At 69.9% G+C, this 55628-nt stretch carries 56 protein-coding genes (2 of these 56 only partly in view); 22 read left to right on the top strand and 34 right to left on the bottom strand.

All coding sequences use genetic code 11. From position 1 onward, the window contains the following. A protein-coding gene (locus ACYVLP_RS04145; RefSeq protein ID WP_460626069.1) for an epoxide hydrolase family protein crosses the window boundary here: on the top strand, window positions 1-100 show its final stretch. Its footprint begins 1160 nt before the window's first position; the window shows 100 of its 1260 coding nt (coding positions 1161-1260); the start codon falls outside the window, past its left edge; its stop codon occupies window positions 98-100. Between the two features lie 98 nt (window positions 101-198). On the opposite strand, the gene ACYVLP_RS04150 is transcribed toward ACYVLP_RS04145, so the two are convergent. Both ACYVLP_RS04150 and ACYVLP_RS04155 read right to left on the bottom strand, forming a co-directional pair. Continuing rightward, a complete protein-coding gene (locus tag ACYVLP_RS04150) occupies window positions 199-1572 on the bottom strand; it encodes a dihydrolipoyl dehydrogenase family protein (RefSeq protein ID WP_460626070.1) in 1374 nt (457 codons plus the stop codon). Between the two features lie 85 nt (window positions 1573-1657). Further along, complete coding sequence (locus tag ACYVLP_RS04155) at window positions 1658-2644, bottom strand: EamA family transporter (protein WP_460626071.1); 987 nt, start codon at window positions 2642-2644, stop codon at window positions 1658-1660. A gap of 40 nt (window positions 2645-2684) precedes the next feature. Between ACYVLP_RS04155 and ACYVLP_RS04160 the strand changes: the two genes are divergently transcribed. The 3 genes from ACYVLP_RS04160 (at window position 2685) to ACYVLP_RS04170 (ending at window position 4737) form a co-directional block, all read left to right on the top strand. Continuing rightward, window positions 2685-3182, top strand: coding sequence for a MarR family winged helix-turn-helix transcriptional regulator (locus ACYVLP_RS04160; RefSeq protein WP_460626072.1), 498 nt, complete (start codon window positions 2685-2687; stop codon window positions 3180-3182). Between the two features lie 163 nt (window positions 3183-3345). Next, window positions 3346-3906: a hypothetical protein gene (locus tag ACYVLP_RS04165; protein ID WP_460626073.1), complete on the top strand. Its 561-nt coding sequence runs from the start codon at window positions 3346-3348 to the stop codon at window positions 3904-3906. Window positions 3907-4002: 96 nt separating this feature from the next. After that, the gene (locus tag ACYVLP_RS04170) at window positions 4003-4737 is read left to right on the top strand and encodes a sulfite exporter TauE/SafE family protein (RefSeq protein ID WP_460626074.1); all 735 of its coding nucleotides are present in this window, start codon (window positions 4003-4005) and stop codon (window positions 4735-4737) included. Window positions 4738-4759: 22 nt separating this feature from the next. On the opposite strand, the gene ACYVLP_RS04175 is transcribed toward ACYVLP_RS04170, so the two are convergent. Next, entirely contained in the window at window positions 4760-5812 is a 1053-nt protein-coding gene (locus tag ACYVLP_RS04175) for a LacI family DNA-binding transcriptional regulator (RefSeq protein WP_460626075.1), read from the bottom strand. Window positions 5813-5928: 116 nt separating this feature from the next. Between ACYVLP_RS04175 and ACYVLP_RS04180 the strand changes: the two genes are divergently transcribed. After that, window positions 5929-7116 carry a phytanoyl-CoA dioxygenase family protein gene (locus tag ACYVLP_RS04180; protein ID WP_460626076.1) on the top strand — a complete coding sequence of 396 codons (1188 nt, stop codon included), beginning with the start codon at window positions 5929-5931 and terminating at the stop codon, window positions 7114-7116. Between the two features lie 15 nt (window positions 7117-7131). Here the strand turns inward: ACYVLP_RS04180 and ACYVLP_RS04185 are convergent, their stop codons facing one another. Then, window positions 7132-8145: a LacI family DNA-binding transcriptional regulator gene (locus tag ACYVLP_RS04185; protein WP_460626077.1), complete on the bottom strand. Its 1014-nt coding sequence runs from the start codon at window positions 8143-8145 to the stop codon at window positions 7132-7134. Between the two features lie 98 nt (window positions 8146-8243). Between ACYVLP_RS04185 and ACYVLP_RS04190 the strand changes: the two genes are divergently transcribed. Both ACYVLP_RS04190 and ACYVLP_RS04195 read left to right on the top strand, forming a co-directional pair. Further along, window positions 8244-9275 carry a Gfo/Idh/MocA family oxidoreductase gene (locus ACYVLP_RS04190; protein ID WP_460626078.1) on the top strand — a complete coding sequence of 344 codons (1032 nt, stop codon included), beginning with the start codon at window positions 8244-8246 and terminating at the stop codon, window positions 9273-9275. 44 nt (window positions 9276-9319) lie between these two features. Beyond that, window positions 9320-10075, top strand: coding sequence for a TIM barrel protein (locus ACYVLP_RS04195; protein ID WP_460626377.1), 756 nt, complete (start codon window positions 9320-9322; stop codon window positions 10073-10075). A gap of 52 nt (window positions 10076-10127) precedes the next feature. Here ACYVLP_RS04195 and ACYVLP_RS04200 read toward each other — a convergent pair whose 3' ends face one another. After that, complete coding sequence (locus ACYVLP_RS04200; protein WP_460626079.1) at window positions 10128-11186, bottom strand: LacI family DNA-binding transcriptional regulator; 1059 nt, start codon at window positions 11184-11186, stop codon at window positions 10128-10130. Window positions 11187-11320: 134 nt separating this feature from the next. Here ACYVLP_RS04200 and ACYVLP_RS04205 point away from each other — a divergent pair, with 134 nt between their 5' ends. From ACYVLP_RS04205 to ACYVLP_RS04215, 3 genes are all read left to right on the top strand, one after another. After that, on the top strand, window positions 11321-12508 hold the full coding sequence (locus ACYVLP_RS04205; RefSeq protein WP_460626080.1) for a Gfo/Idh/MocA family protein: 1188 nt from the start codon (window positions 11321-11323) through the stop codon (window positions 12506-12508). A gap of 74 nt (window positions 12509-12582) precedes the next feature. Continuing rightward, window positions 12583-13569 carry a sugar phosphate isomerase/epimerase family protein gene (locus ACYVLP_RS04210; RefSeq protein WP_460626081.1) on the top strand — a complete coding sequence of 329 codons (987 nt, stop codon included), beginning with the start codon at window positions 12583-12585 and terminating at the stop codon, window positions 13567-13569. Between the two features lie 2 nt (window positions 13570-13571). Continuing rightward, complete coding sequence (locus ACYVLP_RS04215; protein WP_460626082.1) at window positions 13572-14597, top strand: Gfo/Idh/MocA family protein; 1026 nt, start codon at window positions 13572-13574, stop codon at window positions 14595-14597. A 382-nt stretch (window positions 14598-14979) separates the two neighbouring features. Here the strand turns inward: ACYVLP_RS04215 and ACYVLP_RS04220 are convergent, their stop codons facing one another. Further along, on the bottom strand, window positions 14980-15645 hold the full coding sequence (locus tag ACYVLP_RS04220; RefSeq protein WP_460626083.1) for a response regulator: 666 nt from the start codon (window positions 15643-15645) through the stop codon (window positions 14980-14982). Further along, the gene (locus tag ACYVLP_RS04225; protein ID WP_460626084.1) at window positions 15635-16798 is read right to left on the bottom strand and encodes a sensor histidine kinase; all 1164 of its coding nucleotides are present in this window, start codon (window positions 16796-16798) and stop codon (window positions 15635-15637) included. The genes ACYVLP_RS04220 and ACYVLP_RS04225 overlap by 11 nt, the downstream gene beginning before the upstream one ends. A 134-nt stretch (window positions 16799-16932) precedes the next feature. Between ACYVLP_RS04225 and ACYVLP_RS04230 the strand changes: the two genes are divergently transcribed. After that, window positions 16933-17769, top strand: coding sequence for a lysostaphin resistance A-like protein (locus tag ACYVLP_RS04230; RefSeq protein WP_460626085.1), 837 nt, complete (start codon window positions 16933-16935; stop codon window positions 17767-17769). A 73-nt stretch (window positions 17770-17842) separates the two neighbouring features. Here ACYVLP_RS04230 and ACYVLP_RS04235 read toward each other — a convergent pair whose 3' ends face one another. From ACYVLP_RS04235 to ACYVLP_RS04280, 10 genes are read right to left on the bottom strand one after another with little or no spacing between them, the layout of a single operon-like run. Further along, complete coding sequence (locus ACYVLP_RS04235; RefSeq protein WP_460626086.1) at window positions 17843-18847, bottom strand: Gfo/Idh/MocA family protein; 1005 nt, start codon at window positions 18845-18847, stop codon at window positions 17843-17845. A gap of 52 nt (window positions 18848-18899) precedes the next feature. Beyond that, window positions 18900-19832 carry a TIM barrel protein gene (locus ACYVLP_RS04240; RefSeq protein ID WP_460626087.1) on the bottom strand — a complete coding sequence of 311 codons (933 nt, stop codon included), beginning with the start codon at window positions 19830-19832 and terminating at the stop codon, window positions 18900-18902. An 11-nt stretch (window positions 19833-19843) separates the two neighbouring features. Beyond that, window positions 19844-20872 carry a Gfo/Idh/MocA family protein gene (locus ACYVLP_RS04245; protein WP_460626088.1) on the bottom strand — a complete coding sequence of 343 codons (1029 nt, stop codon included), beginning with the start codon at window positions 20870-20872 and terminating at the stop codon, window positions 19844-19846. Next, window positions 20872-22371 carry a CoA-acylating methylmalonate-semialdehyde dehydrogenase gene (locus ACYVLP_RS04250; protein WP_460626089.1) on the bottom strand — a complete coding sequence of 500 codons (1500 nt, stop codon included), beginning with the start codon at window positions 22369-22371 and terminating at the stop codon, window positions 20872-20874. Before ACYVLP_RS04250 ends, ACYVLP_RS04245 begins: the two co-directional genes overlap by 1 nt. Window positions 22372-22425: 54 nt before the next feature. Continuing rightward, entirely contained in the window at window positions 22426-23307 is an 882-nt protein-coding gene (locus ACYVLP_RS04255) for a sugar phosphate isomerase/epimerase family protein (RefSeq protein ID WP_460626090.1), read from the bottom strand. Window positions 23308-23355: 48 nt separating this feature from the next. Next, window positions 23356-25323 carry a 3D-(3,5/4)-trihydroxycyclohexane-1,2-dione acylhydrolase (decyclizing) gene (gene iolD / locus ACYVLP_RS04260; protein WP_460626091.1) on the bottom strand — a complete coding sequence of 656 codons (1968 nt, stop codon included), beginning with the start codon at window positions 25321-25323 and terminating at the stop codon, window positions 23356-23358. Next, entirely contained in the window at window positions 25320-26225 is a 906-nt protein-coding gene (iolB, locus tag ACYVLP_RS04265; protein ID WP_460626092.1) for a 5-deoxy-glucuronate isomerase, read from the bottom strand. The genes iolD and iolB overlap by 4 nt, the downstream gene beginning before the upstream one ends. Then, on the bottom strand, window positions 26222-27127 hold the full coding sequence (locus tag ACYVLP_RS04270) for a Cgl0159 family (beta/alpha)8-fold protein (protein WP_460626093.1): 906 nt from the start codon (window positions 27125-27127) through the stop codon (window positions 26222-26224). The genes iolB and ACYVLP_RS04270 overlap by 4 nt, the downstream gene beginning before the upstream one ends. After that, window positions 27124-28107, bottom strand: coding sequence for a 5-dehydro-2-deoxygluconokinase (gene iolC, locus ACYVLP_RS04275; protein ID WP_460626094.1), 984 nt, complete (start codon window positions 28105-28107; stop codon window positions 27124-27126). The genes ACYVLP_RS04270 and iolC overlap by 4 nt, the downstream gene beginning before the upstream one ends. A 17-nt stretch (window positions 28108-28124) precedes the next feature. After that, a complete protein-coding gene (locus ACYVLP_RS04280; RefSeq protein ID WP_460626095.1) occupies window positions 28125-29129 on the bottom strand; it encodes a Gfo/Idh/MocA family protein in 1005 nt (334 codons plus the stop codon). A gap of 499 nt (window positions 29130-29628) precedes the next feature. Between ACYVLP_RS04280 and ACYVLP_RS04285 the strand changes: the two genes are divergently transcribed. From ACYVLP_RS04285 to ACYVLP_RS04305, 5 genes are all read left to right on the top strand, one after another. Continuing rightward, window positions 29629-30627 (top strand): substrate-binding domain-containing protein, encoded by a 999-nt coding sequence (locus tag ACYVLP_RS04285; protein WP_460626096.1) that lies wholly within the window; start codon window positions 29629-29631, stop codon window positions 30625-30627. A 72-nt stretch (window positions 30628-30699) separates the two neighbouring features. After that, on the top strand, window positions 30700-31770 hold the full coding sequence (locus ACYVLP_RS04290; protein ID WP_460626097.1) for an ABC transporter permease: 1071 nt from the start codon (window positions 30700-30702) through the stop codon (window positions 31768-31770). A 1-nt stretch (window position 31771) separates the two neighbouring features. Beyond that, window positions 31772-32590: an ATP-binding cassette domain-containing protein gene (locus ACYVLP_RS04295; RefSeq protein WP_460626098.1), complete on the top strand. Its 819-nt coding sequence runs from the start codon at window positions 31772-31774 to the stop codon at window positions 32588-32590. 22 nt (window positions 32591-32612) lie between these two features. Beyond that, window positions 32613-33026, top strand: coding sequence for a universal stress protein (locus tag ACYVLP_RS04300; protein WP_460626099.1), 414 nt, complete (start codon window positions 32613-32615; stop codon window positions 33024-33026). Between the two features lie 66 nt (window positions 33027-33092). Further along, window positions 33093-33836, top strand: coding sequence for a GntR family transcriptional regulator (locus ACYVLP_RS04305; protein ID WP_460626100.1), 744 nt, complete (start codon window positions 33093-33095; stop codon window positions 33834-33836). A gap of 106 nt (window positions 33837-33942) precedes the next feature. Here the strand turns inward: ACYVLP_RS04305 and ACYVLP_RS04310 are convergent, their stop codons facing one another. The 8 genes from ACYVLP_RS04310 to ACYVLP_RS04345 form a co-directional block, all read right to left on the bottom strand. Beyond that, window positions 33943-34299: a DUF202 domain-containing protein gene (locus ACYVLP_RS04310; RefSeq protein ID WP_460626101.1), complete on the bottom strand. Its 357-nt coding sequence runs from the start codon at window positions 34297-34299 to the stop codon at window positions 33943-33945. Further along, a complete protein-coding gene (locus ACYVLP_RS04315; RefSeq protein WP_460626102.1) occupies window positions 34296-34679 on the bottom strand; it encodes a YidH family protein in 384 nt (127 codons plus the stop codon). The genes ACYVLP_RS04310 and ACYVLP_RS04315 overlap by 4 nt, the downstream gene beginning before the upstream one ends. An 11-nt stretch (window positions 34680-34690) precedes the next feature. Further along, on the bottom strand, window positions 34691-36022 hold the full coding sequence (gene serS, locus ACYVLP_RS04320) for a serine--tRNA ligase (RefSeq protein ID WP_460626103.1): 1332 nt from the start codon (window positions 36020-36022) through the stop codon (window positions 34691-34693). Window positions 36023-36089: 67 nt separating this feature from the next. Continuing rightward, window positions 36090-36524: a type II toxin-antitoxin system VapC family toxin gene (locus ACYVLP_RS04325; protein ID WP_460626104.1), complete on the bottom strand. Its 435-nt coding sequence runs from the start codon at window positions 36522-36524 to the stop codon at window positions 36090-36092. Then, window positions 36521-36790: a type II toxin-antitoxin system Phd/YefM family antitoxin gene (locus ACYVLP_RS04330; protein ID WP_460626105.1), complete on the bottom strand. Its 270-nt coding sequence runs from the start codon at window positions 36788-36790 to the stop codon at window positions 36521-36523. Before ACYVLP_RS04330 ends, ACYVLP_RS04325 begins: the two co-directional genes overlap by 4 nt. A gap of 34 nt (window positions 36791-36824) precedes the next feature. After that, on the bottom strand, window positions 36825-37235 hold the full coding sequence (locus ACYVLP_RS04335; RefSeq protein ID WP_460626106.1) for a hypothetical protein: 411 nt from the start codon (window positions 37233-37235) through the stop codon (window positions 36825-36827). Between the two features lie 448 nt (window positions 37236-37683). Further along, window positions 37684-38526 (bottom strand): ABC transporter permease, encoded by an 843-nt coding sequence (locus ACYVLP_RS04340; RefSeq protein ID WP_460626107.1) that lies wholly within the window; start codon window positions 38524-38526, stop codon window positions 37684-37686. Beyond that, window positions 38523-39422 (bottom strand): ABC transporter ATP-binding protein, encoded by a 900-nt coding sequence (locus ACYVLP_RS04345; RefSeq protein ID WP_460626108.1) that lies wholly within the window; start codon window positions 39420-39422, stop codon window positions 38523-38525. The genes ACYVLP_RS04340 and ACYVLP_RS04345 overlap by 4 nt, the downstream gene beginning before the upstream one ends. Window positions 39423-39587: 165 nt before the next feature. On the opposite strand from ACYVLP_RS04345, the gene ACYVLP_RS04350 reads away from it, so the two are divergent. The 4 genes from ACYVLP_RS04350 to zwf all read left to right on the top strand — a co-directional run bounded on the left by ACYVLP_RS04350 (window position 39588) and on the right by zwf (window position 45153). Further along, complete coding sequence (locus ACYVLP_RS04350; RefSeq protein WP_460626109.1) at window positions 39588-40961, top strand: sensor histidine kinase; 1374 nt, start codon at window positions 39588-39590, stop codon at window positions 40959-40961. Further along, a complete protein-coding gene (locus ACYVLP_RS04355) occupies window positions 40958-41671 on the top strand; it encodes a response regulator (protein WP_460626110.1) in 714 nt (237 codons plus the stop codon). Before ACYVLP_RS04350 ends, ACYVLP_RS04355 begins: the two co-directional genes overlap by 4 nt. Window positions 41672-41946: 275 nt before the next feature. Then, window positions 41947-43605 carry an ABC-F family ATP-binding cassette domain-containing protein gene (locus tag ACYVLP_RS04360; RefSeq protein ID WP_460626111.1) on the top strand — a complete coding sequence of 553 codons (1659 nt, stop codon included), beginning with the start codon at window positions 41947-41949 and terminating at the stop codon, window positions 43603-43605. Window positions 43606-43719: 114 nt separating this feature from the next. Next, a complete protein-coding gene (gene zwf / locus ACYVLP_RS04365) occupies window positions 43720-45153 on the top strand; it encodes a glucose-6-phosphate dehydrogenase (RefSeq protein WP_460626112.1) in 1434 nt (477 codons plus the stop codon). Here the strand turns inward: zwf and ACYVLP_RS04370 are convergent. The 3 genes from ACYVLP_RS04370 to ACYVLP_RS04380 form a co-directional block, all read right to left on the bottom strand. Beyond that, window positions 45140-45535 (bottom strand): DUF2500 domain-containing protein, encoded by a 396-nt coding sequence (locus ACYVLP_RS04370; RefSeq protein WP_460626113.1) that lies wholly within the window; start codon window positions 45533-45535, stop codon window positions 45140-45142. The two genes, zwf and ACYVLP_RS04370, sit on opposite strands and share 14 nt — an antisense overlap. 70 nt (window positions 45536-45605) lie before the next feature. Further along, on the bottom strand, window positions 45606-46661 hold the full coding sequence (locus ACYVLP_RS04375; protein WP_460626114.1) for a Gfo/Idh/MocA family protein: 1056 nt from the start codon (window positions 46659-46661) through the stop codon (window positions 45606-45608). Continuing rightward, window positions 46658-47227 (bottom strand): DinB family protein, encoded by a 570-nt coding sequence (locus ACYVLP_RS04380; RefSeq protein WP_460626115.1) that lies wholly within the window; start codon window positions 47225-47227, stop codon window positions 46658-46660. Before ACYVLP_RS04380 ends, ACYVLP_RS04375 begins: the two co-directional genes overlap by 4 nt. 69 nt (window positions 47228-47296) lie before the next feature. Between ACYVLP_RS04380 and ACYVLP_RS04385 the strand changes: the two genes are divergently transcribed. Beyond that, window positions 47297-48424 (top strand): diacylglycerol/lipid kinase family protein, encoded by a 1128-nt coding sequence (locus tag ACYVLP_RS04385; protein WP_460626116.1) that lies wholly within the window; start codon window positions 47297-47299, stop codon window positions 48422-48424. A 43-nt stretch (window positions 48425-48467) separates the two neighbouring features. Here ACYVLP_RS04385 and ACYVLP_RS04390 read toward each other — a convergent pair whose 3' ends face one another. The 4 genes from ACYVLP_RS04390 to ACYVLP_RS04405 form a co-directional block, all read right to left on the bottom strand. Beyond that, window positions 48468-49211 (bottom strand): SDR family oxidoreductase, encoded by a 744-nt coding sequence (locus ACYVLP_RS04390; RefSeq protein WP_460626117.1) that lies wholly within the window; start codon window positions 49209-49211, stop codon window positions 48468-48470. After that, window positions 49208-50038 carry a carbohydrate ABC transporter permease gene (locus ACYVLP_RS04395; protein ID WP_460626118.1) on the bottom strand — a complete coding sequence of 277 codons (831 nt, stop codon included), beginning with the start codon at window positions 50036-50038 and terminating at the stop codon, window positions 49208-49210. The genes ACYVLP_RS04390 and ACYVLP_RS04395 overlap by 4 nt, the downstream gene beginning before the upstream one ends. After that, window positions 50035-50988, bottom strand: a complete 954-nt coding sequence (locus ACYVLP_RS04400; RefSeq protein WP_460626119.1) for a carbohydrate ABC transporter permease — start codon at window positions 50986-50988, stop codon at window positions 50035-50037. The genes ACYVLP_RS04395 and ACYVLP_RS04400 overlap by 4 nt, the downstream gene beginning before the upstream one ends. A 110-nt stretch (window positions 50989-51098) precedes the next feature. After that, entirely contained in the window at window positions 51099-52457 is a 1359-nt protein-coding gene (locus ACYVLP_RS04405; protein WP_460626120.1) for an ABC transporter substrate-binding protein, read from the bottom strand. Window positions 52458-52743: 286 nt separating this feature from the next. Here ACYVLP_RS04405 and ACYVLP_RS04410 point away from each other — a divergent pair, with 286 nt between their 5' ends. Further along, window positions 52744-53757 carry a helix-turn-helix domain-containing protein gene (locus ACYVLP_RS04410; protein ID WP_460626121.1) on the top strand — a complete coding sequence of 338 codons (1014 nt, stop codon included), beginning with the start codon at window positions 52744-52746 and terminating at the stop codon, window positions 53755-53757. A gap of 27 nt (window positions 53758-53784) precedes the next feature. On the opposite strand, the gene ACYVLP_RS04415 is transcribed toward ACYVLP_RS04410, so the two are convergent. Together ACYVLP_RS04415 and xylA are read right to left on the bottom strand one after the other, a co-directional pair. Then, window positions 53785-55254: a mannitol dehydrogenase family protein gene (locus ACYVLP_RS04415; RefSeq protein ID WP_460626122.1), complete on the bottom strand. Its 1470-nt coding sequence runs from the start codon at window positions 55252-55254 to the stop codon at window positions 53785-53787. A 223-nt stretch (window positions 55255-55477) separates the two neighbouring features. Beyond that, window positions 55478-55628, bottom strand: partial view of a xylose isomerase gene (gene xylA, locus ACYVLP_RS04420; protein WP_460626123.1) — the final stretch only. Its footprint extends 1037 nt past the window's final position; 151 of the gene's 1188 nt are visible here — the last part of the coding sequence; its start codon lies off the right edge, out of view; its stop codon occupies window positions 55478-55480.

A 55628-nucleotide genomic window follows, 5' to 3' on the forward strand; every position in this document is an offset into this window, starting at 1 on the left:
GCACTGGTCGGAGTTCGACCGGGGCGGGCACTTCGCCGCCATGGAGGTGCCCGGCCTGCTCACCGACGACCTCCGGGCGTTCTACCGGCCGCTTCGCTGACGTGTCTGACCTGGCAACACACCGAGAAGCTGCATGCTCCGACGGTTATTTCCGCAGGACCTCGCGGTTTCTCGGTGTGTTGCCGCAGAAGGGCGGGGTCAGGAGTGCTCGGCGAGGTCGGCGAGGGCGGCCTCGATCCCGCGGTGCAGGGTCGGGTACGCGTAGATCATCGACCGGAGACGCGCGATCGGCACCTGGCCGTGCACGGCCACCGCGAGCGCCCCGAGCACCTCTCCGCCGGCCGGACCCATGGTCGTCGCCCCGACGAGAACGCCGCGCTCGAGGTCGGCGACGACCTTGATGATGCCGTCGGCCTTGACGATCCACCCGCGCGTGGTCGATCCCATCGGGGTCGACCCGACGGCTACGGACGCGAGGCGCTGGCGGGCCTGGGCCTCGGTGAGCCCGACGGCACCCACCTCGGGGTCCGTGAACGTCACGTGCGGCAGGGCGGCATACTCCGCGGGCGGACCGTCCTCGCCGAGGATGTCCCGGACGACGATGCCTCCCTGGTACATCGACACGTGGGTGAAGGCCCCCTCACCCGTGATGTCGCCGACGGCCCACACCCCGTCCGTCACGCGGCAGCGGTCGTCGACCGACACGGTCCGCGCATCCTCCGGGACGCCGACGCTGGGCAGGCCAACGCCCTTCACGTTCGCCCGCCGTCCCGTCGCGACGAGGATCCGCTCGGCCTCGACGGAGGATCCGTCTTCGAGCGTCACGCGTATGCCGTCACCCGCCTTCTCGACGCGGGTTGCCTTGGCGCCCAAGCGGACAGCGATGCCTTCAGCGTCGAAGGTCTTCGCGAGGATCTCTGAGGCCTCGGGCTCGTCGAGCGCGAGCAGCCGGTCGGCCGCTTCGACGATGGTGACCCGGGTGCCGAACCGCGCCACGGCTTGGCTCAGCTCGCACCCGATCGCGCCTCCGCCGAGCACGATGAGGCTCTCGGGCAGCTCGGGGGCCTCGATGACCTCGTGGTTGGTCCAGTGGGGAACGTCGGCCAGGCCCTCGATCGGCGGGACCACTGCGGTGGTCCCGGTGTTCACGACGATGCCCCGCGTCGCGGTGTACTCCGTGCCGTTGACCTCGACGACGCCGCGACCGCGGATCACGCCGGTGCCGCGGACGAAGGTGGCGCCCTTGCCGGTGAGCCGGTCGACCGCCACCTGGTCGTTCCACGAGTCGGTCGCCTCGTCGCGGATCCGCTTGGCGACCACGCCCCAGTCGGGACTCACGTCGGTGACCGTGCCGGCGAGGTCGGGGACGCGTCGAGCCTCGGCGAGGGCGTCCGCGGCGCGGATGATCATCTTCGACGGGATGCAGCCCCAGTACGGGCACTCGCCACCGACGAGGCGGTTGTCGATGCCGAGGACCCGAAGGCCCCGCTCGGCGAGGGTCCCGGCAACATACTCACCACCTGGCCCGAGGCCGATGACGATGACATCGAAGGTGCGGTCGGAGTTGGCCATGGCACACCCTTACCCATGAAGACCGTTGCGGTCGAGAGGCGCGACGTCAGGGCGCGCCGGACACGGCGAGCGGAGCGAGCCCATGTCATTGTTCGGCGCGCGTCGCGCCTGGACTGACGAGCGAAGCGAGCGCCAGCGAGCGAGTCGAGGAGGGAAGGCGCGACGTGAAGGCGCGCCGGACACGGCGAGCGGAGCGAGCCCAAATGATGGCCCGCACCGGCGGCTGCGCCGCGAGCACGCTGGCGACGATGAGGACCATCGCGACGAGGTGCACCGGGCCGAAGTGCTCGCCGAGGACGACGACGCCGAGCAGGACCCCGACGACAGGGTTCACGAGGCCGATGATCGACGCCGACGTGGGCCCGAGCACGGACAGCCCGCGGAACCAGAGGACGTACGCGACCCCGCTGCCGAGCAGGCCCAGGTAGGCCAGAGCGCCGATCGCGGGCAGGTCGAGCGCCGGCGGCGCGCCTTCGACGACGAGGCCGAGCGGCAGGAGAACGAGGCCACCGGCGACGAGCTGCCACGAGGTGCTCGTGAGGACGTCCGCCTGGGGAGTCCACTTCTTCGTCAGCACGAAGCCGACGGACGACGAGATGACCGCAAGCATTCCCGCGACGAGGCCGACCGCGTCGAGCGGCTTGTCCAGGCCGTTCTGCAGCACGAGCAGGCCGACGCCGAAGAGGCCGACCACACTGGCGGCCAAGGAGACCCGGGCTGGGCGCTCGCTGAGCAGCAGCCACGCGACCGTCATCGTCACCATCGGCGCGGTTGCGACCATGGTCGCTCCCAGCCCGCTGGGGAGACGATATGCCGCGAGGAACAGCAGCGCGTAGAACACTCCGATGTTCAGGGCCCCGAGCACGGCGGACCGCCACCACCAGTCACCGCGAGGCAGGCGCCGGACCCACAACAGCATGAGCAGGCCGACCGGAAGGGCGCGAACGGTGGCCGCGAAGAGCGGACGCCCAGGTGGCAGCCACTCCTGCGTGACGGCATACGTCGACCCCCACACAGCGGCTGGCACCGCGGTCAGCGCGATGGTCGCCCACTGGCTCTTGTTACCTTCCATGGAAGGTAAAATACCTTCTCAGGAAGATATATTCCAACGCATGGACCATCCCGCAGACCATGTGCAGCATGTCGTCGACCAGTGGGCCACCGAGCGACCCGACCTGGACGCGAGCCCGATCCTCGTCATCGGCCGGCTGCACCGGGTGGCGCTCGCGCTGACCGCGGAGCTTGTCCCGGTCTACAACGCGCACGGCCTCGGCGAGGGCGACTTCGACGTGCTCGCGACACTGCGTCGCTCGGGGGCCCCGTACGAGCTGACTCCCACTGAGCTGATGGAGCAGACGATGGTGACCTCGGGCGCGGTCACCAAGCGGCTCGACCGCCTCGAGGGTGCCGGCCTGGTCGAGCGGCGCATCTCCGAAGGGGACCGGCGAAGCCGGATCGTCGGGCTGACCAGCACCGGCCGCGACCTCATCGACGCCGCCATGGCCGACCACCTCGCGAACGAGCGACGCCTGCTCGAGAGTCTGACCGCGAGCGAACGGCGCACTCTCGCAACGTTGCTCGCCAAGCTTGGCGCCGGTCTCGGTGCATGACCAGACTCCCGGGGCCGTGTCGGAGTGGCCCTGTGCCCATGTGCTGTGCGTGACGACGGCGACTCATACGCCCGGCTGGGGTCGGACACGGAGTCCTGACAGGACGGCTCCCGACCGTTGACGGCAGTGGCAGACGGCCACTGCGACAGATCAAGGAGTCCGTATGAACAGCAAGCGAATGGCACTCGCAGGGGTCGGAATACTCGCGGCAGCAGGCATCGCCATCGGTGCGGCATCGCTGGCCAACGCGGCCGGGTCGACCGAGATCGCCGGCTACTCGGGGCAGCCCGGGAACGGCTACGGCGCCCCGAACGGTGCACCCGGCGGCACGGGATCCGGTAGCGGAGAGAGCCGGGGCGGCGCGCCGAACGGCAACACCGACCCGAGCAAGCCGATGCGCTCCGACGAGCAGCTGCTCACCGGCGACACCGCTGCCAAGGTGACCGCCGCGGCCAAGGCCAAGGAGCCGAACGCCACCATCGAGCGGGTCGAGACCGACTCCGACGGCGTCTATGAAGCGCACATGGTGCGCACCGACGGCACGCACATCATCGTCCAGGTGGACGCGAGCTTCGCCGTGACGAACGTGCAGGAGATGGGCCAAGGCGGTCCGGGTGACCACGCCGGCGGCCGGCCGGGTGGGCAGTCCGGTGGGCAGTCCGGTGGGCAGCCTGGCGGCCAAGGCGGGACCGAGACCCCGGCACCGGCCTCCACGACCACCTGAGCCGCAACCGCCACAGGAGTCACGTGAGCAACCAGGCCGCCTCACCTGCTGACCACTAGAGCGCGCAAGGCGGCAAGCAGCATACGCTCCGGTGGCATGACGGTTGGGGCACTCGCGCTGCTCGCCATCGCGGCGCTGCTCGTCGGGTTCGCCAAGACGGCGATCGGCGGCATGGGCAGCGTCGCGGTGGCGATCTTCGCCTTCGTGCTGCCGACCCGCGAGTCGACCGCCGCGATCCTGCTCCTGCTCATCATCGGCGACTGCGTCGCGGTGTGGCACTACCGGCGCCAGGCAGACTACGCCTTGCTCAAACGCCTTGTGCCAGCGGTGATTCCGGGGCTGGCGCTGGGTGCCGTGTTCCTGTGGTGGGTCGACGACACCACTCTGCGGCGCGCCATCGGGATCCTCCTGCTCGTGCTCGCGGTGATGCAGCTGCTCCTGACCTGGCGCTCGCCCGACACGACTCGGGTGGCCTCGTCGCAGACGGCCGCCCTCGGGACCGGCGTCGCAGCCGGGTTCGCCACGATGACCGCCAACGCTGCAGGCCCGGTCATGACGCTCTACCTCGTCGCGCAAGGGGTCGAGAAGCTGCGGTTCCTGGGCACCAGCGCCGTGTTCTTCTTCGTCGTCAACCTGTGCAAGCTGCCCTTCAGCTTCGGGCTCGGCCTGTTCACCGGGGCCACCGCCTGGCGGACCCTGGCCCTGGCACCCTTCGTCCTGGTCGGGTGCTGGGTCGGCCTGCACACCGCCCGCCGCCTGAGCCAGACCCGCTTCGACCAGCTGGTGCTGGCCGCCACCGTCGTGTCGGCGCTCGCCCTCGTCGTCCGCTGAGAGCCGTCTGCACGAGCTGGGGTCACTCGGGCGCGAGCCGCCCGGGGATGTTGTACGGCGTCACCACCTCGACGTTCGCCGGCACCGACGTCGGCGCGCCGGGCAGGACGTGATGCGCGCGCATGACCTGCCGCAGGGCACGCCGCATGTCGGCCTGGAGGTCGTGGTGCAGCACCGCCGACACGACGCCTGCACGCAGCAGGTCGAGGTTGTCGGCATCGAGGTCATGTGCGACGAAGACCTGGCAGTCCCGCCCCGCTGTCTCGAACTCCCTTGCAATTGCACGGTTTCCGCCACCGACGGAGTAGACCGCGCAGACAGACGTGTCACCGCGAAGTGCGTCGCGGACCTCCGCGCCCAGAGTCTCGTCGAGCCCGTCGGTGTCCGTGACGACACACGTCCGCAGCCCGGGCGTCGTCGCTGCCAGCCGGGCCACGAAGGCGTCCACCCGCTCACGCTCGCCGAAGAACGACGACCTGCTCATCGTGACGAGCACCGTGCCACCGGACGTGCCGAGCCAACGCGAGACGAGGTAGGCCGCGGTGTCGCCCGCGGCGGTGTTGTCGAGCCCGATGTATGCCGCCCTCTCGGAGTCGTGCACGTCGGTGACCAGGGTGACCACCGGGATCCCGCGGGCCACGACCCGCCTCGCGGCAGCGGCCACTACTGGGTCGTCCGGGGCTTTGAGCAGGACTCCGTGGGACAGTCGTCCACGCCGTCCGACGGCGTCGAGGGAGGCGACGGCCGCGGCCGGGTCGGCGCTCTCCCGCAGGTCGAACCGGGCTCTGACCACGGCCGGTCGCGCCGCGGGGAGCTCGGCCTCGACCGCCCGTCGCACGGCCTCGGAGAACCGCTCGGGCGCCTGCATGACGACGTCGACGACGAAGGTCCGTGAGGCGATCCGCAGCTGTGACGCCTGGCGGTCGAGGTCGAGCACGGCCTGCTCGACGGCACGAAACGCACGCGCGCTCGCCCCTGCGCGACCGTGCAGCACCCGGTCGACGGTGGCCTCGGACAGACCGGACTGCTCGGCGATGTCGCTCACGCGGTGCGTCCGCGGGACGCGTCGGGTCATGGTCTCCACGCTAGCCGCTGATGGGTTTCTGAGGGGTTCCGGCCGGCGCGCTCGCTCGCCACAGCCGCATGCTGAGAGGGACCCCAACACCCCGGCCGCCCGTCGAGGAGGACATCGTGACCGTGACCCGCCCAACCTCAAGCCCCGCCCCGCACTGGCTCGTCCCCGAGGACTGCCACCTGGAGGATCTCGTCGCCGTGCTCGAGGACCGCACCGACCTCGACGACTACCCGCACGCCGCAACGGTCGAGCAGGGCGTGGTGGTCTACGACGCGGCCGGGCTGGCCGGCATACTCAGCGACTCGGCGGCACGCCGGAGCCTGCTCGCCGAGCTTGCGCGAGCTCTCTCGGACGGCCCCGGCATCGTCGTCTTCGAGGGCGCGTTCACTCCGGAGACCGTCGACCGGGTGACCGAGGCGTTCGAGGCGATGATCGCCGAGCAGCGCTCTGCCGGCATGCAGTCCGGTGACCACTTCGCCAAGCCGGGTGCCAACGACCGGGTCTGGAACGCCCTCGAGAAGCTCGCGGTCGCCGACCCCGGGGCCTTCGTCGACTACTACGCCAACGACATCGTCGCCCTCGCCTCGACCGCCTGGCTCGGCCCCGGCTACCAGGTGACCTCGCAGGTCAACGTCGTGAACCCCGGCGGTGCAGGCCAGACCGTCCACCGCGACTACCACCTCGGCTTCCAGAACGACGACGTGTGCGCGCTCTACCCCGGCCACGTCCACGCGCTCTCCCAGACGCTGACCCTCCAAGGCGCGGTGGCGCACTGCGACATGCCGGTCGAGTCCGGCCCGACCCTGTATCTCCCGCACAGCCAGAAGTACGCACACGGCTACGTCGCCTACCAGCGGCCCGAGTTCCAGGACTACTTCGTCGCCAACCACGTGCAGCTGCCGCTCGCGAAGGGCGACGCCGTCTTCTTCAACCCGGCCCTGTTCCACGCCGCGGGCACCAACCACTCGACGGACATCCGGCGCATGGCCAACCTGCTGCAGATCTCGTCCGCCTTCGGGCGCGCCATGGAGACCGTCGACCGGCAGCGGGTCGTCGAGGCCGTCTACCCGGCGCTGCTCGCGGCCAAGGCTGCCGGCCGCCCTGAGGGTGAGCTCGCGAACGCGGTCGCCGCGACCGCCGAGGGCTACGCCTTCCCGACGAACCTCGACCGCGACCAGCCCATCGGAGGGATGGCGCCCCCGAGCCAGGCCGACCTCGTGCGCCAGGCGCTCGTCGCCGGAACAGGAGCCGCCGAGCTGGCCGACCGGCTCACCGCCCAGTCCCGCGCGCGGGAGAGCCACTGAGGCTCCCTCCGTCGCTCACTCGATCTGGGTCGGGGCGGTGGTGCGGCGGACCACCAGTTCGGGCCTGATGAGCCGCCCCTCGCGTGAACTTGATTCTCCCGCAAGGCTGTCCAGGCACGATGTCGCCCACCGGACGGCGGCTCCCCCGAGGAGTGCCGGGTCCTGCCGGACGGTTGTCAGGGCGACGTGCGGGTATGCGGCCTGGTCGATGTCGTCGAAGCCCACGACCGACACGTCGCCCGGGACGCTCAGTCCGGCCTGGCGCACGACGTCGATGAACCCCAGCGCGCACCGGTCGTTGAAGGCGGCTACGGCGGTCGGACGGCGGTCCCCCGCGAGGGCCAGGAACGCTTCTGCGGCAGCCGCGCCGTCCAGCTCGGTCAGCCCTCCCGCAAGCACCTGCTCGTCCTGCGGAGGCTCCGACCGCATGCCGCGTCGGTAGCCCTGCCGCCGTTCGGCTGCGCCGGCCGCGCGGCCACCGTCGAGGAGCGCAACGCGACGGTGGCCGAGTGAACGCAGGTGGTCGACCGCGAGACGAAGGCCGAGCGCATCGTCGGTCCGCACTACGCCGACCGACGAGTTCCGTACAGGTCGAAGGAGGCTCACGACCGGCATACGCTCGGCCAGCCGGCCCATCGCCGCCGCGGGCAGCTCGCTGCCGACGAGCAACAGCGCCTCACAGCGCTCAGCGAGAAGGGTCTCGACCGCATCGGCATCCGGCCGGTCTGGCGTCACGCCACTCAGGACCACCTCATATGCCGCCCGGTCGGCTTCCGCGTAGAGGCTGCGGATGAGCTCGCCATGGAAGGCGTGTCCGACGGCGAAGGTGACGCCGAGCATCCGGGTGCGTCCGCGGCCCAGGCGGCTCGCCCGGGTGTCGGGCCGGTAGTCGAGCTCGCGCGCGGCGGCCAGGACCCGCGCCCGCGTCTCGTCAGACGCGCCGGCGACTCCCCGGAACACGATCGACACGAGAGCTCGCGAGACGCCGGCTCTGGCGGCCACGTCCTCCATCGTCACCCGGTTCGGCATGGCCCGAGTCTAGAGCGCTCCACGTCCCTTGACGTGGAGTGGTCGGAGGCATCACTATCGAACTAGAGCGCTCTAGTAGACAAGCGAAGGAGCTTCAGATGACCGCCACGCACCCCGTCCGTTTCGGGCTCATCGGCTGCGGCCGCATCGGCACGTACCACGCGACGACCCTCGCCCGACGCCTCACGGAGGCCGAGCTCGTCGCCGTTGCAGACCCGGTCGAGGAGGCTGCGCGCCGTCTCGGTGAGGCTCTCGACGTCGAGTGGCTGACGGACGCGCAGGCCCTGATCGACGACCCGCGCATCGAGGCCGTCGCGATCACGTGCGCGAGCACTGCCCATGCCGACCTCGTCGTCGCCGCGGCACGCGCCGGAAAGGCCGTCTTCGTCGAGAAGCCGATGGCCATGACTCTCGCCGATGCCGACCGCGCGATCGCCGCCGTCGACTCTGCAGGGGTCCCGCTCCAGGTCGGCTTCAACCGCCGGTTCGCCCGTGACTTCTCGGCCGCGCACGACGCGGTCGCGTCAGGCCGGGTCGGGGCGCCGCACCTGCTCAGGTCGCTGACCCGCGACCCAGGTCTGGCGAACCCGGGCTCCGTCCCGCCCTGGACGATCTTCACGCAGACCCTCATCCACGACTTCGACGCCCTGAACTGGTTCAACGCCGGCAGCCGCGCCGTCGAGGTCAGTGTCATGGCCGACGCGCTGGTCGCACCGGACTTCAAGGACTCCGGTCTGCTCGACACCGCGGTGGTGACCGTCAGGTACGACAACGGCGCCATCGGCGTCGCCGAGGCCAGTTTCTCTGCGGCATACGGCTACGACGTCCGCGCCGAGGTCTTCGGCTCGGGAGGCATGGTGCTCGCCGGCAGCCCCGCCCACCTGACCACATCCCTGTGGACCACTGATGGCGCCGCGCAGCCGACGGCGCGGACGGACACCGACCTTTTCGGCGATGCGTATGCCGCTGAGCTCGCTACCTTCTGTGCCGCGGTTCGCAGCGGTGTGCAGCCGCCTGTGGGCGCGTCAGACGCGCGCGCGGCGCTGCGGGTCGCGCTCGCCTGCATCGAGGCGGTCGAGACCGGCACAACCGTGAGCGTGCGGGACACGGACCGGGAGGTGGCCGCGTGAGCGCCACCGCAGCAAGCCCGTTCCAGCTCGCCGTCAGCTCGGAGATGGTCTTCCTCGACCTGCCTGTGGCCGAGCGCATCCGGCGGATCCACGAGCTCGGCTTCGCCGTCGAGATCTGGGACTGGACCCGGCACGACCTCGACGCGCTCGAGGCCCTGCGTGCCGAGGGCGTGGCCTTCTCGTCTATGACCGGATACGTGCGGGGTCGGCTGAGCGACCGGGAAGGCGCCGACGAGCTGCTCGCGACCGCAGCGCAGTCGGTGCCCGTCGCGAAGCGCCTCGGCATCCCCCGGCTCAACCTGCACGGCACCGGACTCGACGACAAGGGACTGCCGGTCCGCCCCGAGGCCGAGGTCACCGGTGCGATGTGGCTGACCGCCCGAGAGACGCTCGCGCGTGTGGCGGAGCTCGGTGAGCGCGAGGGTGTCATGTTCGTGCTCGAGAACCTCAACACGGAGGTGGATCACCCCGGCGTGCCGTTCGCTCGAGCCGTCGACTGCCTCGCGCTCGTCTCAGCAGTCGACAGCCCGCAGCTGCGCCTGATGCTCGACCTGTACCACGCGCAGATCGGTGAAGGGAACCTCATCGAGCTCTGCCGCCGCGCGCTGCCGTGGATCGGCGAGATCCAGGTCGCGGACGTGCCAGGGCGACGCGAGCCGGGGACCGGCGAGATCAGCTACCCCGCGGTGGCCGCGGCCTTGGCCGAGATGGGCTACCGCGGACCGGTCGGCCTCGAGGCGTTCGCGTCGGGCGACTCCGAGCTGGCGCTCAAACGGTTCCGCGACGCGTTCACCCTCTGACCGGCACGGGACGAGTGGGACGGAGCGCTCACTCGACTGTGGGACGGAGCGCTCACTCGACGGGGTGCGCCGGTGCGGTGGTGCCTCGCACGACGAGGTGCGGTTCGAGCACGATGTCGACGGGCTTGGCCCGACCCTCGTCCAGGCGCTGGGTCGCGGCCTCGACCGCGGCAACCGCCATCGGTTCCGGCGCCTGGCTGACGGTCGTCAGGTCGATCGTTGCGAGCCGGGCTATCGGGCTGTCGTCATAGCCGACGACTGACACGTCCGCCGGGACGTCGATCCGCTTGCGCCGCAAGGCATCCAGCGCTCCCAGGGCGGCGCGGTCGTTGAAGCACACCAGTCCGGTGACCGAGTCGTCGCCGGACGCGAGCGCGCCATCGAGCACGGCCACGGCATCCTGACCCGCCTCCTCGGTGGCACCGCCGGGCACGACCCGCGCAGCAGGCACGCCTAGACGGCCCACCGCCGAACGGAAGGCCGTGCGGCGAACGGACGAGATCGGCCCGGCCGGACCGTCGACGAAGGCGAGCGCCCGATGCCCCAGGCCGGCCAGGTGGTCGACGGCCAGCGCCACGCCGACGTCGTCCGCGGCCCGGACCACGTCGATGCCCGGCACGTCGACGGCACGCCCGATGGCGACGACATGGTGCTCTGCGGCGAGGGCGGCGAGGTCGTCGTCGGACATCGCCGGACCCAGCAGCAGCAGCGCCTCGCAGCGGAAGTCGAGGAGCGACTCCACCGCTCGCCGCTCGTCACGGGTTCGCGTCAGTGGGCTGACGACCACGTCATAGCCCCGCTCGTCGGCTGCGGCCTGGAGGTCCTCGAGCAGCTCGGCGTGGAAGGGGTTGCTGACGGTCATCGTGACGCCGAGCAGCTGGGTGCGTCGCCGGGCGAGCAGGCTGGCGGTCCGGTCCGGCCGGTACCCGAGATCGGAGGCGGCTCGAAGGACGGCCTCGCGCGTCGACTCCGAAGGTCCCGGCAGGCCGCGCAGCACGAGCGAGACCGAAGCGGTCGACACTCCAGCGCGCGCGGCGACGTCGTCCAGCCTCGGACGGGACGGACGGGACGGTCGGGACGGTCGGGACGGGCGGGACGGGCGGGACGGCATACGGCTCCTGTCGCTCGACGACGATGGTCGGAAGTTTGTCAGCACAAAGTGTTGACACTGGGACGGTGCGCCCCGCAGACTCTCTTAAAGCGCTTTAAGCCTACCGCATCCACTGATGTTCGAAGGAGCACATCATGACCACGTCCCCCATCGGCGTCGCCGTCATCGGCGCCGGCATGGCCGGCCGCGCGCACTGCGCGGGCTACCGCAGCGCGCCGACCCTGTTCGACCCTCCGCTGCCACCGATCCGGTATGCCGCCGTGGTCGACGCGAACGCGGCCGTGGCCGAGGACGCCGCAACCCGATACGGCTTCGACCGTCACAGCACCGACTGGCGCGACCTGTTGGACGCCGACGACGTCCATGTCGTCAGCGTCGTCGTCGCGAACCACCTGCACCGGCAGATCGTCGAGCAGCTTCTCGACGCGGGCAAGCACGTCCTCTGCGAGAAGCCGCTCGCCGCCGGCCTCGAGGACGCGCAGGCCATGGTCGCCGCCGCAAAGGCGCACCCCGACCAGGTGACCGGAGTCGGCTTCGTCTACCGGCGCCAGCCCGCCGTCGCCGCGATCCGCGACCTGCTGCAGGACGAGCTCGGCGAGGTGTCGCACTTCAACGGCCGCTACTGGTGCGACTACGCGCGCAGCTCCGAGACGCCGATGGCTTGGCGCTACAAGGGCGGGCCCGGCACCGGCGCGCTCGCGGACATCGGCAGCCATCTCATCGACCTGTCCGAGTTCGTCTGCGGCCCAATGGACTCCGTGAGCGGCGGCGCTTTCGCGACCAAGGTCACCGAGCGTGCAGTTCCGCTCGGCACGACGTACGGGCACGCCAAGGCCGAGCTGTCGGACGTGTGGGAGCCCGTCGAGAACGACGACGTCGCGACGTTCACCGCGCACTTCGCCAGCGGCGCCGTCGGCACGTTCTCGATCTCCCGGATCGCACCGGGCCACGCCAACTCGCTCGCGGTCGACATCATGGCCGAGCGCGGCGGCGCCAAGTGGGACATGGACCGACCCGCCGAGTTCAGCGTCATCCGCCAGCTCCGCGGCGACGGACTCGACGGGTACAACCAGGTGCTCGCCGGGCCGGCTCACCCCTACGTCAAGGGCGGCCTGCCCATGGACTTCCCCGGCTGCTCGTTCGGCGTCGGCGACCTCTTCGGCTACCAGGCCCGAGCGTTCCTCGAGCAGGTCGCCGGCATCAAGGGCCTGCCCCCGGTTGCGCCGTTCGAGGACGGCGTGCGCGACCTCAAGATCATCGACGCGGTCATCCGCTCGGCCGCGGCCGACGGCGCGCGCGTCTCCGTCGCCACGAGCGCCTGAGCCTCCAGACGGCCAGGCCCGGCCAGGCAGCCCACCCCGCACGTCACAGACCACCCCGGAAAGGACCATCCATCATGCAGCTCGGTGCGTACAACGCGTGTCTCGCGGACAAGTCGCTCCCCGAGGCCCTCGACATCATCGCCGGCCTCGGACTCACCAGCGTCGAGATCAACTCTGGCGGCTTCCTCCCGCCGATCCACCTGCCCATCGACGACCTTCGCTCCAGCGAGGACGCGCGCCAGCAGTACCTCGGCGAGTTCTCCTCCCGCGGCCTCACCCTCACGGCGCTCAACTGCAACGGCAACCCGCTGCACCCGGCGGCCGGATTCCCGCACTCGCGGGACCTGATCGACTCCATCGAGCTCGCCGCCATGCTCGGCGTCACTCGCCTCGTCACGATGTCCGGGACGCCCGGCGGCGAGCCGGGCACCACTGTCCCCGTGTGGAACCCGCTCCCTTGGTGGAGCCCGTTCCTGGACGTGCAGGACCACCAGTGGAGCGTCGCGATCCCGTACTGGAAGGACATCCAGGCCCGAGCGGCCGATGCCGACGTCAAGGTCGCGATCGAGATGCACCCGGGCAACATCGTCTTCAACCCGCGCACGATGCACCGCCTCGCCGAGGAGATCAACGCGACGCACGTCGGCGCGGAGATGGACCCCAGCCACCTCTTCTGGCAAGGCATCGACCCCGTCCTCGCGGTGGCCGACCTCGGTGAGCTCGTCTACAACGCCGCAGCCAAGGACACCCGGATCAACGAGGCCGCCAAGGTCAACGGCGTCATCGACGACGCCTTCAGCCGGGTCGCGGAGGGCGAGCCGGGCTACCTCTCGCTCGGTGGGGGCACGAGCCTGAGCGGCTGGCCGAAGCACTCGTCGTGGGACTTCGTCGCGGTCGGCCGCGGCCACGACACGGCGTACTGGACCGAGTTCCTCCGCGCCCTGCACAAGATCGACCCCGACATGCCCGTCAACATCGAGCACGAGGACCAGGAGCTCGACCAGCTCGAGGGGTTGCGCTTCGCGGCCAACACGCTCATCGAGGCGGAGAAGGCGCTCTGACCATGCGCGACGTCAACGAGCCACTGCGCATCGGAGTCCTCGGAGCCGCGCGCATCACCTCGCTGAGTCTCGTCGCACCAGCCGCGGCCACCGGGCATCGCCTCGTGGCCGTGTCGGCCCGGGACGGCGGGCGCGCGCGGGACTTCGCGGCCGAGCACGGGGTCGAGCGAGTGCACGAGTCGTATGCCGACGTGCTTGCGGACCCGGAGGTCGAGGCGGTCTACAACCCGCTGCCGAACTCCCTTCACGCGGAGTGGAACATCCGGGCCGCCGAGGCGCGCAAGCATGTGCTTGCAGAGAAGCCGTCGGCACTGGACGCGGCCGAGGCGCAACGCGTCCGGGACGCCGTGACGGCATCCGGCGTCGTCTTCATGGAGGCGTTCCACTACCCCTACCACCCGCTGTTCGCGCGCGTGTGCGCGCTGCTCGACGACGGCGCCGTGGGCGAGGTCGAGCACATCTCTGCCGTGCTTCGTATGCCGGCGCCACCCGACCACGACCCGCGCTGGTCGCGCGAGCTGGGTGGCGGCGCCACGATGGATCTCGGCTGCTACAGCCTCTCCTGCCTGCGTCTGCTGGGCAGCTATGCCGGCGGCGAGCCGCGCGTGGTCAGCGCGTGGGCGGACGAGCGGCCGGGTCGCCCCGGGGTGGACGAGCGGCTCTTTGTCGATCTTGAGTATCCCTCTGGTGCCACGGGTTTCGGCGGCAGCGACATGGACTCCACTGACCGCGACATGGCCCTTACCGTGAAAGGGACGCATGGCGAGCTCGTCGTGCCGATGTTCCCGGTGCCGCACGAGGGCGACTCCCTCGTGCTCCGGCGGGCGGGGTCCGAGGCCGTCGTGGAACACCTCGGGACGCGGACGAGCTACACGTACCAGCTCGAGGCCTTCGCCGCTGCGGTCCGCACCGGTGCGACCGTCCTGACGAACGCCTCCTGGTCGGTGGCGAACCTCGAGCTCGTCGACGCGGCATACCTGGCTGCCGGCCTGCCGACGCGCGCCGACGCGAGAGCGCTCACGGCCTGACATCAGGGTCCGACAGGTGGCATGGGACGAACCACGGCCGAAGGACGCCTTCCTGAGTCACGTGCACGACAGCCCCCTGGTGGCGCTGTCTGTCGGTCCGGCCGATGGTGAGGGATGACGATGGAGAAGGGCAGGGAGCGGATCTCGGACTACGTCCAGGAAGCGTGGCTCCAGAGGGTGCCTGCCTCTATCGAGGCCGCCGAAGGTCTCATCGCCAAGTCGAGAAGGCATCTGGCATCGGCCGAGCGGATCGCGGACGACGACCCCCAGGGCGCCTACGTGCTGACCTACGACGCAGCCCGCAAGGCCATGGCTGCCGTACTCGAAGCCGACGGCCTGCGCGCCACGTCGAAGGGTGGACACACGGTGACTGCAGCACCCCCTATGAGCGGGGGAACAGGTCACAGCGATAGGCCAGCACGATGGCCTGGGCCCGGTCGCGCACCTCGAGCTTCTGCAGGACGCGTGTGACGTGGGTCTTGACCGTGGTGTCGCTGATGAACAGCGCTCGCCCGATCTCGGCGTTGGACAGACCGTCAGCGATGAGCCGGAGGACGTCCAGCTCCCGCGAGGTGAGCGTCGACAGGGCCTTGGGCGGCGCCTGGCGATACCGGGGAGTGAAGTGGGCGATCACCCGGCGGGTGACCGCCGGCGACAGCAGCGCGTCACCCGCGGCGACGGTCCGGACGGCCGCGATGAGCTGCTCGGGCGGCTCGTCCTTGAGGACGAACCCGCTGGCCCCGGCGTGCAGGGCCTCGTAGACGTAGTCGTCGAGGTCGAAGGTCGTCAGGATCAGCACCTTCGCTGCCGCATCGGCGGTCAGGATCCGCCGGGTCGCCTCGAGGCCGTCCAGCACCGGCATCCGGATGTCCATGAGCACGACGTCGGGGCGGTGGCGCGCGGCCTGAGCGACCGCCTCCTCACCGTTGCTCGCCTCGGCGACGACCTCGATGTCGGGCTCGTCGGCGAGCAGCATGCGCAGCCCGGCACGCACCATCGACTGGTCGTCCACGACGAGGGTCCTGATCGTCACCCGGTCATCGTCCATCGAGAGGCAGCCTCGCGGACAGGGCGAAGCCACCACCATCGATCGCGGTGGCGGTCATCTGCCCTCCGTAGATCTTGACGCGCTCGCGGATGCCGACGAGCCCGTGGCCAGTGCCGTCAGCCGTGGAGTCGCCCAGACCGTCGTCCAACACCTCGAGCTCGATCTCGTTGGGGTCGTAGCTGATCCGCACGTTCGCGTGACTGGCGTGGGCATGACGGAGCGTGTTGGTGAGGCCCTCCTGGACGATGCGGTATGCAGACAGGTCGAGCCCGGGGGCAAGCGGCACGGGATCACCGTGGATCTCCAGCCGGGCGTCGAGACCGGCCCTGCGCACGTCCTCGACCAGCGCGGGCACCTGCGCGAGGCCGGGCGCAGGGGCACGGTCCACGTCCTCGCCGTCGGACCGCATGGCGTCCACGATCCGCCGCATCTCGGACAGGGCCACGCGGCCGGCGTGCTCGACGTTCTCGAGCGCGGCGCGGTTCGCGGCGTCCACAGCCGGCATCCGGTGCCTGACCGCCCCCACCTGCAGCACCATGACGCTCACCGAGTGAGCCACGACGTCGTGCAGCTCGCGAGCAATCCGAGCCCGCTCCTCGGCCACCGCCACCCTGGCCGACGCCGCCCGGTCCCGCTCGGCCTCCGCGGCGCGACGCTCGGCGGCCTCGGTCTGCTCGGACCGCTCGTGGAGGACGAAGCCGACCAGCCAGCCGAGCACGAACAGCGCCGGGATGAAGAGCATGCTGCTGGCCGAGTGCGTCGGGTCGTTGTAGACGATCGTGGTCGCACCGACGACGACGACCGCGAGGCCCACTCGGGCCTGCCGCACGTCGGCGAGGCTGCCGAGCAGCACGGCGGCGATCATCCCGGCGATGAACACCGGGGACTGGCCCACGATGAGGCGACCGTCCGCGAAGGACAGCGCCGCGCCGACGAGCCAGGTCGCGGCCGGTGCGACGAATGGCGCCCAACGGCGCAGGAGCAGGCTGAGCACCACGGCGGCGACGGCCGCAGCCTCCAGCCAGGGCCGGGACCCATGGTCGCCCGGCGCCGTCCCCAGGCGCACGGCCGTCCCGACCGCACCGGCGACGGCGAGGACGACGACCAGCGCGTCCAGCCCGTACTCCGTCACGATGCTCCGGTTTCGACTCACGTCGCCAACGTATGCCGTGGCGCCGGGCCCCCGCGTCGTCCAAAGGTCGGACCGGGCGTCCTTCCTCGAGACGACGGTGAACCAGCACTTTCGACGACGCGGCCGACGGCGTCACCCTCCTACCGTCGAGAGTCATGACCACGACCAACTCTCTCGAGAACGGCGCCGGCCCGACCCGGCGCCCGTCGACGTCGACCGCGGCCCACGGCATACAGGTCGGGGAGCCGCAACCGACGCCCATCCCGCAGTACTCCCTCAAGCGGATCCTGGCCGTCTGGGCCGCCGCTGCTCTGCCCATGGCGGCCCTCGCGTGGGTCGCCGCCCCGCTGCTGGCCGGCGCCCTCGACGGTCCCAGCGCCTGGCCGCGAGCCCTGCTGCTCTGCCTCACCGCAGGGCTCGCGTGGCAGCTGGTCCTGGTGGTTGCCTCGGTGCGCCGCGAGCAGGGCACGCTTCGCTGGTCCGTCGTGAAGGACGCGCTGTGGCTGCACGCACCGACCAGCCCACGCAGCGGCAGGCGCGGCGGCCGCGTGTGGTGGGTCCTGGTGCCCCTCGTCCTCGCCGTCGCCGCGAAGGAGGCGCTGCCGAAGATCCCGGCCCCAGCCAACCGCGACCAGGGTCTGTTCCTCCAGTCGCTCGACGGCCGTGAGTTCTTCTCCGGCAACTGGCTCTGGTTCGCCCTGACCGTGACGATGATGGTGCTCAACACGGTGCTCGGCGAGGAGCTGCTCTTCAGAGGCCTGCTGCTGCCGCGCATGCGAGGCGCCTTCGGCCGCTGGGACTGGCTGGCCAACGGCATCCTCTTCGGCCTCTATCACCTGCACCTGCCGTGGTCGATCCCGGCGAACCTCATCGACACGTTCTTCATCTCGTGGCCGGCCAGCAGGTACCGCAGCGCCCTGATCGGCATCTGCGTCCACAGCGTACAGACCGTGGTGTTCACGGCGATGCTGCTGGTCCTCGTGCTGCGGTGACGCGCAGAGTGGAATGCATCGAGGTGACCGCTCGACCAGCTGGCTCAGGTCGCGCGGTCACCTCGATACGGGCTCAGGCGTAGAAGTCGGGCTTCGCGACCATCTCCACGGTGACGACACCGTCGTCCGTGAGCGCCTTGACGCCGGCGTCGCAGACGCACGCCGCGGCATATCCGTCCCACGACGTGGAGCCTGTGTGCTCCCCACGCCCGACCGCGTCGATCCACTCCTGCACCTCGGTGACGAAGGCCCCCCAGAAGCGGTCGTTGTGGTCCCGGGCGATGGAGTTCCGGTGCCCCGAGGCGTCCCGCACCTCGATGGCGTTCTGGTCGGCGAGGCTGACGGTGCCCTTCTCGGCGACGGCCTCGCACCGGATGTCGTAGCCGAACTGGCAGTTGACGAAGATCTCGTCGTCGACCCGAACACCCGACTCGGTCTCGAGGACGAGCACCAACGGGTCCTGCAGGTGCTCGAAGCGCAGCGACGTCTTCTTCGGCTTGTCGACGCGCGCCGAGACGAACTCCTCACCGAGCAGCCAGCGCATCGTGTCGACCTCGTGGATGGCGGTGTCGTTGATCGCCATGTCCCACGTGTAGTTCTGCGGCACAGTGGGATTGCGGTGCGCGCAGTGGACCATGAGGGTCTCGCCGAGGTCGCCCGAGTCGAGCAGGGCCTTCATCTGCCGGTAGCTCTTGTCGAAGCGGCGCATGAACCCGACGGTCACCAGCCGACGCCCGACTGCCTGCTCGGCGGCCATGATGCGCAGCGCCGCTTCCGCCGTCGGCGTCAGCGGCTTCTCGCAGAAGACCGGCTTGCCGGCCGCGAGGCACGCGAGCACATCCACCTCGTGGGCGGGGCCGTAGCTGCAGATCATCACGGCGTCGACCTCGTCGGCGCCGATGAGGCTCGCCGAGTCGGGGTATGCCGTGCCGCCGATCCGGTCGGCGACCTCCTTGGCGCGCACCTCGTCGACGTCACTCACCGCGACGACGCGGCCGCCCGCGATGACGGTGTGGATGCGGTCGATGTGGGCCTGCCCCATGCCACCGGGGCCGATCATGCCGATGCGTACGGTCATGGTGACTGTCTCCTTGCCAATGTGGGGTGTCGGTGTGGGTCTCGGTTGGGCGTCAGCGCAGGCCGAGGCCGATGGATGCGAGGTACTCGCGGGTCTGGATGGCGTTGGGCAGGGGGTAGGACGGCTCGCAGGGGTACATGTCCTGCTCACACACGACGTAGAGGTCCTTGTCGAGGTCGGCCAGTGCCTCGATGAGCGAGGGCATGTCGGGCGCACCGGCGGGCGGCGCGACGGAGCAGCCCTTGGCGACAGCGAGACCGAACGGCCAGTCCTCGTCGTGGGCCTGCTGGACGAGGCCCGGGTCCATCGCCTTGATGTGGACGTACGAGATGCGCTCGGGGTATTTGCGGCACAGCTCCATCGGGTCGCCGCCGCCGTAGACGATGTGGCCGGTGTCGAGACAGAAGCCGACATAGTCGGGGTCGGTCGCCTGGAAGATGCGGTCGATGTCCTCGGGCGTCTCGATGTGGCTGTCGCCGTGCGGGTGCAGGACCATCCTGAGGCCGTAGTCCTCCTTCATGATCCGGCCGAGGCGGTCCGCGTTGGCGATGTAGTGGTTCCACGCCTCGGTCGAGAGCACCCGGTCGTCGGTGTACTCCCACGTCTTGTCGTCGCGGAAGAGCGGCGGCAGGTGGACGATGTACTCCGCACCGACAGCCGCATGCGTCTGCGCGATCGAGCGGAAGGTCGCCTCCGTGTCCGCCCAGGCCTCCGGCTTGTGCAGGATGCCCCAGCCGGTGCCCGCGACGACGCGGAAGCCGCGCTGGTCCATCGCCTCCTGGAGTCGCTCCGGATCCTTGGGGAAGTAGCCGTACGGCCCTGTCTCCATGACGGAGAACCCAGCCTCGGCCATCTCGTCGAGTGCCTTCTCCCAGGGGATCTGCTTCTCGTCCTCGGGGAACCAGACGCCCCACTGGTCCGGGCAGACGCCGATGGTCAGCTTGGCGTAGCGGGGGTCGGTGTTGCGGGCCTTGGACTCGCCCATGGATGTTCCTTTCACGGCAGTGTGGTGAGGTCGGTGAGCTCACTGAGCTCAGTGAGGTGGGTGAGTGCGACGGCCGCTGCTGCCGCCTCGTGGTGGAGCCCTTCGTGGCCGGTGCGCGGCTCGTCGTACCGCAGCTCGCGGCCGTCGTGGGCGCGGACGGTGAAGCCGCCCGGCTGGTAGAACGGGCCGTCGATGTGGAGCGTGGCCTCGGATCCGACGACGGTCGCCGTCGTCGGGGTGTCGCCGAGGATGGAGGCGAACAGCGAGGCGACTCCGCCGGTCGACGACCGGGCGGCCACCGCGATCTGCCCTTCCACCCGGTCAGGGCTGAGAGCGGCCGGTGCCGGCGTGACCACCTCGGAGATCTCCTTCAGGTCACCGAGCACCCATCGCGCGAACCACAGGGGGTAGGTCAGCAGGTCGTAGCGCGGTCCGCCCGCGAGGTCCGCCCGCATGATCCGGTGCTCGGGGCCGAAGTGCTCGCCGAGGTCGGCCTGGACCGAGTGGACGGTGCCGAGCACGCCGTCGTCGAGCAGCTGCCGGATGACGTCGAACTTCGGCAGGTAGGCCGACCAGAGCGCCTCCATGAGGAAGAGCCCGCGCGCAGCCGCGAGACCTTCCAGCTCGGCAACCTCCGCCGCCGACAGTCCTATCGGCTTCTCGACCACCGTCGCCCTGCCGGCCTCGAGCGCGAGGCGTCCGTGCGGCAGGTGGAGGTGGTGCGGCGTCGCGACGTAGACGATGTCGACGGCCGGGTCGGCGACCAGCTGCTCGTACGAGGCGTATGCCGTCGGCCTGGGCGGCGTGCCCCTGCCGGCCCTCGTGGCCCCGTCGTTTCGGGCGACGAACGCGTCCGCGAACGCGTCCGCGCCCTCCAGCGTGCGGGACCCGACGGCATACACCTGCTGTCGCGTGTGGCGCACCATCGCGTCGCAGAAGCGCTCGGCGATCCAGCCCGTCCCGAGGACGCCCCACCGCAGCGGTGGAGCGTCCATCGGGTCCGGCGTCCGCGGTGCGGGCAGGACAGCGGGCAGGGCCATCAGTCGTTCTGGGGGAAGCCGAGGTTGAGGCCGCCGTGGCTCGGGTCGAGCCAGCGGGAGGTGACGACCTTGCCGCGGGTGAAGAAGTGGACGCCTTCGGTGCCATGGGCGTGCGTGTCGCCGAAGAGCGAGCTCTTCCACCCGCCGAAGGAGTAGTACGAGACCGGCACCGGGATCGGCACGTTGACGCCGACCATGCCGACCTCGACGTTCCGCTGGAACTTGCGGGCGGCGCCGCCGTCGTTGGTGAAGATGGCTGTGCCGTTGCCGTACGGGTTGCTGTTGATGAGGTTGAGGCCCTCCTCGTAGGAGTGCACTCGGACCACGGACAGCACCGGGCCGAAGATCTCGTCGTCGTAGACGGACATGCCTGGTCTGACGTTGTCGAACAGCGTCGGCGCGAGGAAGTAGCCCTCTCCGTCGGCGTCGAAGTCGCTCTCCCGGCCGTCGACGACGAGGGTCGCGCCGTCGGCGACACCGGAGTCGAGGTACGAGGCGACCTTGTCGCGGTGCTGCTTGGTCACGAGCGGGCCCATGTCGCAGCCGCGCGTGCCGTCGCCGGTGACGAGCTTGCCCATGCGGTCACGGATCTTCGAGATGAGCTCATCGGCGATCGGCTCGACCGCGACGAGGGCCGAGATCGCCATGCAGCGCTCGCCGGCGGAGCCGAATCCGGCGTTGACGGCCGCGTCGGCGGCCAGGTCGAGGTCGGCGTCGGGCAGCACGAGCATGTGGTTCTTCGCGCCGCCAAGGGCCTGCACCCGCTTGCCGTGTGCTGTGCCGGTCTCGTAGACGTACCGCGCGATCGGGGTCGAGCCGACGAACGACACGGACTTGACGTCCGGGTGCGTGAGCAGCGCGTCGACCGCCTCCTTGTCGCCGTTGACGACGTTCATGACGCCGTCGGGCAGCCCGGCCTCCTTCCAGAGGGCGGCGATGGCGACCGCTGCCGACGGGTCCTTCTCGGAGGGCTTGAGGATCACGGCGTTGCCGCAGGCGATCGCGATCGGGATGAACCACAGCGGCACCATCGCCGGGAAGTTGAACGGCGAGATGACCGCGACGACGCCGACCGGCTGCCGGATCGAGTAGACGTCGACGTTCGTCGAGGCGTTCTCGCTGAAGCCGCCTTTGAGCAGATGCGGTATGCCGCAAGCGAACTCGGCGACCTCGAGGCCGCGCGTGACCTCGCCGACGGCGTCGCTGAGCACCTTGCCGTGCTCGGCGGTGATGAGCGCGCCGATCTCGTCCTTCTTGGCGTTGAGCAGCTCGCGGAAGGCGAAGAGCACCTGGGCGCGCTTGGCCAGCGAGGAGTCGGCCCACCCCTCCCAGGCGGCCTTGGCCTGCTTGACGACGTCGTCGACGAGGGCCGCGGACGCGAGATCCAGGACCCCGGTCTGCTCGCCGGTGGCGGGGTTGAAGACGGGCGAGGTGCGCTCGGCGGTGCCGGTCCACGGCTGGCCGCCGATGAGGTGGGTGATGCGGGTGGGGGTGCTCATGGTGCTGTTCCTTCGTTCGAGCAGGTGGAGGTGTGGGCCTGGGGGGTGCCCGGTTCAGGGGGAGGTGAGGGTGGGCGGGGTCGACCACTTGTCGAGGTACGAGCGGATCGTGTCGCGCATGTACTCGCTGGACTCGCGAGCGCGGTCCTCCCAGGCGAAGACGCACGCCGTGACGATGCCGTCGAAGCCGATGCGCTCGAGCCCGCGGAAGAACTGGTCGAAGTCGACCTCGCCCTGGCCGATGTCGAGGTGCTGGTGCACCGTGACCTGCGACCCGGGCGGGTTGACGATGTAGCGCAGGCCGGAGGACGCCGTGTGGTCGTAGGCGTCGGCGACGTGGACCATGGTGAGCAGGTCGCCCGCCTTGTCCATGATCCCGTCGCAGTCGTTGCCCTGGTGGAACGTGTGCGGCGCGCAGTAGAGGAACGAGACGTTGCGCGAGTTGATGCCGCGAATGAGGTCGACGGCGCGCTTCCCGTCCTCCTCCCAGTCGTCCGGGTGCGGCTCGAGGACGAGGCGGATGCCCTCACGCTCGAAGACCGGGAGAAGGTCCTCCATCGACCGCCAGAACTGCCGCTCGCAGACGGCGGCCTCTCTCGGGTTGCCGTTGAGCTCGGAGTTCATCGTGTCGACACCGAGGTCCGAGGCGATCTGGATGGCGCGCTTCCAGTAGCGCACGGCCGCCTGCCGCTCGTCCTCGTCGGGGCCGGACCACCTGAAGAGCGGCAGGACGGACGACACGCCGACGCCGGCCGACGAGAGCGCCGTGCGGAAGGCCGCCACACCGGCGTCGTCGACGCGAGGGTGGTTGAAGAACGGGATGAAGTCGTCACGGGGCGACAGCTCGATCCACTCGTATCCGAGGTCGGCGACCAGCCCGGGCAGCTCGGCGAGCGGTGTCGTGCGGAACATGTAGGGGTCGATGGCGAGCTTCACGGTTCGAGCTCCTTTGTGAGCCAATGAAAGTCGGTGTGTCAGCGGAGGTCAGGAAGGGTCGGACGGCGTGGCCCCACCGGGGTTGGTCGGTGTGACGAGCGGGCGCTGGGTTGCCTTGTGCTGCTCGTACTCGCCGTATGCCGTCTCTGTCGACGCGAGCTCGCTGACCTCGGAGACGGGGACGTCCCACCACGAGTCGGAGTCGGGCGCGTAGATCGTGGGGTCGGTCTCGACATGGATGACGACCGGTCCGCCATCGGCCGGCCACGCCTTGGCCTCCTTGATGGCCTGGCGCAGCTCGTCGGGCGAGTGCGCCTCGATCACGTGAGCGCCCAGGCTGCGGGCGTTGGCCGCGAGGTCAACCGGCAGCACGTCGCCGTCGAGGCGTCCCGATGACACGTTGCGGTAGCGGTACTTGGTGCCGAAGCGCTGGGAGCCGAGCGACTCCGACAACGACCCGATCGAGTGGAACCCGTGGTTCTGCACGAGGACCACGACGACCTTGACCCGCTCCTGAACGGCGGTGACGAGCTCGGTCGGCATCATGAGGTAGCCGCCGTCGCCGACCATGGCGAACACGTCGCGGGTCTCGTCGGCGAGCCGGATGCCGATGGAGGCCGGCACCTCGTAGCCCATGCAGGAGTAGCCGTACTCCACGTGGTACGCCTTGCGGTCGCGGACCCGCCACAGCTTGTGGATGTCACCCGGCATCGAGCCGGCCGCGCACAGCACGACGTCGCGGGGGTCGCTGAGCTCGTTGACCGCACCGAGGACCTGGCCCTGGGTGAGCAGCCCGTCGGCGAGTGCGTCGGTCACCTCGGCCGGCGGGTTGTAGGTGCTCTCGACCTCGGCGTCCCAGGCGGACCAGAGGTCGGCCTGCCGCTGCCGGTACGCCTCGTCGACGGACCAGCCCGCGAGCGCGGACGTCAGTGCCGCGAGGGCCTCACGAGCATCGGCGACGATCTGGAGCCCGGCGTGCTTGCCGGCATCGAACCGGGCGACGTTGAGGTTGACGAAGCGAACTCCGTTGCCCTGGAAGGCGGTTCGCGAGGCAGTGGTGAAGTCGCTGTAGCGCGTGCCGATGCCGACGACGACGTCTGCCTCGGCGGCGAGCGCGTTCGCGGCGGTCGTCCCGGTGGAGCCGATGGCACCCATCTCCTGCGGGTGCCCGTGTGGGAGCGAGCCCTTGCCGGCCTGCGACTCCCCCACGGGTATGCCGGTCTGCTCGCAGAACGCCCGGAGCGCGTCCTCAGCGCGGGAGTAGTGCACGCCGCCGCCGGCGACGACGAGCGGTCGGCGGGCCGAACGGATCACCGCTGCGGCATCGGCGATGTCGACCGACTCTGGCAGGGGACGGGCGACCCGCCAGACACGCTCGGCGAAGAGCCCGACCGGCCAGTCGAAGGCCTCGGCCTGCACGTCCTGCGGGAGCGCGATCGTCACGGCCCCGGTGTCGACCGGGTCGGTCAGGACGCGCATCGCGCCGAGCAGCGCGGAGGGCAGCTGCTCCGGCCTGCTGACCCGGTCGAAGAACCGTGACAGCGGGCGGAAGGCGTCGTTGACCGTCACGTCCGCGGCATACGGCACCTCGAGCTCCTGGAGCACGGGCGACGACACGCGCGTGGCGAACGTGCCGGACGGGAGCAGCAGCACCGGGAGCCGGTTGATGGTCGCGAGAGCCGCACCGGTGAGCATGTTCGTCGAGCCGGGGCCGACGGATGCGGTGCACGCCCACGTCTGCAGCCGGTCCTTCTGCCGCGCGTAGGCCACCGACGTGTGAACCATGGCCTGCTCGTTGCGGGCCAGCACGTAAGGAAGGCGCTGGTCGCCGGACTCGATCAGCTCGTTCTGGAGCAGCGCCTGGCCGATGCCGGCGACGTTGCCGTGGCCGAAGATGCCGAAGACACCCGCGAAGAGCTTCTGGCGCTCGCCGTCTCGCTCGCTCCACTGGTTGGCGAGGAACCGGACCACCGCCTGGGCGACGGTGAGGCGGACCGTGTCGGCTGCGTTGCTCATCGGGCACCTCCGAAGGGGAGTCTGGGGTCGACCGGCTGGGTCGACCAGGTGTCTCTGACCCAGCCGTGCGCCGGGTCGTCGCAGATCAGCCAGGCCCGCTCGGGACCTGGGCCGGCCATGACGTTGAGGTAGTACAGGTCGTAGCCGGGTGCGGCCATGGACGGGCCGTGCCACCCGTGCGGCACGAGGACGACGTCGCCGGAGCGCACCTCGGCCATGACGTCGATGGGCCGGTCGTCGGTGCCGTAGACCCGTTGGTAGCCAACGGGATCCGCACCGACCGGAGCGTTGGCGCCGGCCTCGACGGCGGCTTCGAAGTAGTAGATCTCCTCGAGCTGGGTCTCTTCGCCGCCTCGCTCCTCGTCGTGCTTGTGCGGCGGGTAGGAGCTCCAGTTGCCGGCCGGGGTGACGACCTCGCAGGCGATGACCGAGTCGGCGTCCAGCACACCCGGGATGCCGAAGTTGCGCACCTCGCGGCTCGCGGTGCCCGCACCGCGGAGCTCGACCGGCACCTCGTCCGAGTGCACGTGCCGGAAGGTCGTCGCGCCGGCCTGCTTGCCTGCCACGGCGAAGGCGAGTGCGACCCGGGCGTCGCCGCGGGCGGTGACGGAGAGCCGGGATCCCGCAGGCACGTAGGCGACGTCGGTCGCGCCGGTGAAGACCGACTCGCGCCCGGCGAGCACCGCCTCGTGGCTGCCCGACGCGTCTTCGCTCGACACCACGACAGACCCGTTGAGCGGCACGACGACGAACTCCCGGTCACCGGTCACGAGACCGCGCGACTCCCCCGAGGCGAGCCGGCCGGCATACAGCCCGGTGTGCTCCCAGCCGGAGGCGTCGGGCTCGACCACGACGTCCCAGCCGTCGCCGCCGGCGGTGCCGAATGGACGGTGCCAGGTCATCGGCGGTCCCCGTGGACCAGCTCGGCGGCGATGTCGACGGCGGAGGCGACGTCCCCGTCGGGCGGGTAGAGCAGCGCGCGACCGACGACCAGCCCGCGCACGGCGGGGATGTCGAGGGCCCGACCCCACGAGGCGTACGTGTCCTGCGGGTCGCCCTTGGGGTCACCGCCGAGCAGCAGGGTCGGCAAGGTCGTCGCGTCCATGACCCGGTCGAGCTCGTCGACGACGGGCAGCTTGAGCCACGTGTGTGCGCTCGACGCGCCGAGGCCCTGGGCGATGTGGATCGACTTGATCGTCGAGTCGGGGTCGAGTTGGTTGACGACGCGGCCCCCCTCGTGCGTCGACAGGAACGGCTCGATCATCGCCATGAGGCCGCGCTCCGCGAGCGCGGTGATGGCGTCGGCGCTGGCCTCGAGCGTCGCCGCGGTGCCGGCGTCCTCGAGACAGATCCGGGTGAGCATCTTGCCGCCGTCGAGTCCGCGCGCGGCGATCTCCGCGGCTGTGTATGCCGTGAAGCGGTCGTCGAGCTCGAACGAAGCCCCTTGCAGGCCACCGCGGTTCATCGAACCGATGGCGATCTTGCCTTCGAGCGCGCCGAGCAGCAGCAGGTCGTCCAGGATGTCGGCCGTGCCGAGCACACCGTCGACCCCGGGGCGGTCGAGCGCGGTCGCGAGCCGGTCGAGCAGGTCGCTCCGGCTGGCCATCGCGGAACCTCGGTCACGCACGCCGAGGGCCCCGCGCGCTGGGTGGTCGGCGGCCACGACGAGCATCCGGCCGTCGCTGCCCACCAGGGGGCGCCGTTCGCGCGCGGCCCACGCTGAGGCGATCCGGCCGGGCTCACGCACACGCACCTCGGTGAGGTCGGCAACGGACAGGCGCGGTCGCTGCGGGGTGGTGGTCATCGTGCCTCCTCGGCAATGGGAGCGAAGGTCGTCGAGCCGGTGAGCCGCTCGTCCACTTCGGCGGTGGTCGGCATGGCCGTCGAGCACTCGAGCCGCGAGGCGACGATCGCGCCTGCGACGTTGGCGAACTCCAGGACCCGCCGCAGGTTCCAGCCGGACAGCAGTCCGTGGCAGAGCGCGCCACCGAAGGCGTCGCCGGCTCCGAGCCCGTTGACGACCTCGACCGGGAAGGGCGGCACCTCGACGCGCTCGTCACGCGTCGCTGCGAGCACGCCCTTGGGGCCCTGCTTGACGACCGCGATCTCGACGCCGCGCTCGAGCAGGGCGTCGGCGGCGCGCTGCGGGTCGGTCTCGCCGACCGCGACCTCGCACTCCTCACGGTTGCCCACGGCGACCGTGACGTGCTCGAGGGCCCGGCCCACCTGCTCGCCGGCCTCGGCGGGGTCGGCCCAGAACATCGGCCGGTAGTCGAGGTCGAGCACCGTGTGCGTGCGTCGGCCGCGTGCGGCCCAGGCGGCGAAGTGCGCCGCGCGGCTGGGCTCCTGGGACAGGCCCGTGACGGTCGACCAGTAGACGCCGGCGTCCCGGATCGCGTCGAGCGGCAGCTCGTCGGGCTCGATCATCAGGTCGGGGGCGATCGGCCACCGGTAGAAGTAGAGCGGGAAGTCGTCCGGCGGGAAGACCTCGCAGAAGGTCACGGGCGTCGGCGGACCGTCGACCGCCGAGACGAACCGGTCGTCGACCCCGAAGTCCTGCAGCGCCTCGTGGACGTAGCGCCCGAACGCGTCCTTGCCGGTGCGGGTGACGAGCGCGACGCGGCGCCCGTGGCGCGCGGCGGCGACCGAGACGTTGGTCGCGCTCCCGCCGAGGAACTTCTCGAAGGTCCGCACCTTCTCGAGCCCGACCCCGTGCTGGAGCGGGTAGATGTCGACGCCCACGCGGCCGATGGCCACGACGTCGAAGGCCGGCGAGCCAGGCATGAGGCCACCTTCCGCGTTCACAGGTTCTCGATCTCCTCGAGACGCACGACGCGCCCCTCGCGGCGGGACAGCTCGCACGCCTCGGCGACACGGAAGGCCTGGAGGGCGTCGTCGACGCTGCACGGCGTGGGCAGCACGCCGCGGGCCACGGCCGCGAAGGCGGTGAGCTCGGCGCGGTAGGCCGGCAGGAACCGCTCCATGAACGACCAGTGGCGGGGGCCGCGCGGGTAGTCGGCCGCCGGCTCGGCCGAGGTGACGGCGAGCGAGTCGTCGTAGCCGACGCCGATGGTGCCCTCGCTGCCGCGGACCTCCATGCGCACGTCGTGGCCGCCCCCGTTGTACCGCGTCGCCGAGAGCGACACGAGGGTGCCGTCGTCGAGCGTGAGCAGGGCGGCCGCCGTGTCGACGTCGCCGGCCTCGGTGAAGAAGTCCGCGCCCTTGTTGGCTCCCGTCGCGTACACCGAGACGACCTCACGCCCCGTCACGAAGCGCAGGATGTCGAAGTCGTGGATGGAGCAGTCGCGGAAGAGGCCGCCGCTCGTCGGGATGTAGGCGGCGTGCGGCGGCGACTGGTCGCCGGTGTTGGCGAGCACCGTGTGGATGAAGCCGAGCTCGCCGCTCGCCACCGCCTGCTGCGCACGGCGGTAGCCGACGTCGAAGCGGCGCTGGAAGCCGACATGGACCGGGACGGCGGAGGCGGTGGCCAGCTTGGCCAGCTCCATCGTCTCCTCGAGCGTGGATGCGACCGGCTTCTCGCAGAAGGTCGGCACGCCGGCAGCGACGCCGAGGCGCAGCAGCGGGGCATGCCCGGGCGTCGCCGTCGCGATGACGAACCCGTCGATGCCGCCTTCGAGCAGTGCCTCGGGCGACTCGGCGAAGCCGATGTCGAGACGATCTGCGACCGCCCGGGCGGCCGAGGGGTCCAGGTCCGTGACGACGACCTCGTCGACGTCGCGCAGGCCGCGCAGCGTCTCTGCGTGGAAGGCACCGATCCGGCCTACGCCGGCGAGTCCGATACGCACAACACACTCCCTTGGGTGGCACTCTTCGTCGCCCGGGGCGCCGGGCGCACGGTCCGACACTCTGTCGCCCGTCGACATCGATGGTCGCGTCGTCTCACCCTTGCTGTCAAGCAAATGTTAGAACATTCTGATGTTTGATCAATTGCTTGACAGAGCGTCCTGACTGCTGCATCCTCCTGTTTGCTGGCACCGCCGCCGGGGTCGCGGACATCCACTGACACCGATGACGGCGCCGGAGCGGAAAGGGCACGCAGCTCGTGGCCCTGCGCAGTCGATGGCGAAGACCTCGCCACACACCGTTCGACCAGGACGGACGAAGCCAGACCTGAATACGGACGGCGGACCCGGAGACGGCCCGCCCAGAGCAGAACGACACGGTCTCCCCATCGCTGCCCGTGTCATCCCGGACCAGCCCGGTCCCGCTCCCGACCTCCACTGTCACAGCTCGTCGCGTCCGCGTCAGGCGACCGGATTCCGCGACAGACGAAAGGAATCAACGATGATCCCTCGAACTCGAAAGAGTTTGACCGTCGCCGCTGGCATTGCCACGGCAGCGACCCTCGCCCTGGCTGCCTGCAGCAGCGGCGGCGCCCCCAGCACCACCTCTACCGGCGGGGGCGGGGGTGGCGGCGGCAACAGCGGCTACACCTTCGCGATGATCACCCACGAGACGCCTGGAGACACGTTCTGGGACCGGATCAAGGCCGGCGCCCAGCAGGCGGCGAAGGACACGGGTTCCACCCTCAAGTACTCGTCCGACCCTGATGCGACCAAGCAGGCGGTGCTGATCCAGAACGCCATCGACTCCAAGGTCGACGGCATCGCCACGACCCTGGTCACGCCGGACGCGCTGATCCCCACCATCAAGAAGGCCGTCGCGGCCGGCATCCCCGTGGACAGCTTCAACTCGGGCATCGACTTCTTCCAGCAGGCGGGAGCGCTCACGCACTTCGCCTCCAACGAGAAGCTCGGCGGGCAGCAGGCCGGAAAGAAGGCCGCCGCAGCCGGTGCCACGAAGATCCTCTGCACCATCCAGCAGTCCGGGTCGGTGGCCCTCGAGGACCGCTGCGCCGGCGTCAAGGACTCCTTCCCGAACACCGAGAACCTGCAGGTCAACGGCGCCGACGACGCCGCCGTCACCACCGCCATCCAGGCCAAGCTGACGGAGGACAAGACGATCAACTGGGTCATCACCCTCGGCGCACCGCAGGCCCTCGACACGATCAAGGCCGCCCAGGGCGCCGGGAGGACGGACGTGAAGATCGGCACGTTCGACACCAATCCGGACGCGGCCCAGGCCGTCCAGGACGGCAAGATCGAGTGGTTCATCGACCAGCAGCCCTACCTGCAGGGCTACATGGCTATCACCCAGCTGTACCTGTTCAAGAAGAACGGCAACGTCCTCGGTGGCGGCCAGGCCGTACTGACCGGCCCCTCGTTCGTCGACAAGTCGAACATCGCCCAGGTCCTCCCCTTCATCAAGCAGAACACTCGCTAACCGCCTCCAGGGGGCCGGGCCGTCGGGTCCGATCGGGCAGCCCGGCCCCCGCCGAACAGCACTGGAGCTGTCATGAGCAGTACATCCGTCAAGACCGACCCATCGCCCCCGGCCCCCACCGACGCGTCCAACCGGGTCACCCTGGGCTGGACCAACCGGCTGCTGGCCCGTCCCGAGATCGGCGCCCTGGTCGCGGCGATCGTCATCTTCGTCTTCTTCCTCATCGTCGCACCGGCCTTCCGCACCCCGGCATCCTTCTTCACCGTGCTGTACCAGTCCTCAACGATCGGCATCGTCGCGGTCGGGGTCGGGATGCTGATGATCGGTGGCGAGTTCGACCTCTCGGCCGGTGTCACGGTGACCACGGCCGGCCTCTTCAACGCGATGTTCTGCTACCAGCTCGGGATCAACCTGTGGGTCGGCGCGATCCTGTCGCTGGTGCTGTGCCTGGCCATCGGGTTCCTCAACGGCTATCTGGTCATGAGGACCGGCATCCCGAGCTTCCTGATCACTCTGGGCACGTTCTTCGTGCTGCAGGGCGCGAACCTCGGCGTGACCAAGCTTGTCACGGGGTCCGTGTCCAGCCCGAACATCAACCAGATGGCGGGCTACAGCTCCCTCAACTGGATCTTCGCCAACCAGTGGCAGATCGGCTCGATCACGCTCAACATCACCGTCATCTGGTGGTTCCTGTTCGTCGGGCTCTCCGCCTACGTGCTCCAGAGGACGAAGATCGGCAACTGGATCTACGCCGTCGGCGGCAACGCCGCCTCGGCTCGCGCCGTCGGGGTGCCGGTCACCCGGGTCAAGGTCGGCCTCTTCATGACCGTGTCATTCCTCGCGTGGTTCGCCGGCATGCACTACCTCTACAACTTCAACACGCTCCAGGCCGGCAACGGCGTGGGCAACGAGTTCCTCTACATCATCGCCGCGGTCGTGGGTGGCACGCTGCTGACCGGCGGCTATGGCAACGCCATCGGCGTTGCCATCGGCGCCTTCATCTTCGGCATGACGAGCCTCTGCATCGTGTATGCCGGGTGGGACCCGAACTGGTTCAAGGCCTTCCTCGGCGTCATGCTGCTGCTCGCGGTGATGGTCAACCTCTATGTCAAGCGACTCTCGACAGCCCGAAAGGTGGGTTGACATGACTGACACCCTTCACGAGCACGCCGACCCGGAGCTGCACAAGGGCGAGCCGCTCGTCGAGATGATCAACATCGGGAAGACCTATGGCGCCATCCGCGCCCTCAAGGGAATCAACCTCACCGTCAACGCCGGAGAGGTCACCTGCGTCCTCGGCGACAACGGCGCGGGCAAGTCGACCCTCATCAAGATCATCTCTGGCCTGCACCCGCACAATGAGGGCACGCTGAAGGTCGATGGGCAGGAGGTCCAGTTCACCAGCCCCCGCGACTCGCTCGGTCACGGGATCGCGACGGTCTATCAGGACCTCGCGGTCGTCAGCCTGATGGAGGTCTGGCGCAACTTCTTCCTCGGCTCCGAGCTCACCTCGTCGACCGTTCCCCTCGCCCCGCTCAAGATCAGCGAGATGAAGGAGATCGCCGACCAGGAGCTGCGCAAGATGGGCATCGTCGTCAAGGACATCAACCAGCCGATCGGCACTCTCTCCGGCGGCCAGCGCCAGTGTGTCGCCATCGCCCGGGCGGTGTACTTCGGCGCCCGCGTCCTCATCCTCGACGAGCCGACGGCGGCACTCGGCGTCAAGCAGTCCGGCGTCGTGCTCAAGTACACCGCCGCAGCGCGCGATGCGGGCCTCGGGGTCGTCTTCATCACCCACAACCCACACCACGCCTATCTCGTGGGCAACCATTTCGTCATCCTCAAGCTCGGCCAGGCCGTCCTCGACAAGAAGCGGTCCGAGGTCGCGCTCGACGAGCTGACCCGGCAGATGGCCGGCGGCGACGAGCTGACGGAGCTCTCCCACGAGCTGCAGGGCAGCTGAGGACACGAGGGAAGGAGGCACCATGAGCGTCGCGGTCGCGCACCAGGTGCGGTCGTCGAGCGACCTCGTCCTCGCCGAGGGAGCTCGCCAGGCCCGCTTCCGGGAGACTGGTCTCGTCGTGATCCATGTCGTCGACGCCCTCGACAGCGATGTCGCGGAGGCGACCCGGGCCGGCATCTCCGACTCCGTCGAGCGCGTGCTCGGCACGACCGGCGCAGAGCCGGTCGAGGTCGACGTGCGCCTCGTCGCCGGAGGGCATGAGATCGGCGACGTGTCGGAGGCGATCCTCACCACCGTCAGGGAGGTGCGCCCCGACCTGCTCGTCATCGGGGCGCGCCGCCGCTCGCCGGTCGGCAAGGCATTCCTCGGCAGCGTCGCGCAGAACATCATCCTCGACTCGGACGTGCCCGTCCTCGTCGTGAAGAGCCCACGGTGACGGCGTGGGGGTGTCATCGTATGAGCATGTCCTGTCATGCCGACGTCGAGCCGCTAGGTTGCGCCCATGTCGAAGACGGTTGACGTCCGGATCGACCGCGGGACACCGGTCCCCCTCTACCACCAGCTGGCGGAGCAGCTGAGCGCTGCCATCACGGCGGGGGACCTGCAGCCCGGCGACTCGTTCGAGAACGAGCTGGCCATGGCGGACCGTCTGGGCCTGTCGCGCCCGACGGTCCGCCGGGCCATCCAGGAGCTCGTCCAGCAGGGCCTGCTGCTGCGCCGCCGTGGCCTCGGCACGACGGTTGCAGCCCGCCAGATCCACCGCCGGGCCGAGCTGACCAGCCTCTACGACGACCTGCGCCGCGAGGGCGGTGGCGCCGAGCCGCGCACGACCGTGCTCACGCACGAGGTCGTCGAGGACGCGGTCGCCGCGACGGCGATGGAGCTGCCCGTCGGGACGCCGCTGCTGCACGTCATGCGGCTGCGCAGCAACGGCGACCGGCCCCTGGCCATCCTGCAGAACTGGCTGCCGCCGCGATACTCCGACATCAGCCGCGACGAGCTCGAGCACGACGGCCTCTACGCCCTGCTCCGGGCCCGCGGCGGCAAGCCCGTCGTGGCGCACCAGCGCATCGGCGCTCGCACGCCGTCCGCCTCCGAGCGTCGGCACCTCGGTCTGCGCGCATCCCAGCCGGTCCTGACGATGACCCGCACCGCGTTCGACGCGGTCGGCGACCCGGTCGAGTACGGCGACCACTGCTACCACGCGGAGGACTACACGATCGAGGTCATGCTCGACGAGCGCTGACCCAACCACGTCGTCCTGCGCAACACACCCGGAAACCTCCAGCTCCTCCGAGTTGCAACTGTGCCGAGGTGACGATTTCCGGGTGTGTTCGGGTCGGTGCCGTGCGTCAGTGCGTGGGCAGGACGAACGTCAGTATGCCGTTGACGACCGCGACCGCGAAGGCGCAGCTGGCCATCACGAGGAGCAGCCGCCCGCCGGGACCCTGCGCCAGGCCGCGCCCGGAGCGCAGGCTCGCGGTCGCCAGCCGCGAGCGTCGCTCGGCGAGCCACCAGACGAGTCCGCCGCCGACCGCGACGAGGACGACCACGACACCCACCGCGAGCCAGGACCCGCCGGCGAGGAAGAGCCGGGTCACGAGCAGGCCGACGCCTGCGAGCGCCAGGCAGGTCCGGCGCCACGCCAGCACGGTTCGCTCCGGCTGAAGGCCGGGGTCCCAGGGCCGTTGCGGCTCAAGGCGACTCATTTGGCCAGCACACCGACGAGGACCAGGATCGCCGTGGCCGCCCCGACCAGGCTCAGCACGAGCGTCATCGGGGTCGAGGGGAGCGGTCGGCCGAGCCGCATTGCGCGTTCGGCGCGCCGCCAGCCGAACCAGGCCAGGACGGGCGTCGTCGTCCCGGCGGCGAGCAGCAGGATCGAGGCGGCGAGCCGCCAGCCGGGGTGGATGTCGAGAGCGAGTGCCTCGAGTGCCACCCCGCCGGCGGTCAGCGCGAGGCCGGTGCGGATCCACGCCAGGAAGGTGCGCTCGTTGGCCAGCGTGAACCGCGGGTCAGGCTCGGAACCCACGCCGAAGACCGACTCGGGGAACCGTCTCTCCCCGTTCGATGTGTTCCCGCGCGGCATCCGGCGCCCGACTACATCGACGCGGCGGGCTTGAGGACGTCCAGGCCGAGGAACGGTCGCAGCGCCTCGGGCACGACGACCGAGCCGTCCGGCTGCTGGTGGTTCTCGAGGATCGCCACGAGCCAGCGGGTGGTGCCCAGCGTGCCGTTGAGCGTCGCGACCGCCCGGGTGCCCGAGCCGTTCGGGTCACGCTCGCGGGTGTTGAGCCGGCGGGCCTGGAACGTCGTGCAGTTCGACGTCGAGGTCAGCTCGCGGTACTTGCCCTGGGTCGGCACCCAGGCCTCGCAGTCGAACTTGCGTGCGGCGGGTGTGCCGAGGTCTCCGGCTGCGGTGTCGATGATGCGGTAGGGCACCTCGATCTTGGCGAGCATCTCGCGCTCCCAGTCGAGCATTCGCTGGTGCTCGGCCTCGGCGTCCTCCGGCCGGCAGTAGCTGAACATCTCGACCTTGTGGAACTGGTGGACGCGGATGATGCCGCGGGTGTCCTTGCCGTGCGAGCCGGCCTCGCGGCGGTAGCAGGCCGACCACCCGGCATACCGCTTGGGGCCGGCCGCAAGGTCGATGATCTCGTCGGCGTGGTAGCCGGCGAGCGCCACCTCGGACGTGCCCGTGAGGTAGAGGTCGTCGGCCTCGAGGTGGTAGACCTCCTCGGCGTGCGCGTCCATGAAACCGGCGCCGACCATGATCTCGGGACGGGCGAGCGTCGGGGTGATCATCGGCGTGAACCCGGCCCCGGCGGCCTGGGCCATCGCCATGTTGAGCAGCGCGAGCTCGAGCCGGGCGCCGACACCGGTCAGGTAGTAGAACCGCGCCCCGCCGACCTTGGCGCCACGCTCCATGTCGATGGCGCCGAGCCGCTCGCCGAGCGCGAGGTGGTCGAGCGGCTCGAAGCCCTCGGCCGCGAAATCCCTTGGGCTGCCGACGGTTTCGAGCACGACATAGTCGTCCTCACCGCCGGTCGGGACGCCGTCGATGATGACGTTGCCGACCTGGCGCAGCAGCGCGTAGAGCTCGGCCTCGGCGTCCGAGGCCACGCTCTCGAGCGCCTTCACCTCCTCGCTGAACGAGGCCGCGTGTGTGCGCGCCTCGTGGGCGGCCCGCTCGAGCCGGCCGACGTCGGCGTCGCCCGACTTCTTGGCCTTCTGGAACGCGGCCATCGCCGCACCGACGTCCTTGCTGACCGTCTTCTGCTCGGCGCGCTTGCCCTCGAACTCGCCGAGGGACGACCGGCGGCGCTCGTCGGCTGCGAGGATCGCGTCCACGATCCCCGGGTCCTCTCCGCGGGCCAGTTGCGAGGCGCGGACCCGGTCGGGTTCGTCGCGCACGAGCTTGATGTCGATCACGCGGGCCAGCCTATAAGGCAGGTCCATATGCCGCCGACCTCGTTTCCGTGACAGCGCCCTACGCGGGCTACCCAGCCACAGCTGTGTCGACGGTGGAAAGCCCCAGCTGCCGCCAGGCCTTGACCATGGACCGATCACCAGAGACGCCGATGACCTCGCCGCCGGTGATCAGCAACGAGGTCGCAACGTGGACGGCGTCGAAGCCCCGGAGTCCGAACCGGAGGCTCATCGCAGCCGCCGAGCGCCCCAGATCCGATGTCACGCTGATGAGGTCGATCGACTCGACGATGCGCTCGAGCCGAGCCACCGCCAACCGGAGGCCGTCCGCGTCGAGCCGACCTATGCGTTGGGCCTTCGTCAGAGATGCAGTGGCCTCGGGCCACAGCACAGCTGCGGACACACATCGGTCGACAGACGTCCAGACTCGACGACTCAGCTCCGAGGCTGGCTCGGCGACAAGCAGCGGGATCAACGCGGAGGTGTCAAAGTACGCAACGGTCACCGCCGCTCCTCGAGCAGGACCTCGACCACCGAGCCGCTCGGTGAGACGAGGGTTTCGGGCAGCCACCGCGATTGCGTCCCCCTCGTCGCCAGGCCGGATGCGATCAGCTCGTCGAGAACGCCGATCGCACCGACCGGACGGATCTCGGCAATCGGGCGTCCACGCTCAGTGACGATGACGGTCTGGCCAGCCTTGACGCGCTCCAGCTGTGCGCTCAGGTGCGCCTTGAGCTCTCGCACGCCTACCTGTGCGCCCGCATCCGACATTGTGACCACCTCAGGATTTGATGTAGTCACCATGCTAGCAAGTCCAGACGTCAGGGTCCGGAGGGATCAGCTGTTCGGTTGAGATCGCGTTGTCATCGCAGTGGATCAGGAAGAGCTCCCGCGTGTCGTTACGGTAGGCAGCGATGGTCCCGTTGACCAGGTGGTCGAACGTGAAGCCGTCGAAGTCGGGTCTGCCATCAAGGTGAGCCAACGCGCCTGGGCGGAGGAAGTGGTCGATGAGATAGGCCAGCCAGCGCTCAGCAGCCCTGCTCTTATCGGCGCCATCCCACGCGAGGCAGCAGCCCTCAACACAAGGCACCCAGTCAAGGTGCGGATAGGGCGTTCCGTCCTTGGGCGTCAGCGACGCGAACGGGTCAGGCTCGGGTCGCGGTCGGCCTGACCATGCGCCTGACTCCCTCGACTGCGCCACGGCTCGTGGGTTCATGGCGACCTCGTAAGGCTCCGAGTGACCCGGTGTCACTGAGACCCCCTGATGGGACGAGTCTGCTGTGCGACCTCGCGGAGCTGATGGTGCCAGAACGATGGAGCGTGACGGATGAGCACGGCGGTATGAGCCACGTCCTTGTCACGGTCGTCTGCCGTGAAGGCCGGGTCATTCCGGGTCGCCATGAGCTGGACTGGATGTTGGCCTGGCGGTATTCAAACCACCCGCGCGGAGCGTTCAACGGCGACGTCTACGTGGTGACCCCGCATGGGTGGACGGGCCTGTCGGACCAACGAGCGGGTTTCGTTCCTCGGCTCCCCGCCCCCACGGGCTGACCATCCAGTGAGGGCTGGCCGATGCTCGTCGACACCACGCAGCCCGATGGACAGACGTATGCCGTGTGCTCCCCCAGGGCACACGGCATACTCTGCTGGTGGTTCGCGTCGGGTTACTTCACCTCGGCGCGGGTGAGGCGCCAGATCCCGACACCGAGCGGCAGCATGACCCAGACCGCGACGGACACCGCGAGGTGCGCCCACTGCGCCCCGGTCAGAGAGCCCTCGAACAGCGGGGCCATTGTCTGGTTCATGTCAAGCCACTCGGCGGCCGAGTGCAGCCACGACACCATGCCGCCGAGGATCGACCACACGGTCGGCAGGATGAAGTAGACGACGATCGCGGCCGGCGTGTTCTTGAAGAGCATGCCGAAGCCGACGCCTTGGGCGATGCCGAGGAGCACGTAGGCACCGGCACCGAGCAGGACGAGCCCGCCGATGGTCCAGTCGGCCTCGATGCCGCGGAAGGTGATGGCCGACTGGTGCGCGATGCCGGCGAGCACGAGCGAGAACGCGAACGCGCACACCCCGACAACGAGCGCCGAGACCAGCTTGGCCCAGGCGATCCGGATCCGGCGCGGCTCGAGCCCGAACGTGACGAGCCCGGTGCGCTGCGACCACTCCGACGTGACGGCCAGGATGCCGACGACCGGGAGGATGATCGCGATCGGCATGGTCGTGGCCTGGAGGTACTCCTCGAAGCTGTGCTGGCCGCCCTTGTTGAAGAACATGATCGTCAGCGCGACGGCGATGATGGCGCCGATGCCGATGATGAGCCAGCGGCCCGCGCGGGTGTCGAGCATCTTGCGCAGCTCGACGGCGACGAGGCGGGTGAACGGCACGCCCTTGGTCGGGCGCGGGCCAGGGATCCGGTCCGGGATCTTCGCGGTCGCCGGCAGGGCGGACTCGGCGTTGGGGGACGTGACGGTGCCGGTCACGGCGGTCGTGGCGGTCATGCCGCCACCTCCTCTCGTGCGGAGTCGGCCGTGAGGTCGAGGAACATCTCCTCGAGGCCCCGGCTGTCGCCACCGCGCAGCTCGGTCAGGATGATCGCGTTGGCCGCGGCCACGCGGCCCACGGCGATCGGCTCGGCTTCGACCTGGACCCCGCCGGCCGGCGTCCGCTGGGCGACGATGGACTGGGCGGCGAGGGCGCCGATGAGGGCGTCGTCGTCGGTCGAGCGGACGTAGGTCCCCGCCCCGGCGAGCAGCTCGTCCTTCGTGCCCTGGGCGACGATCTTGCCGTGGCCGATGACGATGATCTCGTCGGCGACGCGCTCGATCTCGTTGAGCAGGTGCGAGCTGAGCAGGACAGTGCCGCCCTCGTTGGCGTAGCCGCGAAGGAGGTCGCGCATCCACCGGATGCCCGCCGGGTCCAGGCCGTTGGCCGGCTCGTCGAGGATGAGCACCTCGGGGTCACCGAGCAGCGCGTGGGCGATGCCGAGACGCTGGCGCATGCCGAGGGAGTAGTTGCGGACCCGGCGCGAGGCCTCCTTGTCCGTGAGGCCGACGAGCTCGATCATGTCGTCGACCCGGCGACGGTCGACACCCATGAGGACGGCGCCGAGTGTGAGCACCTCGCGGCCGGTGCGGCCGGCGTGCTGGGCCGAGGCGTCGAGGAGCAGGCCCACGTGGCGGCCCGGGTTCGGCAGTGCGGCATACGGCCTGCCGAGGACGGTCGCGCGACCCGAGGTCGCAGGGGTGAGGCCGGCCATGACCCGCATCGCGGTCGTCTTGCCGGCGCCGTTCGGTCCGAGGAAGCCGGTGACGAGACCGGGCTTCACCTCGAACGAGACATCGTCGACGGCCGTGAACGGGCCGTACCTCTTGGTGAGTCGTTCCACTGTGATCATGACGGCAAGCCTCTCGAAGCGGGATGTGCGCGCACATCAGTCATCAGCCTGATTTCGACCCCTACCAAAGTCGCACCCGACCCTGACCCGAGTCAGGGTCGCGTCCCTGAGCGACGTCCTTTGGTCGGTATGCCGCTCGCCGCCACTCTGCCTACGCTGGGTCGCGTGCCACTTCCTCGCGTCGCCCGGACCCGCCGGGGTCACATCTGGGGTGAGACGTGGCGCCTGCTCGTCGCGTTCCTCTTCGGGCTGGCGATCTGGGGGATGGTCCGCTCGGAGCTGCACACGATGCATGCCGAGCCCCGGTTCGGCGAGGACTGGCTGTTCGTCGACCTGCTCCTCGGCGTCGTCGCGACGGTCCTGCTGCTGTGGCGGCGGCGCTGGCCCCTCGCGGTCGCCCTGACGACAACGCTCATGAGCAGCGTGTCGTCCGTCGCCATCGGGGCGTCGGCGGTCGCGCTGGTGTCCTTGTCGACCCGCCGCCGGTGGAGGGACCTCGTCGTCATCTCGGTCCCCTACTTCGTGTCCGGCTGGGTCCACGACTGGGTCTTCCGCCCGGGCCTCGAACCGCAGCCGTGGTCGAACGTCATCATCGGCACGCTGGTCTTCGCCGTCCTCGTCGCGATCGGGTGGGCGGTCGGCGAGCGGCGGGCCTTCGTGGCGTCGTTGCATGAGCGGGCGGTCACCGCGGAGCGCGAGCAGGCGATGCGGGTCGTGCAGGCGAAGCTCGCCGAGCGGGCCCGGATCGCTCGCGAGATGCATGACGTGCTGGCGCACCGGATCTCCTTGGTGTCCATGCATTCCGGGGTGCTGGCCTACCGCAAGGACCTGACGCCGGACGAGGTCGCCGCGACGGCCGAGATCGTCCGCGACAGCGCCAACAAGGCCCTCGCTGAGCTCCGCGCGGTCCTCGGGGTGCTGCGCGACGTGCCGGGCGCCAACGGGTCAGAGGCCGGGACCTCGCCGGGCGGGTCGTCCGGTGGGTCGGCCGGTGCGTCGGCTGGTGGGTCGGCCGGCGACGCGGTAGGCGCTCCCGAGCCGCCCCAGCCGACCCTGCGCGACCTCGACGAGCTGCTTGCCGAGGCCACCACCGCAGGTGCGACGGTCGTCGTCGAGCGGTCCGGCGACCTCGACGACGTCCCCGAGCAGGTCTCGAGGAATGCGTACCGGATCGTCCAGGAGTGCCTGACGAACGCGCGCAAGCACGCGCCGGGCATGACGGCGTCCCTCGCGGTAGCGCGGCGGACCGAGCCCGACGGGACCGACGCCGTCCACGTCATGGTGCGAAACGGCATACCTCACACGTCGCAGGAGCCGGTCCCATCCGTCGCGCCGGCCCGTGGGTCGTACATCGGCGAGGACGGCGTCGGCGGCACACCGCCCACCTCGGTGCCGGATCGGGTCACGGCGCCGCCGGGCGCCGGCATGGGGCTGCTCGGGCTCACCGAGCGGGCCGTGCTTGCCGGCGGTGAGCTGAGGTACGGCCAGGACCGGCGCGGCGACTTCGTCGTCACGGCCCGGCTACCGTGGGCCGCGTGAGCGCCAACGTGTCGGGGGCCGAGCGGTTGACACGTGTCGTCCTCGTCGACGACGACGCGCTGGTGCGGGCGGGCCTGCGCATGATCCTCGGCGGCACACCCGACCTCGCCGTGGTCGCCGAGGCCGGTGACGGCATCGAGGCCGAGCGCGTGGTCGCCGAGCACCGACCCGACGTCGTGCTCATGGACATCCGGATGCCGCGGCGCGACGGTCTCGAGGCCACCCGGAGGCTGCTGTCCGAGTCTGCGCGCGCGGGCCGCGACCATGAGCTGCGGATCATCGTGCTCACGACCTTCGACGCCGACGACATGGTCGTGCAGGCCCTGCGCGCCGGGGCCAACGGCTTCCTCCTCAAGGACACTGAGCCGGCTCGCCTCGTCGAGGCGGTCCAGCTCGTCGCGTCCGGTCAGCCGATCCTGTCGCCGAGCGTGACCGCGACCCTCATGGCCCACGTCGCCTCGGTCGACTCGGCCGACTCCGCGGAGACCGCGCGGCGACGCTCCGCGCAGGCCCGGCTCGTCGACCTCACCGACCGCGAGCGCGAGGTGGCGCTCGCCATCGGCCGCGGGCTGTCCAACGCCGAGATCTCGCGCGAGCTCTACCTGTCCGTCCCGACCGTCAAGGCCCACGTATCGCGGATCCTCGACAAGCTCGGCGCCGACAACCGCGTGCAGATCGCCATCGTCGTCCACGACGCCGACCTCCTCTGACGCGCCTGACCCAATGTCATAGTCCGGCGCGCGTCGCGCCTGGACTGACGAGCGAAGCGAGCGTCAGCGAGCGAGTCGAGGAGGGAAGGCGCGACGTCAGTGCGCGCCGGACACGGTGAGCGGAGCGAGCCAGTGTCATGAAATTCGACTGGACGGGACCGGGCCCGGCGGCATACGTTCTCTCCCGTGTGGATCTCCTGATGCCTTCGTGCCCGCCCGCCAGGTCGTGACCTCTGACGTCACCCGCGGGGCCCTGCCGATCATCAAGGACTCTGATGCCATCCACGCTCACCATCTCTGATCTCGACGTCGTCTTCGGCGCTCGCACCCTGTTCACCGGGCTCGACCTGACCCTCGCCGACGGCGACGTCACGGCGGTCGTCGGGCCGAACGGCTCCGGCAAGTCGACCCTGATGCGCACCATCGTCGGCGAGCTGGCCGTCGAGTCGGGCTCGATCCGGCTCGCGCCACGGGACGCGACTCTCGCCTGGCTCCCGCAGGTGCTTCCCGACCCGAGCGAGACCCTGCTGGCCTACGCTCGCCGTCGCACCGGGGTCGAAGCGGCCGACGCCGAGCTCGAGTCTGCCTCTGCCGCAATCGCTTCGGCCGCCCCCGAGGCTGACGACCGGTACGCTCACGCCCTCGAACGCTGGCTGGCCCTGGGGGCCGCGGACCTCGAGGACCGGCTGCCCGAGGTCGCGGCGAAGGTGGGCCTCGATGTCGATCCGTCGCGCCCGCTCGGCACGCTCTCCGGCGGACAGGCGGCCCGCGCCTGCCTCGTCGCGGTGCTGCTCAGCCAGTACGACGTGCTGCTGCTCGACGAGCCCACGAACAACCTCGACACGCGTGGTCTCGACCTCATGGCGGACTTCGTCCGCTCGCACGAGGGCCCGGTCCTCATCGCCAGCCACGACCGCAGGTTCCTCGACGAGGTCACCACGAACGTCGTGGAGCTCGACCTGCACCAGCAGCGGATCGGCCACTACACCGGCGGCTACAGCGAGTTCGTGGCCCAGCGGTCGCTCGCCCGGGCCCAGGCGTGGGAGGCGTACGAAGGGTATGCCGCCCGGCGAGACTCGCTGCTGGCCCAGTCGCGCCAGCGGCAGGAGTGGGCCGACAAGGGCCGCCGCAACGTCGCCACGGGCGGCGAGCCCGACAAGCACATCCGCGAGAAGCACCTGGCGCGGGCCGACCGTCAGGCGGCGAAGGGGGCTCGGCTGGAGCGCGCGGCCGACCGCCTCGACAGCGTCGCCCAGCCCCGCAAGGAGTGGCAGCTGCGCTACACCATCACCGAGGGCCGGCCGTCCGCGGACGTCGTCGCGACCTTGGCGGACGCGGTGGTCGAGCGGCACGGGTTCCGCCTGGGCCCAGTGTCTCTCGTCGTCGGACGCGGCGACCGGATCGCGGTCATCGGCGACAACGGGAGCGGCAAGACGACCTTGCTCAGCGCACTGCTGGGCGACCTTCCTCTGACATCGGGGCGCCAGTCACTCGGCACCCGTGTCTCGGTGGGCGTCCTGGACCAGAGCCGAAGCCTGCTCGACGCCGACGCGCCGGTGGTCGACGTCGTCCGACGCGCGCTCGGCAAGAGCTCGACGACGGGCCGGGAGTGGACGCCGGCTGACGTGCGCACCCTCCTGGCCAAGTTCGGGCTCGGGGCGGGGCACATCGGCCGGGCCGCCCGGAGCCTGTCGATGGGCGAGCGGACCCGGGCGCTGATGGCGCTGTTCCAGGGCCGCGAGGTGAACGTCCTCGTGCTCGACGAGCCGACGAACCACCTCGACGTCGACGCGATCGAGCAGCTCGAGGCCGCGGTGGCGGCCTTCTCGGGGACCGTGCTCGTGGTGAGCCACGACGCGAGCCTGCTCGACGGCATACGGCTCACTCATCGGTGGACCCTGGCCGACGGCGACGTGGCGGTGGAGGTCCTCTGAGCCCCGGCGATCGCGGCAGGTCGGGGAGATCCTCGCGCACGTGGTGCGTGGAAACCTCCCCGACCCAGGGCGGAGTCCCTCCCATTGGGCGACGATCTGCGCCACGCTGGGTCCATGCCAGCAACGACGGTCGTCCTCTTCGGTGCCACCGGTGACCTCGCCAAGCGCAAGCTCCTCCCGGGGGTGCTGCACCTGCACGAGACCCAGCTGATCGAGGGGCTGCGCGTCGTGGCCACCTCGCTCGACGAGCTGACCCGAGACGAGTTCCTCGAGCTCGTCTTCACCTCGATCCGGGAGCACAGCAGCCACGACGTGAGTGACAACGACCTGCGCGACTTCGCCGAACGCATCCACTGGGTGCCGGGAAGCCTTGGGCCGGAAGGGATTCGCAAGGCGGTCGACGAGTCCGAGGAGATCATCGGGGCGGACGCGTGGCGGCTGCACTACCTGTCGGTGCCCCCCAAGGCCGCCCTCGCCGTCGTCGACCAGCTCGCCCAGGCCGGGCTCGTCGAGCGCAGCCGGATCATCATGGAGAAGCCGTTCGGCGTCGACCTCGTGACCGCGAAGGCTCTCAACGCCCACCTGCACGAGGTCTTCGACGAGGACCAGATCTTCCGGATCGACCACTTCCTCGGCAAGGAGGCGGCGCAGAACATCCTCGCCTTCCGCTTCGCCAACGGCCTCTTCGAGCCGATCTGGCACCGCAACCACATCGACCACATCCAGATCGACGTGCCGGAGACGCTGGGTCTGTCGCAGCGCGCGGACTTCTACGAGAGCACCGGTGCCTACCGCGACATGGTCGTGACCCACCTGTTCCAGGTGCTCGCATTCACCGCGATGGAGCCGCCGACCGCGCTCGAGCCGCACGCGATCAGTGAGGAGAAGAACAAGGTCTTCCGCTCCATGTCGCCGATCGACCCGCACGACGTCGTGCGCGGCCAGTACGTCGGGTATCGCAACGAGCCGGGTGTGCGCGTCGACAGCCAGACCGAGACCTTCGTGGCGCTCAAGTGCTACGTCGACAACTGGCGCTGGGCGGGCGTGCCGTTCTACCTGCGCACCGGCAAGCGCCTGGCCGAGGGCGCCCGGATCATCTCCATCGCGTTCAAGGAGCCGCCGCGCTCGATGTTCCCGCCCGGCTCCGGCGTCGGCGACAACGGCCCGGACCACCTGACCTTCGACCTCGCCGACAAGTCGCGGATGTCGCTGTCGTTCTACGGCAAGCGCCCCGGCCCGGGCATGAAGCTCGACAAGCTCTCGATGCAGTTCTCCGTGCAGGAGACCGACTGGGCGGGGTCCGTGCTCGAGGCGTACGAGCGCCTCATCTACGACGCGGCCCGCGGCGACCGGACCCTGTTCACCTCCGCCGACGGCATCGAGCGCCTGTGGGCGATCAGCCAGCCGCTGCTCGAGAACCCGCCCCTCGTGCGACCGTACGAGCCCGGCACGTGGGGCCCGAACCAGATCCACCAGCTCGTGGCGCCGTGGACCTGGCGCCTGCCGTTCGAGCGGCGCTGGCGCGACCCGAACGTCAGCGGCTCCTGAGCGGGTCGCGGGTGAAACCCTTGTAGCGCGTGCCCTGGTGGATGAGGTGGCCCCGGTCGCCCTCGGCAAGCTGGCCGAACTCCGCGCCGTTGACCTGCAGCTCCCGCCGGTCGCCCGATGGCTCCTCGAACGTGACGTGGTACGACGTCGTGGTCGCGTGGTCGCCATGCCGGTCGAGGTCCTGGCGACGTGACACGACCATCGCGTCGACACTGCGCAGCGGCGCCTCGTTGTTGGCACGCCACTGGCTCAGACCCTTGACGACCGCCATCCCGAACACGGTGACGGCGCCCGTCGCGATGACGGCGAAGAAGAAGTAGAACGCTCCGGACGGTCCCGGAAACCCGCTGTCGAACGGCATACGAACCCCTGCTGTGCTCACGGGCCCCGACGCCCGGCCAACCACATGGTGACCTGCGCAGTGTGCCACCGCGAGCGGCGCAGCGTGCCGATTATTCGCCCGGGTACTGCACCCCGATCTGGCGGCGGACCTCGTCCATCGTCTCCATGACACGCAGCGTCGTCGCCTTGGGCATGACCTGCGACTCGGTTTCGCCGGCGACGAGGCACCGCGCGAACTCTGCAGCTTCGTAGGAGAACCCACGCACGTCGTCGGGCAGTCCGCCGGGCCGCTCGTCGAGCACGTCGTTGGTGCGGCTGACGAGGCGGATCGTCGAACGGGCGCTGTAGAAGGAGCTGCTCAGCTCGAGCCGGGCCTCGGTGCCGGCGACCACGGCAGTGCACGGCGTGACCCCAGCCATCGTGCACGAGAGCAGACCCTGGGCGCCGCTCTCGCCGGTGACGGTCACAGAGGTGGTCGCGTCGACACCCAGGTCGGTCAGGGTGCCGTGGGCGGAGACGGAGACCGGGGCGCCGAGCACGAGGTCGGCGAACGAGACCGGGTAGACACCGAGGTCGAGCAGCGCGCCTCCGGCGAGCTCGGGATCGGCCAGGCGCGCCGGGCCGCCGGGATGCAGCCGCTGGCCGTGGTCGGCGAAGAGCGCCACGACGTCCCCGATCAGGCCGGACTCGACGACGTGCCGCACGACGTCGTACTGCGGCATGAAGCGGCTCCACATGGCCTCGACGACGAGCAGACCGCGCTCCTGCGCGGCCCAGAACACCTCGCGCGTCTCGTCGGCGCTGCGCGCGAACGCCTTCTCGACAAGCACCGGCTTGCCGGCCTCGATCGCGAGCAGCGCGTGCGCCCGGTGCTCGGAGTGGGGCGAGGCGACATAGACCGCGTCGACGTCGGGGTCCGCGACGAGGTCCTCGTAGCTGCCATAGGCGCGGCCGATCCCGAACTCGTCGGCGAAGTCCTGCGCCCGCTCCCGGCTCCGCGACCCGACGGCCACGACCTGCGACGCGGTGCCCACGGCGACGGCGTCGGCGAACGTGTGCGCGATACCGCCCGGAGCGAGGATGCCCCACCGGATCGGCGGCGCCGCGTGCGGGTCGGGCGTGCGTGCCTCGGGCAGCCGCAGCTGCACGTCGATGGGCAGTGTCATGCGTTCACATCCCAGAGATGGTGCTGGACGTCGTGCAGGAAGTAGAGCGCGAGGGTGGCCGCGGTGAACTCGGAGCCGTTGCTGCGCAACGCCGGCCACTGCCACTGGTCGCCGCTCGGGCGTTCGTATGCCGTCGCCGCAGCCTCGAACGCCTCCGCCAGCTCACGCGTCACGACCTCCGGGTCGGCGCGCCAGTACTGCCTCTCGTTCGCCGTCTCGTCCTGGTCCCAGTTGGCGAACTGTACGACAGCGCCGCCACCGGCCAGGATCTGCTCGATCCGCCCCCGCATCACGTCGCAGACGTCCTGCACGTGGCAGGTGTACTCCAGCGGCGACCACACGCCGGGCGCCGGCCGGGCGTTCACGTCGTCGCGGACGAGCACAGCGGCATACCGTGCGGCCGCCTCACGCAGGCGGGCCGGGACGTCCTCGGGGCGCAGCGCCTCGGCGTCGAAGCCGCAGTCCGGACACGCGCGCGACAGCACCCAGGTCCAGTCGGAGTCGTCCGGGCTGGCGGGCCCCGGGTCGGTGATCGGCCCTGTGGTCGGCGCGGTCGGCTCGGTCATGCGCCACAGCCTAGGCCCCGACGGCCCGGCGATTCCGGGCGCCCACGCACGTGACGATAACGTTCTCAGGTGCTCAAGGACTACCTGCCGTGGATCATCGCCGGCGCTGTGGTGCTCGCGCTGGTCATCGGCGGCGTCGTGCTCAACCGTGTCTCGCCGGCGACGACGGCGACCTTCCGCCGCCGCAGCCGCCCTCGCCCGCCCCGGGGGCACTTCCGCAGCGGGGACATTCCGGACGTCCAGCTGAAGCGCGCGGCGGTCGTGGTCAACCCGACGAAGTTCGCCGACCTGCCCAACCTGCGCGAGCGGATCACCGCCACCTGCCACGCGAGCGGGTGGGGCGACCCGATGTTCTACGAGACGACAGCGGACGACCCCGGTGCCGGCCAGGCGGCGCAGGCGCTGCGCGACGGGGCCGACATCGTCTGCAGCCTCGGGGGCGACGGAACCGTGCGCAATGTCGCCCGGGCGCTGATCGGCACCGAGACTCCGCTCGGGATCCTCGCGGCGGGCACCGGCAACCTGCTCGCTCGCAACCTCGACCTGCCGGTCGCGCTCGACCTTGCGGTCACCGTCGCCCTCACCGGGCGCAACCGGCGCATCGACGTGGGCGAGATCGTCATCTCGAGCGGGCCGACGGACCCGGCACCCGTGCAGGACGAAACCCTCGACGAGGCAGAGCCGTTCACCACCCACCCGTTCCTCGTCATGAGCGGGCTGGGGATGGACGCCGAGATCATGGCCGGCACCAACGAGAACCTCAAGAACAAGGTGGGCTGGCCGGCATACATGGTGTCGGGGCTCAAGCACCTCGTCTCGCCCGAGTTCCGGATCTCGGTGAAGGTGGACGACGAGCTGGAGTTCCGGCGCCGCGCGCGCATGGTCGTCATCGGCAACGTCGGGCGCCTGCTCGGCGGCCTCGTCCTCATGCCCAACGCGCGTGTCGACGACGCCCAGCTGGACGCCGTCATCGCGTCGCCGCGAGGCGTCGTCGGGTGGGTGCCGGTCGCGACCCGCGTCGTGACGCGCAGCCGCAAGGGTCACCCGACCCTGGACCACAAGGTGTGCAAGGAGATTCGCGTCCGCACCGATCGCCCGGTGCCCGTCCAGATCGACGGCGACGTCATCGGCGAGGCGACGGAGATCACGGCGACGGTGAGACCGGCCGCCCTGACGGTCCGCGTCAGCCAGGTCTGAGTCCCCGCACGCGAAGAGCACTGAAGCCACCGGATCGGCGGCCTCAGCTGCTCTCCGCCAGGCTCCGCATCGTCCAGAGCTCGGTGCGCATCCGCCGGGGCTGCCGCAGGGCGTAGAGGACCGCCCCGCCGATGTCCGTGGGTTCCATGAACGGACCATCGGCGGGGTCGGCATCGCCGAACCGCCCGTCGGCCGCGGCGAAGGCCGTGTTGACGCCGGCCGGCGCGATGACGGTGGTTCGAATCCCTTCGGAGCGCAGCTCGCGGTCGAGCGCGTAGCCCAGGTTGACCTGCGCGCCTTTCGTGGCGGCATACACCGCTTCCTTGCCGCCCCCGATGAGCAGTCCGGCCACGGACCCGATGATGACGATGTCGCCACCGTCACCCTGGGCCCGGAACTGCCTGACCGCTGCCCGGGCCAGCCAGACCGTGCCCTTGACGTTGACGTCGACCATGAGCTCGACCTGCCCGGCGGAGTAGTCGAGCAGGCCGCCGTAGAAGCCGACTGCGGCATTCGCGACGACGCTGTCGACCCGCCCGAAGGCCTCGACCCCCCGCGCGACGAGCGCGTCACTGGTCGCCTCGGCACGGACGTCGCCGACGACGGCACGGACCCGGTCGCCGCCCGCCGCCAGCAGCGGCTCGAGGGCATCTCCCCTGACGTCCCCGGCGACGACCCGGGCACCCGCTTCGAGCAGCGCGTGGACCGTCGCGCCACCGATGCCTCCTCCGGCACCGGTGACGACGACGACCGTGCCGTCGAGGCTTCGCGGGTGCAGACTCCTCACTTCACCGCGCCCATCGACAGGCCGCGGACGAGCTGCTTCTGGGCGATCCAGCCGGCGAGGATGACCGGCAGCACCGCGATCGTCGACGCGGCGCAGAGCACCGCGAGGAACTGGCCGCGCCCGCTGACGAAGCTGCCGAGGAACGGCGGGGTCGTGCGTGCCGCGGAGCTCGTGAGCAACAGGGCGAGGAAGTACTCGTTCCACGCAAAGATGAAGCTGATGAGCGCCGCCGCGGCGATCCCGGGCAGGACGAGCGGCAGGACGATCCGCACGATCTCGCGGTAGAGCCCGGCGCCGTCGACCCTGGCCGCCTCGATGATCTCGTAGGGGACCTCGAGGAAGAACGACCGCATCATCCACACGGTCACCGGCAGGTTCATCGCGCCGTAGACGATGGCGAGTGCGTAGATGTTGTCGAGCATCCCGATGTTCTTGAGGATCAGGAACAGCGGGAGCACGACGGCAGCCAGCGGCATGAACCGGGTCGAGATGAAGAAGGTCAGCGACGACTCGACCTTCTTGACCCGCCGGATGCTCAGCGCGTACGCGGCCGGGATCGCGAGGCCGACCGCGATGATCGTGGCGACGACGGACGCGGTGAGGGAGTTCTGCAGGTAGGCGCCCATCCCGCGGTCCATCGCGGTCTGGAAGCCCTCGGTCGTGGGCGTGAAGAAGACCGTGGGGTTGACCGACGACGCGACCGACTCCGGCTTGAAGCCGTTGATGAACATCCAGAAGACCGGGAAGAAGAAGATGAGCACGAGGGCCCAGGTGAGGATGTTGAGAGCGGTGTTCCTGAGTGCCGGGTTTCTGACTGCGGAGTTCATCGACTTCCTCCTGCCATGAAGACCTTGAACAGGGTTCGAAGGGCGATCGTCGCCACGATGATCGTGAGGATGACGGTGACGACGCCGTATGCCGCCGCCTGCCCGACGTCGAGGCCGATGAAGGCCCGCTCGTAGAGCAGGTAGGCCAGGGTCTTGGTGCCACCGGTGCCCTTGGTGAGGATCGCGATGGGGTCGAAGACCTGCAGGAGGATGACCGACCCGAGCAGCACACCGATCTCGATGTACATCCGCAGGTGCGGAAGCGTGATCCACGTGAAGGTCCGCCACGTTCCTGCGCCGTCGACCTGCGCGGCCTCGAGCGTCTCCTTGGACTGGCCCGAGAGGCCGGCCAGCAGGATCAGCATCATGAACGGGGTGAACTGCCAGGTCAGCACGATGACGACCGCGGCCATCGGGTAGTCCGTGATCCAGGACACCTCGCCCAGCCCGAGCGTCCGCAGCAGCCAGTTGATCATCCCGATGTTCGTGTCGAACATCGAGTACTTCCAGATCAGTGACGCGGCGACCGGCATGACCAGGAACGGGGTGATCATCAGCGTGCGCGCGATGGGCCGACCCGGCAGCTTCCGGTCCAGCAGGATGGCGAACAGGAGCCCGAAGAGCAGGGAGAGCACGACGGAGAACCCGGTGATGAGCACTGTCGCGCGCACGGACGACCACAGCTCACCGGAGGTCAGGGCTGCCTTGTAGTTGTCGAGACCGCTGAACCCGCGGTCGTTGGGGTACAGCAGGTTGTACTTCATGAACGAGAAGGCGACCGTCACGAGGAACGGGATCTGCGTGAGCAGGACGAGGAAGATGACGGCCGGCAGCAGCAGGCCCCGGTTGGTCATCAGCTCCTTGCGCTGCAGTCGGCGCCGGTCCGTCGCGGTGCGCGCCTCGACGTCGTCGAGGTCGGTGGACGGGGTCGGGTTGATGGTCGTGGTCATGTCGACACTCCCTTGTGCGACCGGATGGGAGAACGGGGTGCGGATGCCGGGCCCGCCGAGGATGGCTTCTGCCCGAGGGCGAGCCCGGCATGCACGTCAGGAGGTGAGGATCACTTGTGCTTTTCGCCTGCCGCCTGGGCGTCGGACTGACACTTGCTCAGCGTGTCGTCGACGGACGAGCGGTTCGCCAGGTAGTCCGCGACGTACTGCGCGCACTTGTTGCCGACGTCCTGGAACTCGGGGATCGAGACGTACTGGATGCCGACCCAGGGCTGCGGGTTCACGCCCGGCTGCTTCGGGTTGACCGCGCTCATGACCTCGAGCGTGATCGGGGCGTAGGCCTTCGCTGCCTCCTTGTACTCCGGGATGGAGTACGTCGAGGTACGCGAGCCCGGCGGCACGTTCGACCAGCCGATCTTCTGACCGACCAGCTTGATGTAGTCCTTGCTCGTGGCCCACTTGACGAAGTCGAGCGCCGCGGCCTTGTTCTTCGTCGTGGCGGGGATGGCGAGGTTCCAGCTCCACAGCCAGCCGGACTCCTTGGTCTTGTCCACCGGCATGTGCGCGTAGCCCATCTTGCCCTTGACCGGCGAGTCGCTGGCCTCGAGCAACGACGCGGCGACCGACGCATCGGCCCACATCGCGGCCTTGCCCTCCTTGAGCGCGGTCAGGCACTCGTTGAAGCTGTAGGACACGGGGTCCTTCTCGCCGGAGTCGTCGAGCAGCTGCTTGTAGAAGGTGAGGGCCTGCTTCCACTCCGGCGTGTTCACGGTGGCGTTCCACTTGCTGTCGTACCAGTTGCCCCCGAAGGTCTGCACGACGGTGGTCAGCGGCGCGAAGAGGTCACCCCAGCCGGGCTTGCCGCGCATGCAGATGCCGGCCATGTCGGGCGTGTTGACCTTCTTCGCGGCGTCCGCGACCTGCTGCCAGGTCGGGTTCGTCGGGATCGTGACGCCCGCCTTGTCGAGAACCTCCTTGTTGTACATGAGGATCGAGGACTCGCCGTAGAACGGGACCGCGAAGAGCTTGCCCTGGTAGGTGTTGACGTCACGGACGGGCGGGAGGATGTCGTTGAGGTCGTAGGAGGAGTCCGACTGCAGGTCCGACGTGAGGTCGACGAGCCACCCGTTGGCGCCCCACTGCGGCGTCTCGTAGGCGCCGATCGTGACGATGTCGTACTGGCCGGCACCGCTCGCGACGTCGGCGGTGACCGCGGCGCGCAGGTCGCCCTCCTCCATGACCTGGAAGTTGACCTTGGTGCCGGGGTGGGACGACTCGTACTCGGTCTTGAGCTTCTCCATGTCCTTCATCTGGCCGTTGTTCACGGTGGCCAGGGTCAAGGTGACGTTGCCGCCGGCAGCTCCCGTGCCGCCGCCCGACGAGACAGCCCCCGACGAGCACGCACTGAGCGCCGCCGCGAACGCCATCGCGCCCGCCCCGAGGCTCACCATGCGCTTGTTCCCTCGCATACCTAACTCCTTTGGTAGGGACTTCATCGAGACACCGGCGCGGCCGACCTGACGGGACGGCTGTCCAGGCCCTGGAGGCCCGTCACGCACGGACGTCGCTGCGTCGGTCCGCACCGGAATGCTGGAAACCTAGGCAGACCCCCAGTGACCGACAAGCACCATCGGGCGCGCAGTTTCGGTACTATTTTTCGCACCCCCGATCGGCCCGGTGGTCTCCGTCTGAGAGGCACCACCTGCGACCAAGCGCCCAGAAGGCGACCAGCAGCCCAGTTCCAAGCAGGGAGGGATGACGATTTCGTACCAGCCCAGCACCGGTGTCGCGGTCGATCCGGCCAAGCCTGACCCGACAGATCCCCGGGAGCTGCTCTTCCACATCCCGCGGTCGCCGACGCTGCGTCGCGAGGTGATCCCACCGCACCCGCAGCAGTCGATCCGGGTGCTGACCCACGACTTCCCGAGCGAGATCTGTGGCTGGGGATCGCACCCCGAGTACGAGATCCACCTGATCACCAAGACCCACGGGAGCTTCATCGCCGGCGACCACATCGGCACGTTCGGCCCGGGTCAGGTCAGCATCATGGGCCCGAACCTCCCCCACGACTGGGTCAGCGACCTCCCGGCCGGCCAGGTCGCCGTCGACCGCGACGCGGTGATCCAGTTCACGGACGAGTGGATCCACAAGTGCATGGCCGACATCCCCGAGCTCGGCGAGGTCACCGAGATGCTCCAGAGGTCGAGCCGCGGGCTCGTCTTCACGGGAGCCACCGCCTGGCGCGCCGCCGAGACGATCCTCGCCGTCGTGCAGAGCACCGGCGTCGAGCAGATGGGCCACCTGTTCAGGGTGCTGGCGCTGTTCGCCAAGGCGCCGCCAGACGAGTTCGAGGTGCTCGCCAGCGAGTGGATGGGCCGCCCGACCGGCGTCGGGTCACAGCAGGCGGTCGAGGCCGGACTCAGCTACATCTTCGAGAACCTCACGGGCGACATCCGGCTGTCGACTGCTGCGCACCTCGCGTACATGTCCGAGCCGACGTTCTCGAAGTACTTCAAGGCGGCGACCGGCATGACCTTCAGCAGCATGGTCAAGAAGCTCCGGATCGCCCACGCCCGCAGGCTTCTCGACACGACCGACCATGCTGTCGCCCAGGTCGCCGTGATGAGCGGCTACCACAACATGGCCAACTTCAACCGCCAGTTCCTCGCCGAGGTGGGCACGACGCCCACGTTCTACCGCCGGCTCGAGAACACCCAGAAGCCCCCGCCCGAGCTGTTCAGCCTCGGCCGGCACGCCCATCAGGACTGACGCTGCAGGCTGCGACCGCGTATGCCGTCAGCGGCCGAGCAGGGCGTCCAGAGTCCCGTGCACGCCGCGCTCGGCCAGCCAGTCACGTGTTTCCAGGAATGCCGCGCGGAACTGGCTGTCGTCGGCGAGATCGCCCCAGAGAGAGCGCAGTTCGATGAACGCGGCCGGGTCGTCGTCGAGGGCGGACGCGGCGAGCGTGGCGGAGTAGACGTCCTCCGGGACCTCCCGCCCCGAGATCTCACCCCGCCCGATGAGCGCCCAGTACTCCGCCCACGCGGCACACATCGCGGCGCCCAGCGTGACCGGCCTGCCCGCTGCGAGGTTCGCTCGCACCGCGGGGAGCGTGAACGTCGCCATCCGGTTCGATCCGTCGGTCGCGAGTCGGACGAGCGTGTCCTTGACACCCGGGTTGGCGAACCGCTCGAGCAGCGTGGCGATGTAGGTGTCGAGGTCGATGCCAGGCAGGTCACCCAGCGTCGGGGCGGCCTCCTTCGCCATGTAGCGCTCGAGGTACTCCCGGATGCGGTCGTCGCGCATGGCTTCGTCGACGAGGACGTATCCCAGGGGCGCACCGAAGTAGGCGAGAGCCTGGTGGCTCGCATTGAGCAGGCGCAGCTTCATGAGCTCGTACGGCCGCACATCCTCGACGAACTGGACGCCGACCGTCTCGAGCGCCGGCCGGCCCAGCGGGAAGTGGTCCTCGACGATCCACTGGCTGAACGGCTCGGCCGGTACCGGCCAGCCGTCGTCGAGACCGAACTCGCGGGCCAGGACCGCGCGATCGTCCTCCGTCGTCGCCGGGGTGATCCGGTCGACCATGCAGTTCGGGAACCTGACCTCCGACCGGATCCAGTCAGCGAGTCCGTCGTCGACGAGCCTCGCGAGCTCGGAGACCGACTGTCGGGCGACGTCGCCGTTGCCCTGGAGGTTGTCGCACGACAGGACGGTGAACGGCGGGAGGTTCGCCGCTCGCCGCCGCCGCAGGCCCTCGACGATGTACGCGAACACCGTGCGCGGGTTGTCGAGGTTCTGGACGTCGTGGACCACTGCCTCGCTGCCGGGGTCGAACTCGCCTGTCGCGGGATTCCTCAGGTATCCGCCCTCGGTGACCGTCAGACTCACGATGCGGACGTCGGGGTCGACGAGCCGGGCGTAGACCGCCTCGGGGTCATCGGGCCCGAAGAGGTACTCGACGACGGAGCCGATGACCCGGGGGGCGAGCGAGCCGTCGGCGTGGCGCTCCACCAGGGTGTAGAGGCAGTCCTGCGCGCGCATGACGTCGCGCATCGTGCCGTCGCGAGGCAGAACACCCACGCCACAGATGCCCCAGTCGAACCCGGACCCATTCCGCATCAGCTGGTCGATGTACATCGCCTCGTGGGAGCGATGGAAGTTGCCGAACCCGAAGTGGACGATGCCCACCGACACCGCCGACCGGTCGTACGACGGGATGGCTGTGCCGAGCTGGGCCAGTGCGGCGGTGTTGAGGCTGGTCACGTTCGTAGGTCCTTTCGCGAGGCGGAACCCAACGGGCATGAAACCAACCACGCGACCTGGTGACGAGACGCCTGAATCCCGGTGAACCGAAAAGTATCGACACTCCACCGAATTGCATGGATCCCGAGAGACGAGTGAGCGCCCCGCCCCTCCAGCACACCGGAAATCCTGTGGCTGGTGGTGCGGGGCGCTCGCTCGACTGCAGAGCTGGCCTGGGACGCGGTCAGCGGGCGCCCAGCGCGTGCTCGACGGCGAGCTGGTTGAGCGCGACGAAGGCGTAGCCCGCCTCGGCGACGCCATCGACGTCGAAGTCCTCGAACGCCGCCGGGTTGCCCAGCAGGTCAGCGAGCGACTCCCCTTCGCCCAGCGTCGGC

This window comes from Intrasporangium mesophilum, assembly GCF_054783095.1.

Bases quoted from the DNA above. Each gene is read 5' to 3' on its own strand.
- ACYVLP_RS04395 (WP_460626118.1), bottom strand. From the start codon at position 50,038: ATGAACTCCGCAGTCAGAAACCCGGCACTCAGGAACACCGCTCTCAAC.
- ACYVLP_RS04340 (WP_460626107.1), bottom strand. From the start codon at position 38,526: ATGACCGCCACGACCGCCGTGACCGGCACCGTCACGTCCCCCAACGCC.
- ACYVLP_RS04195 (WP_460626377.1), top strand. From the start codon at position 9,320: ATGGTCTTCCTCGACCTGCCTGTGGCCGAGCGCATCCGGCGGATCCAC.
- ACYVLP_RS04330 (WP_460626105.1), bottom strand. From the start codon at position 36,790: ATGTCGGATGCGGGCGCACAGGTAGGCGTGCGAGAGCTCAAGGCGCAC.
- ACYVLP_RS04270 (WP_460626093.1), bottom strand. From the start codon at position 27,127: ATGACCACCACCCCGCAGCGACCGCGCCTGTCCGTTGCCGACCTCACC.
- iolC (WP_460626094.1), bottom strand. From the start codon at position 28,107: ATGCCTGGCTCGCCGGCCTTCGACGTCGTGGCCATCGGCCGCGTGGGC.
- ACYVLP_RS04245 (WP_460626088.1), bottom strand. From the start codon at position 20,872: ATGGCCCTGCCCGCTGTCCTGCCCGCACCGCGGACGCCGGACCCGATG.
- ACYVLP_RS04310 (WP_460626101.1), bottom strand. From the start codon at position 34,299: ATGAGTCGCCTTGAGCCGCAACGGCCCTGGGACCCCGGCCTTCAGCCG.
- ACYVLP_RS04295 (WP_460626098.1), top strand. From the start codon at position 31,772: ATGACTGACACCCTTCACGAGCACGCCGACCCGGAGCTGCACAAGGGC.
- ACYVLP_RS04290 (WP_460626097.1), top strand. From the start codon at position 30,700: ATGAGCAGTACATCCGTCAAGACCGACCCATCGCCCCCGGCCCCCACC.
- ACYVLP_RS04250 (WP_460626089.1), bottom strand. From the start codon at position 22,371: ATGAGCACCCCCACCCGCATCACCCACCTCATCGGCGGCCAGCCGTGG.
- ACYVLP_RS04315 (WP_460626102.1), bottom strand. From the start codon at position 34,679: ATGCCGCGCGGGAACACATCGAACGGGGAGAGACGGTTCCCCGAGTCG.
- ACYVLP_RS04170 (WP_460626074.1), top strand. From the start codon at position 4,003: ATGACGGTTGGGGCACTCGCGCTGCTCGCCATCGCGGCGCTGCTCGTC.
- ACYVLP_RS04185 (WP_460626077.1), bottom strand. From the start codon at position 8,145: ATGCCGAACCGGGTGACGATGGAGGACGTGGCCGCCAGAGCCGGCGTC.
- ACYVLP_RS04220 (WP_460626083.1), bottom strand. From the start codon at position 15,645: ATGGACGATGACCGGGTGACGATCAGGACCCTCGTCGTGGACGACCAG.
- ACYVLP_RS04375 (WP_460626114.1), bottom strand. From the start codon at position 46,661: ATGACACTGCCCATCGACGTGCAGCTGCGGCTGCCCGAGGCACGCACG.
- ACYVLP_RS04360 (WP_460626111.1), top strand. From the start codon at position 41,947: ATGCCATCCACGCTCACCATCTCTGATCTCGACGTCGTCTTCGGCGCT.
- iolD (WP_460626091.1), bottom strand. From the start codon at position 25,323: ATGAGCAACGCAGCCGACACGGTCCGCCTCACCGTCGCCCAGGCGGTG.
- ACYVLP_RS04410 (WP_460626121.1), top strand. From the start codon at position 52,744: ATGACGATTTCGTACCAGCCCAGCACCGGTGTCGCGGTCGATCCGGCC.
- ACYVLP_RS04405 (WP_460626120.1), bottom strand. From the start codon at position 52,457: ATGCGAGGGAACAAGCGCATGGTGAGCCTCGGGGCGGGCGCGATGGCG.
- ACYVLP_RS04285 (WP_460626096.1), top strand. From the start codon at position 29,629: ATGATCCCTCGAACTCGAAAGAGTTTGACCGTCGCCGCTGGCATTGCC.
- iolB (WP_460626092.1), bottom strand. From the start codon at position 26,225: ATGACCTGGCACCGTCCATTCGGCACCGCCGGCGGCGACGGCTGGGAC.
- ACYVLP_RS04345 (WP_460626108.1), bottom strand. From the start codon at position 39,422: ATGATCACAGTGGAACGACTCACCAAGAGGTACGGCCCGTTCACGGCC.
- ACYVLP_RS04190 (WP_460626078.1), top strand. From the start codon at position 8,244: ATGACCGCCACGCACCCCGTCCGTTTCGGGCTCATCGGCTGCGGCCGC.
- ACYVLP_RS04160 (WP_460626072.1), top strand. From the start codon at position 2,685: ATGGACCATCCCGCAGACCATGTGCAGCATGTCGTCGACCAGTGGGCC.
- zwf (WP_460626112.1), top strand. From the start codon at position 43,720: ATGCCAGCAACGACGGTCGTCCTCTTCGGTGCCACCGGTGACCTCGCC.
- ACYVLP_RS04200 (WP_460626079.1), bottom strand. From the start codon at position 11,186: ATGCCGTCCCGCCCGTCCCGCCCGTCCCGACCGTCCCGACCGTCCCGT.
- ACYVLP_RS04230 (WP_460626085.1), top strand. From the start codon at position 16,933: ATGACCACGACCAACTCTCTCGAGAACGGCGCCGGCCCGACCCGGCGC.
- ACYVLP_RS04175 (WP_460626075.1), bottom strand. From the start codon at position 5,812: ATGACCCGACGCGTCCCGCGGACGCACCGCGTGAGCGACATCGCCGAG.
- ACYVLP_RS04155 (WP_460626071.1), bottom strand. From the start codon at position 2,644: ATGGAAGGTAACAAGAGCCAGTGGGCGACCATCGCGCTGACCGCGGTG.
- ACYVLP_RS04235 (WP_460626086.1), bottom strand. From the start codon at position 18,847: ATGACCGTACGCATCGGCATGATCGGCCCCGGTGGCATGGGGCAGGCC.
- ACYVLP_RS04215 (WP_460626082.1), top strand. From the start codon at position 13,572: ATGCGCGACGTCAACGAGCCACTGCGCATCGGAGTCCTCGGAGCCGCG.
- ACYVLP_RS04400 (WP_460626119.1), bottom strand. From the start codon at position 50,988: ATGACCACGACCATCAACCCGACCCCGTCCACCGACCTCGACGACGTC.
- ACYVLP_RS04210 (WP_460626081.1), top strand. From the start codon at position 12,583: ATGCAGCTCGGTGCGTACAACGCGTGTCTCGCGGACAAGTCGCTCCCC.
- ACYVLP_RS04205 (WP_460626080.1), top strand. From the start codon at position 11,321: ATGACCACGTCCCCCATCGGCGTCGCCGTCATCGGCGCCGGCATGGCC.
- ACYVLP_RS04300 (WP_460626099.1), top strand. From the start codon at position 32,613: ATGAGCGTCGCGGTCGCGCACCAGGTGCGGTCGTCGAGCGACCTCGTC.
- ACYVLP_RS04165 (WP_460626073.1), top strand. From the start codon at position 3,346: ATGAACAGCAAGCGAATGGCACTCGCAGGGGTCGGAATACTCGCGGCA.
- ACYVLP_RS04335 (WP_460626106.1), bottom strand. From the start codon at position 37,235: ATGAACCCACGAGCCGTGGCGCAGTCGAGGGAGTCAGGCGCATGGTCA.
- ACYVLP_RS04240 (WP_460626087.1), bottom strand. From the start codon at position 19,832: ATGGGCGAGTCCAAGGCCCGCAACACCGACCCCCGCTACGCCAAGCTG.
- ACYVLP_RS04305 (WP_460626100.1), top strand. From the start codon at position 33,093: ATGTCGAAGACGGTTGACGTCCGGATCGACCGCGGGACACCGGTCCCC.
- ACYVLP_RS04380 (WP_460626115.1), bottom strand. From the start codon at position 47,227: ATGACCGAGCCGACCGCGCCGACCACAGGGCCGATCACCGACCCGGGG.
- ACYVLP_RS04150 (WP_460626070.1), bottom strand. From the start codon at position 1,572: ATGGCCAACTCCGACCGCACCTTCGATGTCATCGTCATCGGCCTCGGG.